Here is a 56128-nt window from a genome sequence, read left to right as displayed (position 1 = left end):
GGCGAACGTCATCGAACTCTCCGTCAACGCGGCCAAGGTCGTCCCGCTCCCGACCGCGCTCTTCTAGAGTGCGTTCTTCGCGGGCTTCGCGGCCTCAACGGGACAGCGCGGCGCGCAGGCGGGCCTCGTCGATGTGCCAGTAGCCCTGCTGCACACCGTCGACCAGGAGGACGGGGATCATCTCCCAGTACTTTGCGAAGTCCTCGGGGGACCGGGTGATGTCGCGCTCCTCCCAGCTCACCCCGAGATCGCCGGCCACGCGTTCGACCACCGCGCGGGCTTCCTCGCACAGGTGGCACCCGGGTTTCCCGAGCAACATGATCCGCGCCATGTTCCCAGCTTATTCGGGCGAAGAGCACGGGGCGAGTTCGCGATCGAGCGTCCGGCCTGGGACAGTGGAGACACAGGCCCGACTTTGTGCATGCCTTCACAAAGGCACTAATCTGATGTCCAATCGCCTTCACCCCTTGGAGTTCCGGCACGTGACCCGCCGTATCCCGCAAGCACGCGACCGCGGTATCCCCGACGCCACCGTGGCGAGGCTGCCGCTGTACCTGCGCGCGCTCAATGGGCTGGCCGAGCGGGGGACTCCGACGGTCAGCTCGGAGGATCTCGCGGCGGCCGCCGGGGTGAACTCGGCCAAACTCCGCAAGGACCTGTCCCACCTCGGCTCGTACGGCACCCGGGGAGTGGGCTACGACGTCCAGTATCTGATCTACCAGATCTCCCGTGAGCTGGGTCTCACCCAGGACTGGGCCGTGGCCATCGTCGGGGTGGGTAACCTCGGGCGAGCCCTCGCCAACTATGGCGGGTTCGTGTCCAGGGGGTTCAGGATCGCGGGCCTGCTCGACGGGGACCCGCAGGTGGTGGGCGACCGTATCGCGGGGTTGACCGTCGAGCACGCCGACGAGCTGGAAACCGTGATCAAAAGGCGTGGGGTGTCGATTGTGGTGATCGCGACTCCGGCGAGCGCGGCCCAGCAGGTCTGTGACCGGGTCATCGAGGCGGGGGTGACGAGCATCCTGAACTTCGCTCCGGTCGTCCTGTCCGTACCCGATGGAGTGGATGTCCGAAAAGTCGATTTATCGATCGAGTTGCAGATCCTGGCGTTCCACGAGCAGCGCAAAGCGGACGGGGTGGTCATGTGAGTGAGCGATCGAACGGAGCGAACTCATGAGTCTCCTGGCCGTCGGCCTCAGTCATCGCACGACCCCGGTGGCGCTGCTCGAGCGCGTCACGGTGAGCGGCGACGCGCTCGTCAAGCTGCTGCACGACGTGCGGCAGGACGAGAACGTCGCCGAGGCCCTCGTCGTGTCCACGTGCAACCGGGTGGAGGTCTACGCGGCCGTCGACCGCTTCCACGGCGGCGTGACGGCGGTGACGAACCTGCTGGCCGTGCACTCCGGCCTGCCGACCGGGCAGCTCGCCGACCACCTCTACGTGCACTACCAGGAGCGCGCGGTCCAGCACCTGTTCTCCGTCGCCTGTGGGCTCGACTCCATGGTCGTCGGCGAGGGGCAGATCCTCGGTCAGATCCGCTCGGCGCTGCGGCTGGCCCAGGACGAGGGCACCGCCGGGACCATACTCAACGAACTCGCCCAGCACGCGCTGCGCGTCGGTAAGCGGGCCCACGCCGAGACCGGCATCGACCAGGCCGGGGCCTCGCTGGTCGGGGTGGGCCTGACCCTCGCCGAGCGGGTCATCGGCCCGATCGCGGGCAGACGTGCCCTGGTCGTCGGCGCGGGTTCGATGAGCTCGCTGGCGGCCGCGACCCTGTCCCGGGCCGGCGTCACCGACATCGTCATCGCCAACCGCACCTTCGAGCGCGCCGTACGGCTCGCCGGGATCGTCGGCGGGCGGGCCGTGGAGTCGGCGGCGGTCCAGGCCGAGCTGGCCAGGGCCGACCTGGTCATCTCCTGTGTGGGGGCGGGTCACCGGTCGATCACCGTCGAAATGGTGGAGACCGCGATGCGGGGCCGCCACGACGCGCTGTTCCTGCTCGACCTGGCGCTGCCGCACGACGTGGATCCCGGTGTGCGGGCGCTCCCGGAGGTGACGCTGGTCGACCTGGAGTCGATGCAGCGGTCCGGGCTGGGCTCCGACGACCCGTCCGAGGCAGTGACCGACGGCGGGCGAGGCCGGGCCATCGGCGATGTCCGGCGCATCATCGCGGAGGAGGCCGCGGCCTACCTGGACGCCGAACGGGCCTCCGTGGTGACGCCGACCGTGATAGCGCTGCGCAGCATGGCCGCGGGCGTGGTCGAGGCCGAGATCGGCCGGCTGATGTCGCGGCTGCCCGAGCTCGACGGGCGGGTGCGCGACGAGGTCACCCAGACCGTGCGCAGGGTGGTGGACAAGCTGCTGCACGAGCCGACTGTGCGGATCAAGAAACTGGCCGCTTCGCCGGGGGGCGATCAGTACGCGGAGGCGCTTCGCGAGCTGTTCGACCTCGACCCGGCGGCTCCGGAGGCCGTTTCCAGGATGGAGGCAGACCAATGAGCGGTGACGCCGCCCTGCGGATGGGCACCCGCAAGAGCGTGATGGCGACCACCCAGTCCGGGCGCGTCGGCGACCGCCTGACCGCACGCACCGGCCGAGCCGTACAACTGGTGGGCGTCACGACGTTCGGCGACGTCTCGCGGGCCCACCTGACCCAGCTCGGCGGGACCGGCGTCTTCGTGAGCGAACTGCGCAACAAGCTGATCGACGGCGAGATCGACTTCGCCGTCCACTCGCTGAAGGACCTGCCCACGACCCCGGACGAGCGGATCGCCCTGGCCGCGATCACCGTGCGGGACGACCCGCGGGACGCACTCGTCAGCAAAGCCAAGTTCGCCGACCTGCCCGCCGGGGCGCGGATCGGCACCGGCTCGCCGCGCCGGGTCTCCCAGCTCCGCATGCTCAGACCGGACCTGGAGTACGTCCCCATCAGGGGGAACGGGGACACCCGCATCGGCAAGGTCACCTCCGGCGAGCTGGACGGCGTGGTCATGGCCGCCGCCGGGCTGGGCCGTCTCGGCCGGGACTCCGACATCTCGCAGGTGTTCGAGGTGGACGAGGTGCTGCCCGCCCCCGGGCAGGGCGCCCTCGCCGTCGAGTGCCTGGCGAGCCGCACCGATCTCATCGAGTTGCTGAACGTCCTCGACGACCCGCACACGCGGGCGGCGGTGACGGCAGAGCGCTCGGTGCTCGCCGCCCTCGAGGCCGGATGCTCGGCGCCGGTAGGTGCCTTCGCCTCCGGTGACGGGCACATTCTCAATCTGACCGCGGCCGTCGTCGCCGTCGACGGCCTCCGGTCCGTGCGCAAGTCCACCTCCGGACCTTCTCCGGCGGCCATGGAGCTGGGTCGCGACCTCGCGGCCGCCATGATCGCGGAAGGGGCCGGCACGTTGATGGGGGAGCAGGCCCATTGAGCCCCGCTATTGACCACAGTCCACAGTCCCGGTCCGGGTTCGTCGCGTTCGTCGGCGCCGGCCCGGGTGACGAGAACCTCCTCACGCTGCGTGGTGCCGACCTGCTGAGCAAGGCGGACGTCGTCGTCCTGGACCGCGGGGCGTACGGCTCTCTGCTGCGCCACTGCCGGAAGGGCGTCGAGGTCGTGGAGACGACGGACGTCTCGGCGCACCCGGCGGAGAACTCCGTGTCATTGAAGATCCTTCAGGAGGCCAGGGCCGGACGGACCGTCGTACGGCTGTGCCCCGGCGACCCGTCGTTCTTCTCCTCGGTGACCGAGGAGGTCGCGGCGTGCGGCAAGGCCGACGTCGAGTTCGAGGTCGTTCCCGGCGTCACGCCGGCGACGGCCGTGCCGGCCTACGCGGGCATCCCGCCGGCCGCCGCCGTCCCGGAGTTCCGGGTCGTCGACGCCGCCCAGGTGGACGACTGGGCCGCGCACGCGACCTGTGCCGGCACACTCGTGATCTACAACGGCGTGGCGGAAGCCGTACCGATCGGCAAGGCGCTGATCGCGGCGGGGATGCCGGACACCACGCCGGTGGCGGTCACCAGTGACGGCACGACCATCGAGCAGTACACCGTGGTCTCCACGCTCGGCCGCCTGGGCCCCGACCTCAAGCACGCCGGAATGACCGAGCCCGCGTTGATCACCATTGGGGAGAACGTCGCCCAGCGGGAACGCATGTCCTGGTTCGAGACCAAGCCGCTGTTCGGCTGGCGGGTGCTGGTGCCGCGCACCAAGGAGCAGGCCCAGGGGCTGTCGGATCAGCTGCGTTCATACGGCGCGGTGCCCGAGGAGGTGCCGACGATCTCCGTCGAGCCGCCGCGCACCCCGCAGCAGATGGATCGGGCGATCAAGGGTCTGGTCAACGGCCGCTACGAGTGGGTCGCCTTCACCAGCGCCAACGCGGTGAAGGCGGTGCGGGAGAAGTTCGAGGAGTACAGCCTCGACGCGCGGGCGTTCTCCGGGCTCAAGGTCGCGGCGGTGGGCGAGGCCACCGCCCGGGCGCTGGTGGAGTTCGGCGTGCGGCCCGACCTGATGCCGGCGGGCGAGCAGTCGTCGGAGGGGCTGCTGGCCGAGTGGCCGCCGTACGACTCGATGCTGGACCCCATCAACCGCGTCCTGCTGCCCCGGGCGGACATCGCGACCGAGGCGCTCGTCGCCGGGCTCACCGATCTCGGCTGGGAGTGCGACGACATCACGGCCTACCGGACCGTGCGCGCGGCGCCCCCACCCGCGCCGATCCGGGAGGCGATCAAGGGCGGCGGGTTCGACGCGGTGCTGTTCACCTCGTCGTCGACCGTACGGAACCTCGTCGGCATCGCCGGCAAACCGCACAATGTCACCGTCATCGCGGTGATCGGCCCGCAGACGGCGAAGACCGCCGAGGAGTTCGGCCTGCGGGTCGACGTCATGTCGGAGAAACCGTCGGCTTCCACCCTCGCCGCCGCCCTGGCGGACTATGGTGCCAAGATGCGGCACGCGGCCGTCACGGCGGGAGAGGTGCCGCGCCGGCCGTCCCAGATGCGCAGAGGCGCCCGCCGCAGGGTGAGGTGAGACCACAGTGAACGCGCGTTTTCCGCAGGTTCGCCCGCGGCGGCTGCGCCGTACCGAGGCTATGCGCCGCATGGTCGCGGGGACGCGGCCGCACCCGGCCGATCTGATCCTGCCGGTGTTCGTCAAGGAGGGCATCGTCGAGCCGCAGCCGGTGGCGTCGATGCCGGGTGTCGTTCAGCACACCCGCGAGTCGCTGCGCAAGGCGGCCCATGAGGCGGCCGAGGCGGGTGTCGGCGGCATCATGCTGTTCGGCATCCCGGCGCACAAGGACGCGCGCGGCTCGGCCGCCGACGATCCGGACGGGATCGTGCAGGTCGCGCTGCGGGATATCGCCGGCGAGGTGGGCGACTCGCTCGTCGTGATGACCGACACCTGCCTGGACGAGTACACCGATCACGGGCACTGCGGCCTGCTGACCGACACCGGGGAGGTGGACAACGACGCCACCCTGGAACGTTACGCGGCGGCGGCGGTCGCCCAGGCGGCCGCGGGCGCCCAGATGGTCGCGCCGAGCGGCATGATGGACGGCCAGGTCGCGGCCATCCGGGCGGCGCTGGACGCGAACGGCTTCGCCGACATCCCGATCATGGCCTACTCGGCGAAGTACGCCTCCGCCTTCTACGGACCGTTCCGGGACGCGGCGGAGTGCGCGCCCCAGTTCGGCGACCGCGCGGCCTACCAGCAGGATCCGGCGGGGCCGGTCGGCGAGGCGCTGCGCGAGGTGCGGCTCGACCTCGCCGAGGGCGCGGACGCGGTGATGGTCAAGCCCGCGCTGGCCTACCTCGACGTCCTCCGCCAGGTGCGCGACCTGGTCGACGTTCCGGTCGCGGCCTACCAGGTCAGCGGCGAGTACGCGATGGTCGAGGCGGCGGCGGCGAACGGCTGGATCGACCGCGAGCGGATCATCATGGAGTCGCTGGTCGCGATCCGCCGCGCCGGAGCCGACCTGATCCTGACCTACTGGGCGACCGAGGTGGCGCGCCGACTATCCTGACTGGTCAACAGTGCATTGTGGGGAGGAGCGCCATGGTGGGGGTGCCGCTGGCCCGGCGCGCGAAACGGCGTCCGCACCGGGCGCCACGCAAGATCACGGCAGTGTTGGAATACGCCCAGCTCGGTTGGGCGAGTTGTCCCGGCGCCCATCCGCTGACCGAGGGCGGCAGGGCCTGCTCGTGTGACCGGGTCGGCTGTCCCGATCCAGGCAGGCATCCGCTGTCGCCCGCCTGGCAGGTGCAGGCCACGACGGACGCCACGCTGCTCACGCGATGGTGGCGGCAGGAGCCCGAGGCCAACGTGATCCTGCCGACCGGCCGGGTGTTCGACGTGTTCGACGTACCCGTCGCCGTGGGATCCGCCACGCTGGCCGCGATGGACGCCGCCGGCTTCGAGACGGGCCCGGTCGCCGAGAACGGCGACCGGGTTCTTTTTTACGTGGCCACCCGGGGAGCCCCCGAGGATGAGGACGAGTGGTGGTCGTGCCACCTCGACGCGGGGCCCGCGACCATCGACGCCACCCCGAGTCTGCGCTGGCACTGCCGGGACAGCTACGTCCTCGCGCCGCCCTCGACGCTGCCCGACGACGACGCCGTGCGGTGGATCCGGCCGCCCGACGGCCGTCCCCTCCCCGACCCGCTGCGCGTCCTCGACCTGCTCGCCGACTTCTGCGAGTGAGTATTGCCGGGTGTCAGCCCGTTACCCTTTCCAATGGGCGACGTGCCAGATGGCAAAGTTCTCACCTTCAGGGATGTCGGACCAGGCGATGAAGTCACCTGCCGTGCGGGCCGAGCTGAAACCCACCTCGGTGTGAATGTGCCAGATCTTTCCTTGCTTGCGATCGAAGACGTACTCGCCCCCGTCATTGGCGCTGCCGTCGCCCCAGGCGACCAGGCGGTCGGTGACGTCGAGGCTCATGGTCGGCGCGCCGAAGTGGTGCATTGTGATCGTGGTCGCGGTGTTGTCGGTCGGCTCCCAGAGGAAGAGCGTGGACGTGCGCTTCTCTCCGGCTGAGACCACCCAGGCCAATCGCCCGGAAGGCGTCGCCTTCAAGACGGTGACCGTCTGCTCTCCTTGCATCGTGCCGGAGAGCACCGGGTCGTGCTTTCCCTCCGGTGATCTTCGCCAGATCTCATACCGGCCCTCCGGAACCTGGGGCGCGATTTCATTGGTCCGCACATAGTACAGATCGTCGCCCACGACGGCCGGGAGCTTGGCGTTTTCTGCGACGACCGTCATTCCGCCCTCACCATCCGGTCGGCTGGTGATGATTTTGGTCCCGAACGGTCGCTTGTCCTCGCCGATAGGGTAGGCGGTGGCCCAGAAGATCTGGTGTTTTCCCACGACCAGTGAGGTGCCGCCGGCCGCTTCCGGAATATCGGTGGTTCCGGCGATCTTTGTGGAATCGCCGAGCACGTTGGTGCTGTGGTCGGCGGCGTTGTAGGCGACCACTCTCCAGTCCAGGGGGAAGGGCCAACTCGTGCTCTCGGTCTCCGACCAGGCGGTTATGGGTCCGTTGGTGTTGAGGCTGTCGATCTGCCGCTGCCGATCGGCGCCGATCCTGACCGAACCCGGAAAAGGACGGTAACCTTCCCTGCTGTAGAGACCCAAAGTCTTCGGAGGTATGAGGATTTTTCCGTTTTCGGCCTGATCCTTTCCGCCGACATCAACCACCAGGGAGCCATCTGGCCTCAGCATGCGAATGCTGGTGTACGTGCCATCGGCCAGACGACTCGATGTGGTGAATATTTCTTTGTGCTGCACTCCGCCAGTCGCTTTCTGGGCGTCTTTCGTGTCCAGCGCGGACAGCACGCGGAAGGAGTTGGTCTCCTTCCGCGGCTGTGCCGACGCGGGTGACCCAGATGACTGTACGGGCGGCCGCGCGGTTTCACTGGACCTCTGCCCTGGGCCGGCACTGCAAGCGGTAAGCGATACTAAGGCGACAAGCAACGTCGACCCCGAGATCCAGAAGGTGCGCATCTTAGTAGGCTATCCCGTTGCTCTTGAGGAACTGAGCGAAGCCACTGGCACTGTAGGTGAAAGTGGCCTTGACGCCATTCGAACTCCAGAGGTTGGTCGACGGATCGGCCCACTTGACGGTGTCGCCGTTCCCGGTGTAGCCGTAGGCGGTGATCCAGTGCCCGATAGTCCTGTTAGGGTGGTTGTTGTAGTGGGCGCCACCCTGGAACTCGACGGTGTCGGCGGCAAGCGGCATGCCGTTGGAGCCGATGCTGTTCTTGATTGCAGCCTTGAATACCGACAGGCTGGGGGAGTTCACCTGCACATAGTAATTGGTGCCGCGCCACTTGTTGATCCCTGTGACGAAGAGTTTCGAACCCCAGTCGGTGACCTTGTTGATCGAGGTCCGCATGTGTGAGGCATTGCCCAGATTGGTCTGGCCGAACGACTCACCGGTGGCCTTGCTCCGGATTCCGCCGTCCGCCATCTTGATCATCATGGTACCGGTGGCGGGCCCACAGAAATAGCCGTTGATCTGCGGGGCATGGGTCAGGGACAGGGTTCTGCTGGAGGGGGCGGCCAGAGCGGAGACGTCGTTGGACAGGGTTCTGGTCGGCAACGGCAAGTCGTAAGACGTGTGGTACTTCTGTTCCGCTGCCAGGTAGTCGCTGGCCGGAATCTCTCCCTTAACTGCCTTCTCCCATGCCATGGTCAGCGCCATCTTGTCGCGCGCCTGCTGGGTGTCCGGCACGATGGGAGTCTCAGCCGAGGGGACGCTGCTGCCGGTCCAGTTTCCAGAGATTCCGTTCGTCGGCCTGTCCTGGTTACGGTCGACATTGATGATCTCACCGTCTGGGGTGACTGACTCGGGGTCGCTGGTGCTGGCGAGTGCGACGGTCGGTGAGAGAACTGTCACGGCAAGTGCCGCTGCGGTGGCCAGAGCCATTGGCCTTTTGTGCATGCTCTGTTACCCTTCCACTTGGTTGTGGCGGGCAAGCGGAATATGGTCGAGGAAACTTGCCCGTTCTCCGTCAAAGCGATCGCCTTGACCTACAAGATGATCGAACCATGTGGGTGCGTTCTGATTGCATATCTCGTGCATCACCATGAGGTCGGTTGCGGAGTGGTGGAGTATCGGTTCGATCAGCCAGATCTGGCTGATGTGTGGAAACCACTGGTAGGACGGGGCCGACAGGGCCAGGATCGCGTCGGCCAAATCCAGTTGTTTCAGCAGCTCGCGAACGGCGATGACCTCAAGGGCCCTGGTATCTCCGTTTAGGAGCGGCGGTGCGGTCATCAACGACCACGGCAGCAAGAAGTAAGCGAGCAACCGCGACGATCAGTGCCGAACGTGAGGCTCAGCCGAGTTGCACCAAAATCGGATCACATCATCTCGTCGCTCGAGTATCGCATGCTGTAATCGCCCCAGCGCATCGGAGGGCTCGACGCCCAACTCATCGATAATCAGGCGTCGCGCCTGGCCGACGAGATCGAGAGAGTCTTTTGTGCTTCCGCCGAGATAGGTAGCGCAAATCAACTGGCACCAGATGTCTTCCCGGAAGGCGTCTCTGGCAAGATGCTGCTGAATCTCCGGGATAAGCACCCGATCATGACCAAGAGCTAGTCGGGCAGAGATTAACTGACTCTGGGCCGTCATGTAGTGCTCGGCCATACCAGCTAACCGCTCGCGGAGCTGTGGAGCGGCGGTACAGTCCTGACCGGCGGGGCCACGCCAGAGACTCAAGGCTTGCAGAAGGATGCTCTCTGCCTGACCGTAGTCGCGTTTCGCCAAGAGGGCGCCGCCTGCCACGGTGAGTTGCTGGAAGCGGTGCACATCGACTTCCCCCGGGTCGGCATCGTAATAGTAACCTCCCGAGCTTCCGACTCCCGCGCGAAGAGTGACGAGTCTTTTGGCCAGGACCGGATCGATGGCCACAAGTTCGGCCCGAAGGCGTGCGACGTAGTTGCGGAGGTTAGCGGGAGCGGATCTACCTGGGTTCTCCCACAGATTCTCGAGGAGATCGATCGCCGATACCGTTCTTCCAGCGTTGAGTAGGAGCACTGCGAAGAGCCCGCGTAGTGGAGCTTTGGAAATAGGCTGTTCGTCTCCGTCGGTCTCCACAAGAACCCGTCCGGACAGCCGAAAGCGAACAAGCATTGCGCCCGATCCCCCGTATTCGCCAGCCGCTCATGCCCTAGGTCATAGCTCGACGCGGCTAAGCTATTCGGATAAATCCCGATATGTCAAGCGTTGAGTGAAGGTCTTTCAGAAATCCGATCGATCAATTCGGACAATATGGTCATATCTCTCCCGATGGTGATTTAATTGAGAGCGGGGTTCGGTGCGGAGTGGGTCGTGCGGCTTGTGATCATGACGGCGTGATCGGGGTGCTTGGCAAGGGTGGGAGGGGCATCCGTAGGCTGGGGGCGTGACTCGAACGCAGACTTCGGAGGCCCTGTTCGCCCGCGCCGGTGAGGTCGTCCCCGGCGGAGTGAACTCGCCGGTCCGCGCCTTCGGCGCCGTGGGCGGCACACCCCGTTTCATGGCCTCCGGCCAGGGGCCGTACGTCACCGACGTGGACGGCAACCGCTACGTCGATCTGGTGTGTTCTTGGGGCCCGATGATCCTCGGCCACCGGCACCCCGCCGTCGTGGCTGCCGTGGAGGAGGCCGTCGGCCACGGTTTCTCGTTCGGCACCGCGACCGAGGGCGAGGTCCTACTCGCCGAGGAGATCGTCTCCCGTGTCGCCCCGGTCGAGAAGGTCCGCCTGGTCAGCTCCGGCACCGAGGCCACGATGTCGGCCGTACGGCTCGCGCGCGGCTTCACCGGCCGATCTAAGATCATCAAGTTCGCGGGCTGCTATCACGGTCACGTGGACGCGCTGCTGGCCTCCGCCGGCTCCGGCGTGGTCACCTTCGGGCTGCCCGACACCCCCGGGGTCACCGGGGCCTCGGCGGCCGACACGATCGTCCTGCCGTACAACTCGGTGGCGGCCGTCGAGGAGGCGTTCCGGGCGTTCGAGATCGCCTGCGTGATCACTGAGGCGTGCCCGGCGAACATGGGCGTGGTGCCCCCGGCGGCCGGCTTCAACCGGCGACTGCGTGAGCTGTGCACCGAGCACGGCGCGCTGCTGATCCTCGATGAGGTGCTGACCGGCTTCCGGGTCTCCGCCTCCGGCTGGTACGGAATCGACCCGGTCGAGGCCGACCTCATGACGTTCGGCAAGGTGATGGGCGGCGGTCTGCCGGCGGCGGCGTTCGGCGGGCGGGCAGACGTGATGGCCCACCTCGCCCCCGAGGGGCCCGTCTACCAGGCGGGCACGCTGTCGGGTAACCCGCTGGCCTGCGCCGCCGGGCTGGCCACGCTGCGGGCCTGCGATCAGGGCGTCTACGACCGGGTGGACGCGGCGGCCCAGGCGGTCGGCCAGGCCGCTTCCGACGCGCTGAGCGCAGCGGGCGTGCCCCACCGGCTCCAGCGGGCCGGCAACCTCTTCTCGATCTTCTTCACGGGCGGGCCGGTCGTCGACTTCGACTCGGCCAAGGCCCAGGACTCCGGGGCGTACCGGGCGTTCTTCCACAGCATGCTCGACCAGGGCGTCTATCTGCCGCCGTCGGCGTTCGAGGCATGGTTCCTGTCGGCCGCCCACGACGACGAGGCGCTCAGCCGCGTCACCGACGCCCTCCCCACCGCCGCCAAAGCCGCCGCCCAGGCCGCCTGAAGCTCACTTCACCCACGCGAGCGCCTCTCCGATCTCCCGCACGAGTTCGCCGGGTGCGATGCGGGGGGAACCACCGAAGCGGCCGAGAAGCCAGCCCCGTTCGAGGTTTTCGTTCGGGCGCGGGGGCGGTCGCAGACTCGACAGGGGGTAAAGCTGAGTGGACCCTCGAAAGTCCTTCTCGGTCATCCAAACCGTGTCTCGATCCAGGATCCGCTCGCCGCCGGCCAGGGGACGCAACAGGGATGCGTCATGAGTCGTGAAGACCATCTGGGCGCCACGGGCATTGACCTCGGGATCTTCGAACATGCGGATCACCTCGGCGGCCATCGTCGGGTGGAGGCTGGCATCCAGTTCGTCCACAAGGACCAGGGCGCCTTGCTGGAATGCATCGAGCAGCGGCCCGACCATCGCGAACCAGGACCGCGTCCCCATCGATTCGTGTGCGAATTCGAGAGACGCGGTGTGCTCCTCGGCCCGGTGAAGGAAGCGTAGCTCTCCGCGCCGCAGTGACTTCAGATCGAATCCGACGATCCCCAGATCGGCGACCGCCATGAGGCGGCTCACCTGATCTCTGAACTGTCCGTCACGCGTCGCTCTCTCCTGGGTGAACCTCTGACGCCCCGGTAGATCCTGTTCCGGGCTGATCAACCAGACATTGTCGCGAAACCACTCGAACACGGGTAGCAACTGCTCGTTGTTCCATTCCGCGGCAACTGCGAGAAACAGGGCGTCAGGCCGGGTCTTGCGCACCAGGTCCTGCTTCTCGCCACGCAAGCCTTCCCCGGCAAAGTGGATCTCATCTCCGTCGCGGTCGAACCAGACCTGGCGTCGGCCCTTCGGGTAGGCGTGCAACCACTCGGCCTGTACACGCTCGTCATCGATCTCGAACCCATACGTGTAGCGGATTCCGCCGAGTTCCAGGTCTATCTCGTAGAAGGATGACTCCGTGGCGCATTTCGGATCGAGGGCGAAAGGGACGCGCCGGAGGGGGGACTCCTCATTGATCCACGCGACGGACCTCAGCACAGCCTGACGCATCAGACGTAGTCCGGCCAGCGTGTTGGTCTTGCCGGAGGCGTTGGCTCCATAGATGGCCACCACCGGGACGACCGACACCGGACGTCTCCCCTCCCGGATGGGTAGCGGTCGAGCAGAGCCATCGTTCAACTCCGTCGCGATCAGTGACAGTCGCTGGTCGTCTCGGAATGAGAGAACATTCGCCAATCGGAAGTTGAGAAGCATGGCAAGCCCCTTTCTTGAGCTCACCGTACATCTTTCCTGTCTCCCCCCGTAGATATCATGCGCCAGAAGGCCTGAGACAGGGTCTACCAACCCGATAGACGGGCCACTACTTGACCAGTGCGTCGAGGTCGATCTCGATCTGGAAGGGTACGGACACGGTCAGCAGGCCGTGGTGGATGCCGGTGAGGCCGTACGAACCGGTGGCCGGGTCGCGCTCGTATACGTAGACGACGGGTCTGCCCTCGTTCTCCTCCACCCGCCAGAAGTGGGGAATGCCCGCCTCCGCGTACCGCAGCGGCTTGAGCTTGCGGTCGCGCTCCACCGACTCCGGAGAGACGATCTCGATCACGAGATGGACCTCCCGCGTCTCATAGAAGGTGCGGGCCATGTCCGCCGCGGCCTCGGCGTCGATGACCGCTACATCGGGACACGGGCGTGTCCGGTGCCCGAGCTTGACGTCCATACGGTGCACCGGCGCGAGGTGCGCCGGGGCCTGCGAGTCGAGGCACGCGGTCAGTCCGCGGATGAGCCGCTGGTGGAACCGCCGCTGGGGTGCCCTGAGGACAAGTGCTCCATCGATCAGTTCGACGTGTTCGAAGAAGTCGGGCTCCCCGTTGGGACCTTCCGGGGGCAGGTGATCGAGATCTTCCGCGGTCCATCCCCAGGGCGGCGGGGCAGGCCAGTACTCGAGCGCGCTGCTCACGTCGTGCACCGTAGTGGCGTTGTCGTCGCCATGCATGATTATCTGGCTCATCTTCGTTTTCGCGCTGCCTGTCATCACCCATGAACCCCAGGCACTGGGCTGCGGGGAACACCATGCGGGCGTTGACGCGCGCCGGGCGTCAACGGTGTCGTCTATCCTGATTTCACTCACTCGCTTCTCGTCCTCGTTGTCCTATCGTTCAGATGAAGCAGGGGAGGGGCTTGGCTGCCATTCGTGTTCGAGGATCGAGTGGACGATGGAGTCCCGCCACCGGCCTCGTACGAGGAGATGGTCACGGATGCGGCCTTCCTCGATCATGCCGAGCTTTCGCATCAGCCGTCTGGAGGCGTGGTTGTCGGGGCTGCGGGCGCCCCAGATGCGGTGCAGGCCGAGTTCGTCGAAGCCAAGCCGCAGCAGGAGTTCCACCACCTGGCTGCCGAGTCCCTGCTCCCACTGGTCGGCGCGGAGCGCGAAGCCGATCTGCCCGCTGTTCTGGCCGGGATGCTGGGTGTCGATGGCCAGGCGGGCGAAGGCGATGACATCTCCCGTGGGACGGACCGCGGCCAAGGAGTACTCGGTCCGCGGTTCGCCCCTGGCGGCCTTGGTCGCGCTTGTGAGGGTGGCTTCTACCTGAGTCCGGTCGCGTGGCTCGAAGCTCAGGTGCTCGGTAACACGTGGGTCGCCGTAGATGGCCAATACGGCGTCCACGTCGTCAGGGGCGGCGAACTCGCGCAGGCTGACGGTTGAGGAGGTGAGCGTGACCGGGTACATGCGGCGAGACTAACGACTTCGGGGTAGCGCCGCCGCTGCGGGCGTCTGGCTGTAGAACTCGATTTCTCGTTGCAGGTCGCGTGCGGCTGCGGCGTTTCGGTACTGGGGCATGCGCAGTGCGGTGTGGACCCGCATGGTGCTGGAGACGATGCCGCCGATCCGCTGATCGGAGGGTAGATCGAGGACAGGGCGGAGAGCTTCGACAGCACCGTCGACGTCGCCGAGGTTGACCCGGGCCAGTGCCTGGTCGGCCCGGGCTCCGGCTTCGTCGCTGAAGGAGCGGTCCGCGGGGTCGGCCTCGCCGTACGCGGTGATAGCTTCAGCGGCGAAGCGGTCAGCTCGGTCTTCGTTGCCGGGCAGCCACACGTGAGTATCGGCGGCGTAGTACAGCTGACGCGGTCTGGGGAAGGTCATGATGCCGCCGATGGCGTCCAGGTCGTCGGCCTCGACCTGGTCGCGGGCATCGGTCGCGCGAGTGATCGCCTCCAATGCGCGGATCTCGTCTCCGAGGGTGGCCCACACTCGGGCCTCCTGGGCGGGGAGCCACACTGCCGCGGTTCCCCGCGTCCGGGTGGCCGGCTCGGCTCCGGATTGCGCATAGCGAGCGGCCTCGTTCGGCCAGCCCGCCCAGTACGCGATCATCGATTGTAGGCCGCGGGTCCAGGCGCGCAGGCCGTCGTGGCCGGCGTTTTCCGCGCACACGAAGGCGGTGCGCGCCTGAGTCATCGCCGAATGCGGTTCACCCAGGTCGTGGCTGGCCTTGGCGAGCATGCCGCAGATGACGCCGGTGAGCAGGTACATCTCCGCGGTCTCGGCGGGCCGCTGGCGGCCCTCGATCAGGCGGAAGGACACGTCCTGCAAGTCGATCAGTTCCCCCAGCAGGATGGGGAGTGGCTGCTGCTGATAGGCCAGTGCGAGGCGGGCCACCTCGTCATGGAGCTGATCCAGGGTCTCGGGTCCGACGTTGCTGCCCTCGACCATGACGGCGAATCGCAGCGCTCTGCGTGCGGCCATCTCAACCTCTCTTTCTATGCTCCCGGGCATCAGGCTTTCTCGTGACCGGGATGTCGCAGGTGAAGCTGTCTCACCGGCTGTCTCACTGGCCGGAACCGGTACGGCCGGGGCGAAGGCGGCGTTGCAGCGCATCAGGACGGCGCGTTCCTGGGCGTCCATCCGGTCCAGCGCCTGGGGATCCAGCAGGCGTAGCGGCGTGGTCCCGTAGACGCCGGCCAGGGCGATGATCTGAGTCGCCTGCGGTGATCGTGATCCGACGGCGGGGAACATCTCCAGCCGCGACAGCAGCGGCTGATCGATGACCGATGCCGGGGCGTCCTGCCGGTACCGGTCGACCACCTCAGGCTGGCTGAGCCCGTGCGCCATGCGGAAGGCAGCCAGCCGGGAGCAACCGCACAGGTGCCGGATCTCCTCGGCGATCTCTTCCACGCTCCGGCCCTGCTGGGTCATCCGTGATCGAAGACGATTGACGTCTCGCTTGCTCCATCCGCTCATCAAGGCTCCCTCGTGTGAGGCTTCTGGTGGCCAGGGTTGCCCTGATGGCCGTGATCGGCAACAGCACAAATCGGACAGCGACCGTATCGGCGGCATAGGTCCATCGTCTTCTGTTGCGAATTCGCAGGTCAGAGGCTGGGAGGCGTGCATGGAAACCATGTCTGGGACCGGGGTGACTATCGGGAGCGACACAGGGTTCACTTAGTGCAGTCCCTGATAGCTCTCTGTGACAGGAGTGGCGATGCTTCCCACGCATGCTCCACCTGCCGAACCACTGGCTCAGGCCACATATCGATCGCTTCGCAGCAACTGGTACCGGACGTCCGTATGGTGCTTGCCTCCTCGTGACGCACCTCGCCGAGCCAGGCTCCTCCTGCGGGAGCGACTGTCCGGCATTCCCATCGATTCTGAGGTGGTCGATGAGCTGGAACTAGTGATCTCTGAGCTGGCGACCAACGCCATCAGGCATGCACCCGGCCCCTATGAGCTGCGAATTCTGTACGAGGCCGGTCTGCCCGTTCACGTTGAGGTGGCCGTCTCCGGAAACGGCGCAGCCCTGGTCGACCGTTTGCTCGATCGCCCTCTTGGCAGCTCCGACGGCGGCCACCTGCTGACCGACAGTGAGCGAGGCCTGCGAATCGTCGTGGCCTATACCGGGGGACGGTGCGGGGCTCGGACGGTTCGGCTGTACGGCACAGGCCGCTGGGGCACCGGTGTCTGGTTCGAGGTATCGACCCCGCCTTTCCGACCCCAGGTCTCCCTGTTCTCATCGCCCTGAGCACGGGTGCCAGAGACCGCCGTGCGGTACGTGGACCTACTGCACGAGTGGGCGAACTGGCATCGGCGCCATGGCGCGGTGCGATGCGCATCCAGTACGCGCCCGGAATACACCCGGGTCGGTCACATCCCCGAAGGAGGAGATCGTGGCATGAGGATCGGTTACAGCTTCTGGGGCTTCATCGGCCCCGGCATCGTGGACACCCCTGACGGCGGCCGGTTCTGGCGTCAGGGCATCATCGACACCCTTCTGGGCCACGGCCACGAGGTGATCCTGCTGCAGCAGGATCGCGACCGCCTGGAGGCCGGCACAGCCCAGCCCTACGTCTGGGACACTGGGCTTCCCCCGCTGGATGTGCTGTTCTGCGAGTGGCGGTGGCCGCTGCCCGGCCGTAACACCACTCCGTGCGGCACGACCGGGCACACCTGCGACCTGCACCGCCAGGCCGACCTGCTCGCCCATTACACCGATCGGGGCACCCCGACGGTGTTGTGGGACACCGACCGGCAACTCCCCTCCGACGACCTGCTGCGTGGAACCCCGCACGTCATCGTCTGCGATCCCGCCCTTCGGCCGTCACCCCCGGCCCCGACGTTGGCGGCGATGGTCCCCGACGACCTGCTGGAGGCCGCCGACCCTACCCGGCTCGCCGTCGCGGACCGGCCGTTGGATCTGGCCTACGTCGGCAACCAGTACGACCGCGATGAGGCGTTCGACCGGTTCTTCGCGCCGCCCGCCGCCCGCGTTCCCCATCGGGTGGCCGGCAAGTGGACCCGCATCGAACCATGGCCGCATGTGAACTTCACCGGCCGTGCCCCGTTCACCGAGGTCAGCCCCATCTACAGCACCGCGCTGGCCACGGTCCTGCTCATGCCCGACCGGTACTCCGCGACCGGATCTGTGTCCCAGCGGTTCCCCGAAGCGGTGCTGGCCGGGTGCTTGCCCCTGACCCCGACCACCCTCCTCAGCGCCGACCAGATCACTCCCACCGAGTTGCATGTCGCCGATGGCGACGAGGTCCTGGAGCGCCTGGCCTGGCTCCGTGGCATCCAGGGCACGCCCGAGCACGCCGACCTGATCGCCGCCTGTCTCAACCGGCTCAACCTGTTCCGCCACTCCCGCCAGGTCGCCGAGCTCGAACGGCTCATGGCCACCCTGACCCACTCCACGAGAAAGGCGTACCGGTGACACCCCCTGCCCCCGTCGGCCTGCCTACCTTCGCGACGTTCCACGACGCCTACCGGGCGGTGCTGCACCGGATTCTCACCCAGCCGAACTACACGGCCAGCGCGCGAGGGAAAACCTTCAGCGAGATCCTCGGCGCCGGCTTCACCCTCACCGACCCCCGCCATCGCATCCCCTACCTGGTGGCCCGCCGTCCGAACATCGTGTTCAACTACGCCGAGGCGCTGTGGTATCTGGCCGGCCGCGACGACCTCGATATGATCGCCTACTACGCGCCCCGGCTGCGGGCACTGTCGGCCGACGGGCAGCACCTGACCGGCACTGCCTACGGGCCGCGCCTGTTCACCCCACCCGGCGCCTCCCAATGGGATCATGTGGTGGACCTGCTGCGCCGCGATGCCGGCAGCAAACGCGCGGCCATGGTCATCATGAGGCCCACCGAACTGGCCGACCCCGGCAATCCCGACGTCGCCTGCACCCTCGCCCTGCAGTTCCTCCTCCGCGACGGCGCGCTGCACACCGTGGCGTTCATGCGCGGCAACGACGCCTGGATCGGCCTGGCCTGCGACGTGTTCTCCTTCACCGTGATCGCCGAGTACACTGCCCAGCACCTCGGCGTCCCCCTCGGCACCTACACCCACCTCGTGTCGTCCATGCACCTGGCCGTCGCCGACCTTCCCCGGGCCGAGGCCACCCTCGCCGAGACTGCCGCCCCCGCACTCGACCCGCCGACCATGCCGCCTACCGGCCCCGACACGCTGGCCACCGTCCTTGAATGGGAGCAGCGCCTGCGGACCAACGACAGCCCGCTGAACCCGAAGGCCGCCGACGTCGCCATGCTCGACCCGTACTGGCAGCACGTCCTGGCCCTGTTCGAGGTGCACCGCCAGATCGTTCACCAGGACGGCACGGTCAGCGGCGGCGTCCTCGACACCCTCCCCGCGTTGTACCGGTGGCTGCTCGCCCAGCGGTGGCCCGGCCGGATCCCGCCCCTGTACATCCCGGCCGTCCCGAATGCCGCACCCGTGCAGGCGGTCACGCCATGATCGCCCAGCCCGGCATCCGGCGGGCCCCTGGCGGCATCGACTGGACCCGCTGGTCGGCCATCCTGCTCAAGCCCGACTGCGTCCTCCGGGGCCTGGTCGATCAGGTCCTGGCCTGCCTGGCCGAGCATGTCCAGGTATCCCACCCCCGCCTGATCGCTGCCACTGAGCAGCAGGTCATGGCCCACTACGACGACATGCTCGCCCCGCAGGTGTCGGCCGAGTTCGGCTTCGACGTCGCCACCGACCTGCGCCGGCTGTATGTCGGCCAGCAAGTGGTCGTGGCCATCGCCAACGGCGACAACGCGCCCGCCCGGCTGCGGACCCTGATCGGACCGACCGACCCCTCCACCGCCGACCCCGGCACCATCCGTGGCCGGTTCGGCATCGACAGCCTGCGGCAGGCCCGCGCCCGCGGCCAGCTGATCGACAACCTGATCCACACCAGCGACCGCCCCGGCTGCGTCGCACGCGACATCGGCATCTGGTACGGCCCCACCGGGATCCATCTACTCACGGAGGAACAATGACCGCGGAACCTGTTCTCCCGCCCCCGACCATCCACCGCGCCGGGCTGCGGCCCACCGACCTGAAGGTCATGCCCGCCGAGCAGCAGGCCACCCTCGACCCCTACATGCGGCTCATCGTCGGCAACCGCAAGTCCGGGCTGTCGCTCAACCACATCGTCGGCTGCCCGCTCGACTGCGGCTACTGCGTACGGCACTTCTGGGGAAACTTCGACGACAAGGTCCCTCAGATGCTCGTCACCACGCCCGAAGCCGTCGAGATGCTCGTAGCCCACCCGGAGTTCCTGCCGCACACCACGCCGCTGCAGCTGTTCAACAAGGCCACCGACCCGTTCTTGCCCGGGGTGAAACCGCACACCTTCGCCGTTCTGGAGGAACTGGACCGGCGCGGCCTGAGCAACCTCGTGCTCATCATCACCCGCTTCCACGTCCGAGAAGAAGACATGGCCAGGCTCGGCCGACTGCAGTACATCCGGCCGACGCTGCTGTTCACCTACTCGGGGATCAACGATGCCCGAGTCGAGCCGATCGCCAAGACCAGCACCACCGTCGACTCCATTCGCACGGCCGCCGCCCACCGGGGCAACACGAAGGTGATCCTGTACTGGAGGCCCATCGTCCCCGGGTGGAACGACGACCCCGACACCATGGCCGGAGTTCTCCAGGTCGCCGACGAGACCGGCGTCGACGCGATCGTCTTCACCGGCTACTACCACAAGGAGGAAAACGCCACCTACCTGCGCGACCTTGGCGTGCCGGTGCCGTACGCCGACAACTGGCAGCGCCGCAAGGTCCTCCCCGGCGAACTCGACGCCAGCGTTGTCCAGGCCTGGCGCGACTCAGGTATCTCCATCCCCCTGTACCGCAAGACGAGTTGCGGGGTGACCGCCGCCTGGAAGTTGCCCGACTACAACGGCCACCTCGGCGTACCGGAACTGTGCGACATCTGCCCATCTGAGCAGGTCGCACGGTGCCGACAGGCCCTGAAAGCGCCAACCCCCGACGAGTTCCGGACCGCCCTGGAGATGTTCGGTTTCGATCCCGACACACCATTCCTCATCGAGGACGGGCATGTCTTGACCGCCAAGCTCGGGGAGCAGCGCCGCTACGCGCTGCAGCACTACTTCGGATACCAGGTCTGGGAAGTCGAACACCCGCACGTCCATTCCGCCCACGGGCGGGCCCTGGAAGGGTACACACTGACCCCAGAGGAACAGGACCTGCTTGAGCAGGCCCGCGAACGGCTCGCCGCAAGCGCGCGCCACGACGACGACTGACCACGACTGAAGAGGTGACGAGCGATGCCGCAGCGGTGGGAACAGACTCCGATGGTCGCGCTCGACCTGGAGGGCAGCGGCAGCCAAGACCACGATGACGAAGCGATCCTGGAGATCGCGCTCGTCCCCATGGCTGTCGGCCGTCCCGCCCTCGACCAGGGGTGGCACTCGCTCGTCAACCCGGGGCGGCGCATCCCGCGCCGCCCCTGGACCTCACCCGGCCTGACCAACGAGATCCTCGCCCAAGCCCCGCCGTGGAACGCCGTCGAGCCCGCCGTACGGGACCGCGTCCAGGCCGCGATCATCGTCGGGCACAACGTACGGGTCGACTGGCGCCTGCTGCACCGGCGCTCCCCACGCTTACGCCCGGCCGCGCTGCTCGACACCCTCCGCCTGGCCCGCTACGTCCACGGTAACCGGACCGGCAAATCCCTCACCGCCTTGCTAACCGAACACCGTCTGACAGAGCAGGTGAACGCCCTCGTCCCGGATGGACAACCACACCGAGCGCTATGGGACACGGTCGCAGTGACGCTACTGCTACCCGCGCTGATCGCTGTCCTGCCGAGCCGGGGCGACACCACGATGGCCGAACTCGTCCGGCTTGCCGGTGTCCCGATGGATGGAGAGAACGTCGCGCCGGGACCGCAGGAGCAACTCACCCTGGGATTTTAATTCTCATGAATGACGAAACTACGGCCGCACCTGGCGGCACCATCGCCATCGCCGACAAGCCAGTCTCCCGCCTGGGCTTCGGCACCATGCGCCTGACCGGCCCCGGCACCTGGGACCACCCCACCGACCCGCTCGCTGCGGTCGCCGTGCTCCGCCAGGCGATCGAAGCGGGCATCACCCACATCGACACCGCAGACGCCTACGGCCCGCACACCGTTGAAGAGCTCGTCCGCACGGCGCTCCACCCCTACCCCGACCAGGTGCTTGTCGCCACCAAGGTCGGCATGATACGCCCCGGCCCGAACATCTGGCGTCCGCTCGGTCGGCCCGACTACCTGCGCGCCGCGGTGGAAGCCAGCCTGCGACGCCTGGCAACCGAAACGATTGGGCTGTGCTACCTGCACCGCATCGACCCGGCCGTGCCCCTCGCCGATCAGGTCGGCGAGCTCGCCGACCTCCACAAGGAGGGCAAGATTCGGGCGGTGGGGCTGTCCAAGGTCTCATGCGCCCAGATCGAGGAGGCCGCCCGCATCGTCCCGATCGCCGCAGTGCAGAACTGCCTCAACCGCGACGAGCCAGACGACCCTGCCGTCGGCTACTGCCGCGACCGCGGCATCCCCTTCGTGGCCTATCGGCCGTTGAACGCCGGCGCGCTCACCGCCGATGGAGGCCGCACTGCCCTGCGATGGCTTCTGTCCCTCGGCGACCATGTCGCCCCGATCCCCGGCACCGGCTCGCCCTCCCACCTGATGGAGCTAGTGAACGCCGCAGTCTGATCTCCGTCTATCGCCCCGAGTGCCGCATTACCTGCATAGATGCAGCCCTGACATGACGATTGAGCGCAGATGAGATTTTTTAGGGATTTGGTTTTAGTCTGGCTTACATGTTGGATTTGAATCGGCTGAAGGCGTTGCACGCGGTCTCGGTGTACGGGTCGGTGGGCGCGGCGGCCGAGGCGCTGATGGTCACCCCGTCGGCCATCTCCCAGCAGATCGCCAAGCTCGAACGCGAGACCGGCAGCGTGCTCGTCGAGCGCAGTGGACGCGGGGTGCGGCTGACCGACGCGGCCGGCCTGCTGGCCGATCACGCGCAGCGCATCCTCGCCCTGGTGGAGACCGCTGAGGCCGATTTCGAGGCGCTGCGGGGCACGGTCGTCGGCAAGCTGACGATGGCCGCCTTCCCGACGGGAGCCCGGGGCATCCTGCCCGGTGCGCTGTCCACACTGAAGGAGCGTCATCCCGATCTCGACCTGCTCGTCTACGAGCGCGAGCCGGAGCGGCAGATCCGCGAGGTCTCCCGGGGCGAGATCGATCTCGCCGTGGTGCAGGACTGGCTCAACCGTCCGATGGCGCTGCCCGACGGTCTGTCGCGTGCGACGCTGCTCGACGACGTCGCCGACGTCGTGGTGCCGATCGGCCACCCGCTGGCCGGTTCGGGCGCGGTGCGGATCGCCGAGTTGGCCGGGGACGACTGGATCAGCTCGTCGCCGGGCACGGTCTGCCACGACTTCCTGACGTTCCTGCTCCGGTCGGCCGAGAGGGAGCCCCACATCGTCTGCATGGCCGACGAGTACCCGACCCAGCTCGCGTTCGTCGCAGGCGGCCACGGTTGCGCGCTGATCCCCCGACTGGGGCGCGGGCCGCTGCCGCCGGGCGTCGCCGTACTGGAGATCGAGCCGTCGCCCATGCGGCAGATCTACGCCATCTGGCGGACCGACGCGGCCCGTCGACCCGCCATCCGCGCGGCCGTCGAAGCCCTCCGGCATGCGTGCGCTGTAGGCTGTCGGGACCATGAGTGAGATGACCGTCGTCCACCTCCTGCGCCATGGTGAGGTCGACAATCCCACCGGTGTGCTGTACGGCAGGCTGCCCGGTTACCACCTGTCCGGACTCGGGCGGCGGATGGCGGAGACGGTCGCCAAGGCGGTCGCCGGCCGGGACATCGTCGCCGTCCTGAGCTCTCCGATGGAGCGCGCCCAGGAGACGGCCGCGCCGTCCGCCCGAATGCTGGGGCTGGAGATCGGACTCGACGACCGGCTGACCGAGGCGGCCAACGTCTTCGAGGGCCTGCGCGTCGGCGGCGGTGGGCCGCTCTTCCGCGATCCCCGCCGCTACCGGCACTTCATGAACCCCTTCCGCCCATCCTGGGGCGAGCCGTACGTCGAGGTCGTGGCGCGGATGAAGTCGGTCATCGACGACGCTCGCGGGCAGGCGCGCGGTCACGAGGCGCTGCTCGTCAGCCACCAACTGCCCATCTGGGTCACCCGACTCGCGGCGGAGGGCCGACGGCTCTGGCACGACCCGCGCCGCAGGCAGTGCGAGCTGGCGAGCCTCACCAGCTTCACGTTCGAGGGCGACCGTCTGGTCAGCGTCGGCTACAGCGAGCCCGCGGGAGCACTGGTGAGAGGTACGCCGCCGCAGGGCGAGGCCGCGATGTTCGAGGAGACCGGCTGAGGACCGGCTCTCCGGCGGGGCCACCGGACTGGGCCACCGGACTGGGGCACCGGACCGGGCACGGCAGTCGATCGGTAGGCTGGAAGCTCTACCGATCGTAGTGCAGGGAGATCCTCTTTCCGTGTCCGCCAAGAGGTCCGCCGGAAGGCCCGCCGAAAGGCCCGCTGGAAGGCCCGTCAAGAGCCTGGCCGCGATCGCGGCGCTGGCCGTGACCGCCGTCACGGCCCTGGCGGGCTGCGCGGGCAACCAGGCCGCCCAACCGAAATCCGGCGACACACGGTTCATCGCCGGCGACGGGCGGGTCGAGTTCTTCGATGCCGCGCAGCGCCACGCGGCCCCGGCGATCGAGGGGCCCACGCTGGACGGCGGCACGGCGAAGCTGCAGCCGGGCAAGATCTACGTGCTGAACTTCTGGGCGTCCTGGTGCGCCCCCTGCCGGGCCGAGGGACCGGTGCTCAAGGACATCGCGGCCGTGACGAAGCCCAGGGGAGTGGAGTTCGTCGGGGTCAACTTCAAGGACCTCGAGGCCTCCGCCCAGGCGTTCGAGCGCAGCGTGCAGCCCGGCTACCCGAGCATCTTCGACAAGACCGGCAAGGTGCTGCTGGCCTTCCAGGGCACCGTGCCCCCGGCCGCGATCCCCTCGACTCTGATCATCGACGCTAAGGGCCGCATCGCCGCCCGCGCCCTCGGCAAGGTCAAGTACGACGACCTGTTGGCCGCCGTCACCAGGGTGGCCGACGAAGGCGGCCGGTGACCGATGGGTGATCTCGGCACGGCGGTCGCGTCCGGCTCGCTGCTGGTGGCCGTCCCGATCGCGGTGATCGCCGGCCTGGTGTCGTTCGTCTCCCCGTGCGTGCTGCCGCTGGTCCCCGGCTACCTGTCGTACGTCACGGGTATGACCGGGGACCCCAGGCGGGGGCGGATGGTGCTGGGCAGCGCGCTGTTCGTGCTCGGCTTCGCGGCCGTTTTCGTGCTCGGCGGCGCGCTCTTCGGCGGCCTCGGGGGCATGCTGCTGGGCAACGCCGAGGTCATCACGCGCGTGCTCGGCGCGGTCACGATCGTCCTCGGACTGGCGTTCCTCGGGCTCATCCCGGGTCTGCAGCGGGACGTGCGGATCCACCGGCTCCCGGCCGCCGGGCTCGCCGGGGCGCCGCTGCTCGGGATCGTCTTCGGACTCGGCTGGACGCCCTGCATCGGGCCGACGCTGGCCGTGGTCCTCACGCTCTCGGTCGATCAGGGCAGCGCCGTACGCGGGGCCGTGCTCGCCTTCGCGTACGCGCTGGGTCTCGGCCTGCCGTTCGTGCTGGCCGGGCTCGCCTACCGGAAGGCGTTGCACGCGTTCAAGGCGGTGCGCCGTCACACGCCGCTCATCACTCGCATCGGGGGTGCCATGCTCGTCGCAGTGGGCGTGCTGCTCGTGACCGGTCTGTGGGGCGACATGATCATCCGCCTGCAGGGCTGGGTGACCGGATTCGAGCCGGTGATCTGATGATGGCGCAGCGCGACAACATGCCCAGCGACACCGAAGCGACGAAGCCTGCCGTAGAGCAGTCGGTCGAGGAGCAGCCGGTCGAACAGGCCGCGGCGGAGTCCAGGCGGCCGGCCGGGTTGGGGGTGGTCGGCTGGCTCCGCTGGGGCTGGCGGACGCTCACCTCGATGCGGACCGCGCTGATCCTGCTGTTCCTGTTCGCGCTCGCGTCGATCCCCGGGTCGATCTACCCACAGCGCGGCGTCGATCCCGGCCAGGTCGCGCGGTATTTCCAGGACAGTCCGACCGCGGCGAAATGGCTCGACCGGTTCTGGATGTTCGACGTGTTCAGCGCGCCCTGGTTCGCCGCGATCTACCTGCTGCTGTTCGTCTCACTGGCCGGGTGCGTGCTGCCCCGCGCCCTGCTCCACGTCAAGGAGATCCGCCGCAAACCCCCGGCCGCCCCGCGCAACCTGCTGCGCCTGCCGCACGGTGAGGCATTCGAGGGCGACCTGACTGCCGAGGAGGCGGCGAAACGGCTGCGCCGCAGGCGGTTCCGGGTCGTCACCGGGCACGACGCGGTCACTGGGTCCGACTGGGTGGCGGCGGAGAAGGGCTACCTGCGCGAGACCGGCAACCTGCTCTTCCACGTCGCGCTGCTCGCGATTCTGTTCGCGGTCGGCGCCGGCGCACTGTACGGCTACCGCGGCAACGTGCTCGTGGTCGAAGGTGACGGCTTCGCCAACGCGGTGGCGGCCTACGACCGGTTCATGCCGGGGCAGCAGGTGTCGGCCGAGTCGCTGCAGCCGTTCTCGTTCACGCTGAAGGACTTCGAGGCCACGTATGTGGCGGCCGGGGCCAAACAGGGCCAGCCGCTCGACTACAGCGCGAAGCTCTCGGTCCAGGAATCCCCGACATCGACACCGCGGGACTTCGACCTCAAGGTCAACGAGCCGCTGGACGTCGACGGCACGCTGACCTACCTCATCGGCCACGGTTACGCTCCGACGTTCAAAGTGACCGACGGCAAGGGCCAGGTGGCCTACGAGGGACCGGTGCCGTGTCTCGCCGCCGACCAGGCCACCTACACGTCCGAATGCGTCATCAAGGCCCCGGACGCCCAGCCGCTGCAGCTCGGCTTCCTGGGCCGCTTCCTGCCCACCACCGTGCCGAACGGCGACGCGTGGGTCTCGGTGTTCCCCGGCGCGGTCAACCCGACGGTGCAGATCTTCCCGTTCGGGGGAGACCTCGGCATGAGGTCGGGTGTGCCGCAGTCGGTCTACCAGCTCGACACCGACGGGCTGAAGCCGCTCGGCAAGATGTCCGCCCAGCCCAAGCCGCTGGCCGTCGGCGACACCCTCGAACTGGCCGACGGCACCGGGAAGATCCAGTTCACCGGCGTCAAGGAGTGGATCAGCCTGCAGACCACCTATGACCCGGGTCGGCTGCCCGCGCTGCTGGCCGCGTCCGCCGCCGTGCTCGGGCTGGTGCTGTCCCTGACCATCCGCCGTCGGCGCGTCTGGGTGCGGGTGCGGGACGGGAAGGTCACGGTGGGAGGATTGACCCGCACCGAAGGCAGTGGTGCGGCCTTCTCCGCGGAGTTCGCCGAGATCGTCACCATGCTTCGCGAGGAGTAGTGAATATGCCAACGCAGGTGAACCAGGGACTGGCCACGCTGAGCGACCAGCTGATTTTGGTCACCGTCCTGCTCTATCTGGTCGCCATGATCGGTTTCGCGCTGGAACTCGCCTTCGGCAGGGCCCGTACGGCGGCCGCCGCCGTCGCCACCCGGCGTGAGCTGGTCGGCGCTCGTGCCGGCGGCGGTGGTGGTGACGTCGGTGGTGGTGACGTCGGTGTCGACGAGGCGTCGGCCGATGCGGCAGGCGACACGGCCGGGGGCGGGAGCCGTACCGAGCCTGAGCCGGCTGCTTGGGCCGTGCGGGCGGGCGGCGTGGCCGTCGTCCTCACCTGGATCGCGTGGGCGGGCCACCTCGTCGGCATCCTCGCCCGCGGTCTCGCCGCCGATCGGTGGCCGTGGGGCAACATGTACGAGTTCGTGGTGGCGCTGTGTTTCGCCGCCGTCACGACGTTTCTCGTGGTGCTGATGCGGCGGCCGATCCGCTTCCTCGGCGCGTTCGTGACCGTCACCGCGGCACTCGGGCTCGGCTTCGCCGTCCTCTTCCTGCACGTCCAGGCCGGGCCGGTGATGCCCGCGCTGCACTCGTACTGGATCGCGATCCATGTCAGCGCAGCCATCGCCGCGAGCGGGCTGTTCACCTTGGCCGGCGTCTGCGCGATCCTCTACCTGATCCGCCACGACGGGCGGCCGTCCGTCCTGCCCGCCCGGGCCGACCTCGAGCGCATCGCGCACAGCGCGATCGTGATCGCCTTCCCCATCTGGACGTTCGCCGTCATCGCCGGGGCGCTGTGGGCAGACCGGGCATGGGGCCGCTACTGGGGCTGGGATCCCAAGGAGGTGTGGTCCTTCATCACCTGGATCGTGTACGCCGCCTACCTCCACGCCCGGGCGACGGCCGGATGGCGCGGCAGGGCCGCCATCATCGTGTCGCTCGTCGCGTTCGCGTGTCTGCTGTTCAACCTGATCGGGGTGAACGTCTTCCTTTCCGGCCTCCACTCGTACGCCGACGTGCCCCGTTAGAGACATTCGCTTCCGCATGGGCGATTCTGGGTAGGGAAGAAGGGACAGGAGCGAAGTCGGGGGAGTTCCTGTGGCCGATCAACCTACGTGTGACGCTGAGGGCGCGGTCGTCCTGGCCGACCTGCTGCGCGCGCATCCGCTGGTGCCCATGGAGCGGATGGCGGCCCTGGCGGCAGAGCAGGCCGCGCGTCTGGGCTTCTCCGAGTTGATGATCTATGTGGCGGATCTGCGACATCTGTCCTTCCTGCCGCTGCCCGGCCAGCGCGACGCGCACGGTGAGCTGCTGGACCCGATCCCTGTCGACACGACGCTGGCAGGCCGCGCCTTCCGTAATGTGGAGATCGTCCAGGCCGATCCCGCCCGTGTCGCCGCGCAGCCGCCGCAGGCCGGAGTCGGCGGTCCGGTGCGCCTGTGGGCCCCGCTGGTGGACGGAGTCGAACGCATCGGGGTGCTCGGGGTGACCGCGCCCGTGGCCGACGAGGTCACCGAGCGCCGGGTCACCGACCTGGCCTTGTTGATCGCGCTGGTGGTGGCGGGCAAGCGGCACGCCAGTGACTCGTACAAGCAGTTGGTGCGCGGTCATTCCATGCGCGTGGGCGCCGAGCTGCTGTGGACCCTCATGCCGGCCAGGACCTTCGCCACCGACGTGGTCGCGGTCAGCGCCGGACTGGAGCCGGCCTACGCCGTCGGCGGGGATGCCTTCGACTACGCCCTCGCCGGCCACACCCTGCACTTGGCGATCTTCGATGCCATCGGGCATGACACCTCCGCCGGGTTGACCAGTGCCATCGCGCTGGGGTCCCATCGCAACAACCGACGTCAGGGCATCGAACTGCTCGCGGCCAGCGACGCGATCGACGACGCGATCGCCGATCAGTTCTCGACCTCCCGGTACGCCACCGGCATCCTGGCCGATCTGAACATCCGCAACGGCAGCCTGACCTGGGTGAACCGCGGGCATCCCCCGCCGCTGCTGCTGCGGAAGAGTCGGGTGGCCGGTGTGCTGGACAGCCCGCCGGATCCGCCGATGGGCTTCAGCCTGGGCCCGGCCGCCGGGCTCGCCCGCCGTCGGCTCGAGCCCGGCGACCGGCTGCTGCTGTACACCGACGGCATGACCGAGGCGAGATCTCCCACCGGGGAGCGGTTCGGCCTGGAGCGATTCACCGATCTGGTCCTGCGCGGCGAAGCCGACGGGCTGGCGGGGCCGGAGATCGTGCGGCGAGTGATCCACGCGGTCATGGACCACCAGTTGGGTGGTCTCCAGGACGACGCCACCATGATGCTGGTCGAGTGGCGTCCGCCGGGGAGTTGACGCAGGTGGGCGGGGAAGACGTGCCCGCGTGCGGATGCGCCGACGAGCGGATCCTGGGCAATCTGGTGCGCTTACACCATTTGACCCCGCTCAGGGATCTGGCCCGGGTGGTCGCCGAGCATGTCCGGCCGATCGGCTTCACCGAGGTCATGATCTATGTGACCGACCTGCAGGGGCGGTATCTCATGCCGCTGCCCGGCCAGCGGGACGCGTCGGGAGAACCGCTCAAGCGCATCCCCATCGACACCACCCTCGCCGGGCGTGCCTACCGCAACTTGGAGATCGTCCAGGTCCGTCCCGTCACCGACTCCGACGCCGACCGCGCCGACCGCGCCGAGCCGGTGGCGAGCGGCGACGCCCGCCGTCTGTGGGTACCGCTGCTCGACAGCACCGAACGGGTCGGCGTGCTCGGGGTGACCGTGCCCCGGGTCGACGAGACCGCCCAGCGGCGGGTGGTCGAGCTGGGCTCGCTGGTCGCCCTGATGGTGATGAGCAAGCGTGACCCGAGCGACGCCTACAAGCGGCTGGTGCGCACAGACGACATGCACCTGTCCGCCGAGGTGTTGTGGACCCTGATGCCGGTCAGGACCTTCGCCACCGACACGTTCACGGTCAGCGCGGAGTTGGAGCCGGCCTACCTCGTGGGCGGAGACGCCTTCGACTACGGCCTCGACTACGACGTCCTGCATATGGCGATCTTCGATGCCATGGGGCACGACACCTCGGCGGGGCTGACCGCCACCATCGCGCTGGGGTCGTACCGCAACAACCGCCGCAGGGACATCGGCCTGCTCGCGGTCAGCGACGCGATCGACGAGGCCATCTCCGACCAGTTCGCCGGGTCTCGGTTCGCCACCGGCATCCTGGCCGACCTGAGCCTGCGCACCGGCTGGTTGACCTGGGTGAACCGAGGGCATCTCCCTCCGCTGGTCCTGCGGCACGGACGGGTCGCCGCTGTTCTGGACAGCCCGCCCGACCTGCCGATGGGCTTCGCCCTCAGCTCCGCGAGCAGGCTTCCCCGATATCAGCTCGAGCCCGGCGACCGGCTGCTGTTCTACACGGACGGCATCACCGAGGCGCGGACCCCCGAGGGGGAGCGATTCGGGCTGGGACGCTTCACCGACTTCATCATCAAGCGGGAGGCCGACGGCATCTCCGCTCCGGAGACCGTGCGCCGGCTGATCCACGCCATCCTGCGACACCAACGCGGCAGCCTTCAGGACGACGCCACCGTGATGCTGGTCGAATGGCGCAGCGGACGGCGGTTCGACCTCACCGTCTGATTCGCCGTACTGATTCTCAGTCTTCCTCGCGGAGGCGGCGTTCCAGGTGGCGGAGGAACTCGGGGTCGTCCTCCGGGCCACGTGGGGCCTGGGCTCTCGCGGTCCCCCGGCCTCCCAGCGGTCCGAAGGTCTCCCTCGGCTCCCGTACGGCCGCGGGCGCGGCAGTGGGACGGCCGAGGATCAGCCAGAACAGGCCGCCCAGGCCCGCGAGGAACACCACGATGAGGACCCACAGCACCTTGGGCAGGTTCCGTACGGCCTGCTCAGGGGTCGTGATCACATCGAACAGGCAGTAGAGCCAGAACGCCAGCAGCGCCAGACCGATAACCACGCTAGGCATGCCCACACGGTAAGCCATGCCACCACCTGAACGTCACGCCGATCCCGAACAGTCGTTCCGGGTGACGAGGCCGGGACGGCATCGTACGGTGGACCGGTACAGAGCGTGCGGAGACGAACGTCAACCAGTAAGTGGGGTCTGATGGCGGAGCCGGCCGACAGAGGCCGCCACCGGCGAGGGACGCGGTGGTGGCAGCGCGGGCTGTACATGTCGTCGCGACGCAGGCTGGACGTCCCGGAGCGCTCACGTGAGCGCGAACGGACCGGGGAACGGACTACGGAACGGGCGCCGGAGCGGCCAACAGAATGGCCGACCGAGTGGCCGGGTGAATGGTCACCGGAACGCTCGGTGGAGCGGGTGCACGCGGTGACCGCCCCGGTGGTGGACGACCGGCCGCAGTACACGTGGCACGACTTCGAACTCGACGACCAGCCCCTGCGAGCCCGGCCGCATCCGCCGGACGTTCCCGACCTGGGAGACGGCCGCCGGCACTGCGGGCCGCTGGAGCGCATCCTCTACCGGCAGTGGGACGCGGCGGAGGGGCCTCCCCCGGCGGATGCCGTACGTGCCGTCGACAGCCTGGCGCGGCTGCCCGAGCAACTCAAGGCCAAGCTGGCCATCGGGCTGGACGGGATCTACGTCGGCCGCGGCGGCGTGCCCGACCTGGACGACATGGGCTACCTGCGCGGGGCGCCGCTGCCGTCGGGGCGGGCGACCTGGGATGTCTGCGCCGGCGCGTACGGCGACCGCAAGATCGTGGTGGGGGACCGGCCGTCGCCGACGCCTGACGTGATGATGCACGAGGTCGGGCACGCACTGGACGACGTGGACGCGGGCCCGGGGGAGTGGGTGTCCGACTCTCCCGAGTTCGCCGCCCTCTACGAGGAGTGCCTGCCGCTGCTCGCGTCGTCGTTCCACCGGCAGCCCGGCGGCCTCGGGCGCAAGGAGTTCTTCGCCGACGCGTTCGCGGCGATCGCGTCCCGGCAGCGCCCGGCCCTGGTGGACATGCTCGGCGGCGACACGCGGACGGCACTGGGCGTCATGCTGTTCTTCAACCGGCGTTACGGAATCTAGGGACGGTGAGTTCGGATGTATGTGATCCGGCTCGATGACGGCACACTCCGCGTGCCTCAATCGCTGACCAGCGATGACGGCCGTCTGATCGGCAACGCGTACGTGGAGATCGTCCCGGGCGAACCCGATTACGAACGCTGGGCGGCCGAGTCGGTCACCGAGGAGGAGGCGGAGCGGCGGCGCAGCCGCTGGCTGGCCGAGAACGACGAACTCGAGCGGGAGTTCCTGGCCTTCAAGGCCGAGCAGGACTGAACGAGCAGGTTCGGCCGGCACAAGAGCAGGACGATGCCGGTCGGGGCAGTCTGACCTGGTGACCCTGCGCCTTCCGGGTGTTGCGCAGGATCACCTGATGCTGCTACCTACCTGTGTCAGACTCGCGGTGAGTCGCCGTTCGGCCGGTCAGCCGTCAGGACGTCCTCGCCGCGAAGGAGGGCGTGCACTTCCGATTCACGAAAGCGCCGGTGCCCTCCGGGGGTACGGATACTGCTGATGCGCCCGGCCGCGGCCCAACGGGTCACGGTCTTCGGGTCGACCCTGAAGAGGGCGGCAACCTCTCCAGGAGTCAGCAGTCGCTCGCTGCTACTCTCCACAATCTCTCCCCCTCGCGTCCCGCGTCCTGCAGCGGGCGGACAGGTTAACCAGTGTGCCGAGCGAAGCCTGATTTATCCGTGGTTTTCGCCGAAGATCACGGGTTGTTACCGGCTCAGTGCCCGATTGTTATATGATAGAGCATCTTTGGGGCGCTCATGGGTGTTTCTTTACAAAAGCGCCTTGATGTGAACCCTAGCAGCGCTCGCACCGGATGCGAAGAGAGTCAGCCGTGCCGACAGGGTGACGTAACCTCGACGCTGTGCGTCCGGTTCTCGTTTACACCCTTTCACGGCTCGGCCTGTTCGCCGTCGCCGTCGGCGTCCTGTATCTCGTCGGCATGCGCAGCCTCCTACTGCTCGCCGCGGCCTTCCTGGTGAGCGGGCTGGCCAGCTATGTGCTGCTGTCCAAGCAGCGCGACGCGGTCAGTCAGCGGATCACCGGGAATCGCCGGAGGGCGAGAGAGGACTAGGAGGCCGGGAACGGGTCGACTCGGGCATGGTACTCATGCACGAGTCTCTGTCGTGTGGCTTCCCACCAATTGCCCCTCTTTGCGGTCAGGAACGTCTTTACCCCGAGGGCTGCCGTGGCCGGTGCGGTGACCAGTACGTTTCTCGCGCACATTCCCCAAGTTCTAGCAGACTGAGCGTAATCGAAGAACTACGTTCCGCTCATCGGGTGCCGGTGGCCGGACGGCGGCGGCCGCGTGGACCGGGGCGTACACCTAGGCTTGCGTCCATGACGCGCGCATCGCTGGACAAGCAGCCGCATGAGGTCGCCGCGATGTTCGATCGCACGGCCCGGCGGTATGACCTGGTCAACGACGTCCTCTCCCTCGGAATGGACCGGTCGTGGCGGAAGGCCGCCGCCACGGCGGTCGACGCGGGCCCCGGCGAGCTCGTCCTCGATCTCGCCGCCGGCACCGGCACCTCGACCGACGCGTTCACCACGCTCGGCGCGCGGGCCATCGCGTGCGACTTCTCGCTCGGCATGCTGCGTACCGGCGTCATGCGACGCGGCGGCTCAGGGCTGTACGGCGGCGGCGTACGCGGCGTGACCTTCGTCGCGGGGGACGCCCTGCGGCTACCGTTCGCCGATCAGGTTTTCGACGCGGTGACGATCTCGTTCGGGCTGCGGAACGTGGCGCATACCGGGCAGGCTCTGGGTGAAATGCTGCGGGTGACCAAACCGGGTGGGCGGTTGGTGATCTGTGAGTTCTCCACACCGGTCGTAAAGCCCTTTGACCTGGTCTATCATCAGTATTTGATGAAGTTGCTGCCTCCGGTGGCCCGGTTGGTCAGCTCGAATCCGGACTCCTATGAATACCTTGCGGAGTCGATCCGGGAGTGGCCCGACCAGGCCGCGTTGGCCGAGATTATTCGGGAAGCGGGCTGGGAGAAGATCGCCTGGCGCAATCTGACCCTCGGCATCGTGGCGCTCCACAGAGCGGTGCGGCCACCCGTCTGACACCTGACCGATCGATAGGAGCTAGACTGCGGCGCGACAGTTTGTGAAGTTGTTCACAAAAGCACGAAGGGCCCCCGAGGCCTCCTTCCTGACAGGACAGGTCCCCCAGTGAGCGAGCGAAGCGAGCGAACAGGTGGGCGCGCCGAGCGAAGCGAGCGAACAAGCGTGCGCGCCGAGCGAAGCGAGCGAACAAGCGTCCGCGCCGAGCAAGCCCGCGCACAGCGGGGAGTCGACGCCGACGTAATCGTCGTCGGGGCGGGCCCGGCCGGCTCCACCACAGCCTTTCACCTGGCCAAGTCCGGCCTGCGCGTCCTGCTGCTGGAAAAGACCCGGTTCCCCCGGGAGAAGGTCTGCGGTGACGGCCTCACGCCGCGCGCGGTCAAGGAACTCGTGACCATGGGCGTCGACATCGACGGTCCCGGCTGGATCAGGAACCGGGGCCTGCGAGTGGTCGGCGGCGGCCTGCGCCTCGAGCTCGACTGGCCCGAGCTGCACAGCTTCCCCGACTTCGGCCTGGTGCGCACCCGCGCCGACTTCGACGAGATCCTGGTCAGGCATGCCGAGAGCGCGGGCGTCCACGTGATCGAGGGCGCCAACGTCACCGGCCCGATCCTGGACGAGCGCAGCGGGCACGTCACGGGGGTCAAGGTCCGGCACGACGGCCGGGGCGAACACGACGGTGATGAAAGTTACACGGCCCGTCTCGTGGTCGCCGCCGACGGCAACTCCACCCGCCTCTCGATCGCGATGGGCCTGCACAAGCGCGCCGACCGGCCCATGGGCGTGGCCGTACGGACCTACTTCCGCAGTCCGCGCCACGACGACGACTACCTGGAGACGTGGCTGGAGCTGTGGGACGGCGACCGGCTGCTGCCCGGCTACGGCTGGATCTTCGGCGTGGGCGACGGCACGGCCAACATCGGTCTCGGCCTGCTCAACACCAGCGAGGCCTTCAAGAACATCGACTACCGCGACCTGCTCAGGCGCTGGGTGAAGAACATGCCGGCCGAGTGGGGCTGCACGGAAGAGAACATGACCGCCCCCGTCAGGGGCGCAGCCCTGCCCATGGCCTTCAACCGGCAACCCCACTACACTCGCGGGCTGGTGCTCGTCGGCGACGCCGGCGGGACGATCAACCCGTTCAACGGCGAGGGCATCGCGTACGCCATGGAGACCGGCAGGATCGCCGCCGAGGTCATCGTGCAGGCGCTCGCCCGCGGCACCGCCGCTCAGCGGGAGCGGGCGCTGCTCGCCTATCCGCGTATCCTCAAAGACGCATATGGCGGATACTTCACCCTCGGCCGCATGTTCGTCGAGGCGATCGGCAGACCCGGGGTGATGAACTTCGCCACGCGGCACGGACTGCCCCATCCCACTCTGATGAGGTTCGCCTTCAAACTTCTGGCTAACCTCACAGACCGGCGGGGCGACGCCTCCGACCGCATCATCAACGCCCTGTCCAAGGTGGCTCCATCCGCATGAACATCCGCATGAATGACATTCTCTGCACTCAGACCGCCCCGATCCATCGAGCAAGCGAGGACATGTAGCCATGCAGCTGTATGTGCCGATTCTGGTGCTCGCGGTCCTCGCGGCGGGGTTCGCCGTGTTCTCCGTAAGCATCGCGCCCTTCACGGGGCCGAAGCGCTGGAACCGCGCCAAGCTGGACGCTTACGAGTGCGGCATCGAGCCCACTCCCCAGCCGGTCGGCGGCGGGCGCTTCCCGTTGAAGTACATGATCACGGCGATGTTGTTCATCGTGTTCGACATCGAGATCATCTTCCTCTATCCGTGGGCGGTCGCCTTCGACAAGCTCGGCCTGTTCGGGCTGGTCGAGATGGTGCTGTTCATCGTCACCGTGCTGGTGGCGTACGCCTACGTGTGGCGGCGCCGCGGACTGGATTGGGACTAGCCATGGGTCTTGAAGAGAAACTCCCCAGCGGATTCATCCTGAGCACCGTCGAGCAGGTGGCCGGTTGGGCCAGAAAGAACTCGGTCTGGCCTGCCACCTTCGGCCTCGCGTGCTGCGCCATCGAGCTGATGGCCACCGGAGGCCCCAAGCACGACCTGGCCCGCTTCGGCATGGAGCGCGCCTCCGCCACGCCGCGTCAGGCCGACCTGATGATCGTGGCGGGACGACTGTCGCAGAAGATGGCGCCCGTGCTGCGCCAGATCTACGACCAGATGGCCGAGCCCAAGTGGGTCATCGCCATGGGGGTCTGCGCGTCCAGCGGCGGGATGTTCAACAACTACGCCATCGTGCAGGGCGTGGACCACGTGGTGCCGGTCGACATCTACCTGCCCGGCTGTCCGCCGCGGCCGGAGATGCTGATCGACGCCATCGTCAAACTTCACGACAAGATCCAGAACATGAAGTTCGGCGCGCACCGGGCCAGGCAGATCGACGAACTCGAGCGCCAGGCGCTGCGCACGCTGCCGCTGATCGACCAGGGGGCCGGGAAGTGAGCGACGAGAACGTAAGCCCCGCGAATCTGCCCACCGTGCCGGACGAACAGCAGCCGATCGTCCGCCGGGGCATGTTCGGCGCCGGCGGCACCGGGGACACCTCCGGCTACGGCCGCCTGATCGTACGGCGCGCGCCCGGGCAGGGCAGCGCCCGGCCGTACGGGTCGTACTTCGACGCGGTGGCCGACGCGCTCGAGCCGGTCGCCGGTGACGCGATCGAGCGAACGGTCGTCGACCACGGCGAGATCACCTTCCACGTGGCGCGGGAGCGCCTGCCGGAGGTCATGAAGCACCTGCGCGACGACCCCGCGCTGCGGTTCGAGCTGTCTCTGGGCGTCTCCGGGGTGCACTACCCTGGGGAAACGGGCGCCGAGCTGCACGCGGTCTACCACCTGTGCTCGATCACGCACAACCGGCGCATCCGGGTGGAGGTCGCCTGTCCCGACGCCGATCCGCACATTCCCTCCACTGTTTCGGTCTACCCCACGCACGACTGGCACGAGCGGGAGACCTACGACTTCTTCGGGATCATCTTCGACGGTCACCCCGGGTTGACCCGGATCGAGATGCCCGACGACTGGGAGGGCCACCCGCAGCGCAAGGACTATCCCCTTGGTGGGATCCCGGTCGAGTACCGGGGCGCCGAGGTCCCCGCGCCGGACCAGAGGAGGTCGTACTCATGAGTACTACTGAGGCCGAGGGCCGGATCTACGACGTCGCGGGCCAGGACTGGGACGAGCTGGTGCAGACCGTCACCGATTCGTCCGAGGACCGCCTGGTCGTCAACATGGGTCCGCAGCACCCGTCGACACACGGCGTGCTCCGGCTCGTGCTGACCCTGGACGGCGAGACGGTGACCGAGGCACGCACGGTGATCGGTTACCTGCACACCGGCATCGAGAAGAACATGGAGTTCCGGACGTGGACCCAGGGGGTCACGTTCGTCACCCGCATGGACTACCTCGCGCCGATCTTCAACGAGACCGCGTACTGCATGGCCGTGGAGAAGCTGCTCGGCATCACCGACCGGGTGCCGGAGCGTGCGCAGGCCATCCGGGTCATGATGATGGAGCTCACCCGGATCTCCTCGCACATGGTGGCGATCGCGACCTTCGGCATGGAGCTGGGCGCGACGACGCCGATGCTGTTCGGCTTCCGTGAGCGCGAGATGGTGCTCGACATCATGGAGTACATCACCGGCCTGCGGATGAACATGGCCTACGTACGGCCCGGCGGCGTGAGCGTCGACCTTCCCGCCGGCGCGGTCGACAAGGTCGGCGAGTTCCTCAAGATCATGCCGGGGCGGATCCAGGAGATGCGCAAGCTCCTGGACGCCAACCCGGTCTACACGCGGCGCACCAAGGACGTCGCCTACCTCGACCTCACCGGCTGCATGGCGCTCGGCATCACCGGCCCGATGCTCCGGGCCGCCGGGCTGCCCTGGGACATGCGCAAGTCGCAGCCCTACTGCGGCTACGAGACCTACGAGTTCGACGTTCCGACGCAGAACACCTGCGACGTGTACGGCCGCTATCTCGTCCGCATGGACGAGATGGAGGAGTCCCTGAAGATCATCGAGCAGGCGCTCGACCGGCTGTCCGGTCCGCTCAAGGGCGGCCGGGTGATGATCGACGACAAGAAGATCGGCTGGCCGTCGCAGCTCGCGCTCGGCCCCGACGGCCTCGGCAACTCGCCCGACCACATCGCCCACATCATGGGCACCTCGATGGAGGCCCTGATCCACCACTTCAAGCTGGTGACCGAGGGCTACCGGGTGCCGGCCGGGCAGGCGTACTCGTCGGTGGAGTCCCCGCGCGGCGAACTCGGCGCGCACGTGGTGAGCGACGGCGGGACCCGCCCCTACCGCGTGCACTTCCGCGACCCGTCCTTCACGAACCTGCAGGCGGTGCCCGCGACGTGTGAGGGCGGCATGATCGCCGACGTGATCTCGGCGGTCGCCTCGATCGACCCCGTCATGGGAGGTGTGGATCGGTGACGTACTCACCCGAGGTCCGCGAGCGTCTGGAGACCGACGCCAAAGAGATCATGGACCGCTACCCCCGTCCCCGGTCGGCGCTGCTGCCGATGCTGCACCTGGTGCAGTCGGTGGACGGCTACATCTCCGACGCGGGGCAGGAGTTCTGCGCGGAGATGCTCGGCCTGTCCAAGGCCGAGGTGGTCGGCGTGGCGACGTTCTACACGATGTACAAGCGGGAGCCGGCCGGCGAATACAACGTCGGCGTGTGCACCAACACGTTGTGCGCGATCATGGGCGGCGACCAGATCTGGGACGAGCTCAGCGCGCACACCGGCGTCGGCCACGACGAGACGACCCCCGACGGGAAGGTCACCCTGGAGCGGCTGGAATGCAACGCCGCCTGTGACTTCGCGCCGGTGATGATGGTCAACTGGGAGTTCTTCGACAACCAGACCCCCGAGTCGGCCAGGCAGCTCGTCGACGACCTGCGGGCCGACAAGGAGGTCTCACCCACCCGCGGGCCGAAGCGGCTGTGCACGTTCAAAGAGGCCTCACGGATCCTCGCCGGGTTCCCCGACGGCCAGGCCGGCGACGGCCCGTCGGCCGCCGGCCCCTCACTGGAGGGCCTGAAGGTGGCCAAGGCCAACGGCTGGGAGGCTCCCAAGCCGGGTGAGCAGACCGAGGGGACCGAGGGGGGCGACGCTTCATGACGCGGCTGACTCCGGTGCTGACCAGGAACTGGGACCGGCCGGACTCGTTCACGATCGACGGATACGGTGAGTACGCCGCGGCCAGGAAGGCCCTCGGCATGGACCCCGACGCCGTCATCCAGATGGTCAAGGACTCGGGCCTGCGCGGCCGCGGCGGCGCGGGCTTCCCCACCGGCATGAAGTGGGGCTTCATCCCGCAGGGCGACGGCAAGGACCACTACCTCGTCGTGAACGCCGACGAGTCCGAGCCGGGGACCTGCAAGGACATCCCGCTCATGATGGCCAACCCGCACGCGCTCGTCGAGGGCGTCATCATCACGGCCTACGCCATCCGGGCCTCCCACGCGTTCATCTACGTCCGCGGCGAGGTGCTCCACGTCATCCGCCGGCTGCAGGCGGCGGTCCGGGAGGCGTACGAGAAGGGGTACCTCGGCGCCGACATCCTCGGCTCGGGCTACAACCTCGAGCTCGTCGTGCACAGCGGCGCCGGGGCGTACATCTGCGGTGAGGAGACCGCGCTGCTCGACTCGCTGGAGGGCTACCGCGGCCAGCCCAGGCTCAAGCCGCCGTTCCCCGCCGTCGCGGGCCTGTACGCGTCTCCGACCGTGGTCAACAACGTCGAGTCGATCGCGTCGGTCCCGAGCATCGTGGCCAACGGCGCCGACTGGTTCGCCGGCATGGGCACCGAGAAGTCGAAGGGCTTCGGCATCTTCTCCCTGTCGGGGCACGTGACCCGGCCGGGGCAGTACGAGGCGCCGCTCGGCATCACGCTGCGCGAGCTGCTCGACATGGCGGGCGGCATCCGCGCCGGACACGAGCTGAAGTTCTGGACCCCGGGCGGGTCGTCGACGCCGATCTTCACCTCCGAGCACCTGGACGTGCCGCTCGACTTCGAGTCGGTCGGGGCCAAGGGCTCGATGCTCGGCACCCGGGCGCTGCAGATCTTCGACGAGACGACCTGTGTGGTGCGCGCCGTGATGCGCTGGAGCGAGTTCTACGCGCACGAGTCCTGCGGGAAGTGCACGCCGTGCCGCGAGGGCACCTACTGGTTCAAGCTGATGCTCCGGCGGCTGGAGAAGGGCCAGGGCTCGGAGGAGGACCTGGCGAAGATCGTCGACATCGCGGACAACATCCTCGGCCGCGCGTTCTGCGCGCTGGGCGACGGCGCGACCAGCCCGGTCTACTCGTCGGTGAAGTACTTCCGCGACGAATACCTCAAGCACTTCGAGATCGGCGGCTGCCCGTTCGATCCCGCTGCTTCCACTGTGTGGGGGGCCAAGTGAGCATCCAGACGACCTCGACCGGGCCGGTCGAGCGACCGGTGGACATGGTGACGCTCACCATCGACAACTTCCAGGTCTCCGTCCCGAAGGGCACGCTGATCATCCGGGCGGCCGAGCTGCTCGGCATCCAGATCCCGAGGTTCTGCGACCACCCGCTGCTCGACCCGGCGGCCAACTGCCGCCAGTGCCTGGTGGAGATCACCGACGCGGGCAACGGCCGCGGCTTCCCCAAGCCGCAGCCCTCGTGCGCGATCGAGGTCGCCGAGGGCATGGTGGTGCAGACGCAGTTCACCTCGCCGGTCGCCGAGAAGGCGCAACGCGGGGTGATGGAGTTCCTGCTGATCAACCACCCGCTCGACTGCCCGACGTGCGACAAGGGCGGCGAGTGCCCGCTGCAGAACCAGGCGATGTCCAACGGCCAGGGCGAGAGCCGGTTCGAGGAGCAGAAGCGGACGTTCGCCAAGCCGATCTCGCTGTCCAGCGAGGTGCTGCTCGACCGTGAGCGGTGCGTCCAGTGCGCCCGGTGCATCCGGTTCTCCGACCAGATCGCCGGCGACCCGCTCATCGACTTCTTCGAGCGCGGCGCCAAGGAGCAGGTGGGGGTGGCCGACGGCGTGCCGTTCCAGTCCTACTTCTCCGGCAACACCGTGCAGATCTGCCCGGTGGGCGCGCTGACCGGTGCCGCCTACCGGTTCCGTGCCCGGCCGTTCGACCTGGTGTCGACGCCGAGCGCGTGCGAGCACTGCGCCTCGGGCTGCGCGCTGCGCACCGACCACCGGCGCGGCAAGGTCACCCGGCGCCTCGCCGGGGACGACCCGCAGGTCAACGAGGAGTGGAACTGCGACAAGGGCCGCTGGGCCTTCACCTACGCCACCCAGCCGGACCGGCTGAAGACGCCGCTCATCCGTGACGAGGAGGGCCGGCTGGTCCCGGCCTCCTGGCCGGAGGCGCTGGCGGTGGCGGCCGAGGGCCTCGCCCAGGCCCGGGGCCGGGCCGGCGTGCTGGTCGGCGGTCGGCTCACCGTCGAGGACGCCTACGCCTACAGCAAGTTCGCCAGGATCGCCCTCGGCACCAACGACATCGACTTCCGGGCCCGCCCGCACTCGCCGGAGGAGGCCGCCTTCCTCGCCCACGCCATCGCGGGCAAGGGCATCGAGGTCTCCTACGCCGACCTCGAGAACGCCCCGGCGGTGCTGCTGGTGGGCTTCGAGCCCGAGGAGGAGTCGCCGATCGTCTTCCTGCGGCTGCGCAAGGCCGCACGGAAGAACGGCCTCAAGGTCTACGCGCTGGCGCCGTACACAACGCCGGGCCTGAGCAAGATGAACGGCACGCTGATCCGGACCGTCCCGGGCGCGGAGGCCGAGGCGCTCGGCGATGTCGTCACCGACGAGCTGCTTCCCGCCGGGGCCATCGTGCTGGCCGGCGAGCGGCTGGCGTCCGCGCCGGGCGCGCTGTCGGCGCTGGTACGGCTCTCGCAGGCGACCGGGGCGAGGATCGCCTGGGTGCCGCGGCGAGCCGGTGAGCGGGGAGCGCTGGAGGCGGGCGCCCTGCCCGGCCTGCTGCCGATCGGCCGCCCGGTCGAAGACGAGACCGCGCGCGGCGAGGTCGCCCGCGCCTGGAATGTGGCCGCCCTGCCGCAGACGCCGGGCCGGGACACCGCCGGCATCATCGAGGCGGCGCTGGGCGAGGAGCTCGACGCGCTGGTCGTCGCCGGCGTCGACCCCTACGACCTGCCCGATCCGGCCAGGGCGCTGGCGGCGCTGGAGAACACACCGTTCATCGTCAGCCTGGAGATCCGGGCCAGTGCGATCACCGACCGCGCCGACGTGGTGCTGCCGGTCGCCGCGGTGGCCGAGAAGTCGGGCACGTTCGTCGACTGGGAGGGCAGGGGCCGCCAGTTCGAGGCGGCCACCCCCGTCCCCGGCCTGATGAGCGACCTGCGGGTCATCGCGTCGATCGCCGACCACATGGACGTCCACCTCGGCCTGCCGGACACCGCGGCCGCCCGCCGCGAGATGGCCGAGCTGCGCGCCTGGCGGGGCGCCCGCCCGGCCGCCCCGACGGTGACGGGCCGCACGGGACGCGAGCCGCGCGCCGGAGAGGCCGTGCTGGCCACCTGGCATCTGCTGCTGGACGACGGCCGACTCCAGGACGGCGAGCCGTACCTGGCCGGGACCGCACGCGCGGCCGCCGCGCTGCTGTCGGAGGCCACCGCCGCCGAGCTCGGCGTCACGGACGGCGGGAAGATCAGCATCGGGGACGGCGTGATCCTGCCGGTGGGGATCGCCGACCTGCCGGACCGGGTGGTCTGGGTGCCGTCGAACTCCGCCGGCCTGTCCGTCACCCGCGACCTGCGCGCCGTGGGCGGCGACATCGTAACGATCGGGAGCGTGTCGTGAACAACGTACCCACGCTGGACGACTTCGGCCATGATCCGCTGTGGATCACCATCATCAAGGCCGTCGCGATCTTCGTGTTCCTGATGCTGGGCGTGCTGTTCGGCGTATGGTCCGAGCGCAAGCTCATCTCGCGCATGCAGCACCGGTACGGCCCCAACCGGGCGGGCAAGTTCGGCCTGCTCCAGTCGGTGGCCGACGGTCTGAAGATGGGGCTGAAGGAAGACATCATGCCCCGCACGGTGGACAAGGTCATCTACTTCCTGGCGCCGGTGATCCTCGCCGTGCCGGCGTTCCTGGCCTTCTCCGTCGTGCCGTTCGGGCCGATGGTCTCGATGTTCGGCCACAAGACGCCGCTGCAGCTCACCGACCTGCCGGTCGCGGTGTTGCTGGTGCTGGCCACCGCCTCGATCGGCGTCTACGGCATCGTGCTCGCCGGCTGGGGATCGCGTTCGCCGTACGCCATGCTCGGCGGTCTGCGCTCGGCGGCGCAGGTGGTGTCGTACGAGATCGCCATGGGCCTGTCGTTCGTCGCGGTCTTCCTCCAGGCGGGCACGCTGTCCACGTCGGAGATCGTGTCCGCGCAGGCGCAGGGCGGCACCTGGGACGTCTTCGGGCTGAGCATCCCGATGCCCTCGTGGTACGTCTTCTCGCTGCTCCCGTCCTTCGCGATCTACGCGGTCACGATGCTGGGCGAGACCAACCGCGTGCCGTTCGACCTCCCCGAGGGTGAGGGCGAGCTGGTCGGCGGGTTCTTCACCGAGTACTCCTCGTCGCTGAAGTTCGCGATCTTCATGCTGGCCGAGTACGTGAACGTCTTCACGGTGTCGGCGATGGCCATCACGCTGTTCTTCGGCGGCTGGCGGGCGCCCTGGCCGATCTCGCTGTGGGACGGGGCGAACGCCGGCTGGTGGCCCATGCTGTGGTTCTTCCTCAAGCTGGCCATCGTGTTCGCATGCTTCGTCTGGATCCGTGCCACGCTGCCCCGCGTACGGTACGACCAGCTCATGGCCTTCGGGTGGAAGGTGCTGATCCCGGTCAACCTGGCCTGGATCATGATCGCCGCCACCTTCAAGGCCATGCGGATGCCGGACACCACCCGCGGTGTGGTGCTGGCCATCGGAGCGGTGATCCTGATCGGCGCCTTCGCCATCTGGCTGCGCTTCGACACGGTCAACCAGCGCCGCAGGGAGGCCAGGGCCGCCCAGATCGAGGCGGAGTTCGAGCAGTTGCGTGAGGAGCCGACGGCGGGCGGATTCCCGGTGCCGCCGCTCGACCTCCCGCACTACCACGGAGTCGTGCCGGAACAAGCGCGCCGTCACGCCGACGCCAAGGAGGTGACCAGTGGGAGCAACTGATTGGCTGAACCCGATCAAGGGATTCGGCGTCACCTTCCACCACATGTTCAAGAAGCCGGTGACGGTGCAGTATCCGGAGGAGAAGCGGCCGACCGCGCCGCGCTTCCACGGGCGGCACCAGCTGAACCGGTGGCCGGACGGCCTGGAGAAGTGCGTCGGCTGCGAGCTGTGCGCCTGGGCCTGCCCCGCCGACGCCATCTATGTCGAAGGCGGGGACAACACCGAGACCGAGCGGTACTCGCCCGGTGAGCGGTACGGACGCGTCTACCAGATCAACTATTTGCGGTGCATCCTGTGCGGCCTGTGCATCGAGGCGTGCCCAACCCGGGCGCTCACGATGACCAACGAGTACGAACTGGCCGACTCCAGCCGCGAGTCGCTGATCTACACCAAGGAGATGCTCCTCGCGCCGCTCGGACCGGGCATGGAGCAGCCGCCCCACCCGATGCGTCTCGGCGAGACCGAAGAGGACTACTACCGGTTGGGTCGTAGCAATGGGTGAGTCCATCACGTTCTGGGTGCTCGCGGTCGTCTCGGTGGCCGCCGCGCTCGGGCTCGTTTTCAGCCGCAGGGCCGTCTACTCGGCCCTCATGCTCGGCTTGATCATGATTTCGCTGGCGGTGCTGTACGCCGTCCAGGACGCTCCGTTCCTGGCGGCCGTGCAGATCATCGTTTACACCGGCGCGGTCATGATGCTCTTCCTGTTCGTGCTCATGCTCGTGGGCGTCGACTCCGGCGACTCGCTGGTGGAGACGATCAGAGGCCAGCGGTTCTGGGCGATCGTGGCCGGGATCGGCTTCGCCGTACTGCTCGGCCTCGGCGTCGGCAACGCGATGCTGGCCGCTCCCAAGGGGCTCGCCGAGGCTACGGCCGCGGGCAACGTGCCGTCACTGGCCGAGCAGATCTTCACGCGGCACGTGTTCGCGTTCGAGGTGACCTCGGCGCTGCTGATCACCGCCGCGCTCGGCGCGATGGTGCTGGCCCACCGCGAGCGGGCCGAGGCCAAGCCGACGCAGAAGGACATGTCGCGGGCCCGGTTCGTCGCCTTCGGCAAGACGGGCAAGAACCCGGCCTCGCTGCCCGGTCCCGGGACCTACGCCCGGCACAACGCCATCGACATGCCGGCGCTGCTGCCCGACGGGACCGTCTCGCCGCTGTCGGTCAACCGCGTCCTCGCCCGGCACGAGGCCGCCGAGGGGACGCTCGATCCCGAGGTCGCCCGGCTCCTCCGGCAGGAGGCCGCTTCCGAGCGGGAGGCGTCGACCCTGGCCGAACAGGTGGCCGACACCAAGCCGACCAAGCCCCTTGAAGAACCCTTCGAGGAGACGGTCGGGGACACCGAGCCGCTGGTGGAGGAGGACGTCAAGTGACGACGCATTACCTCGTGCTCTCCGCGCTGCTGTTCGCCATCGGCGGCGTCGGCGTGCTCGTACGGCGCAACGCCATCGTGGTGTTCATGTGCGTCGAGCTCATGCTCAACGCCTGCAACCTGGCGTTCGTCACCTTCGCCCGGCAGAACGGCAGCCTCGACGGGCAGGTCATCGCGTTCTTCGTGATGATCGTGGCCGCCGCCGAGGTCGTCATCGGCCTGGCCATCATCGTGACGATCTTCCGAACCCGCAGGTCAGCGTCGGTCGATGACGCGAGCCTGCTGAAGCACTAAGAGGTAGCCGTGGAAGCCGCTGAGATCGCATCGATCACACAGCACTCCGGCGGAGCGATTGGCGCCGCCTGGCTGATGATCGCCCTGCCCCTGGTGGGAGCGGCCGTCCTCCTGCTGGGCGGACGCCGGACCGACAAGTTCGGCCACCTGCTGGGTGTCCTCATGGCCGTCGCGTCATTCGTGGTGGCCGCGCTGGCATTCGTCCAGCTGCTGGGCTTCGCCCCGGGCGAGCGCCGCCGCGGGGTCTCGCTGTTCGAGTTCATCCCGGGCCTCGTCGACAAGGTGGGCCTGCTGGTCGACCCGCTGTCGATCTCGTTCTGCCTGCTGATCACCGGCGTCGGCTCGCTGATCCACGTCTACTCGATCGGCTACATGGCGCACGACCCGAACAGGCGGCGCTTCTTCGCCTACCTCAACCTGTTCGTCGCGGCGATGCTGCTGCTGGTGCTGGCCGACAACTACCTGGCCCTGTTCGTCGGCTGGGAGGGCGTGGGTCTGGCGTCCTACCTGCTGATCGGGTTCTGGCAGCACAAGCCCTCGGCGGCGACGGCGGCCAAGAAGGCGTTCATCGTCAACCGGGTCGGCGACGTCGGCCTGCTGATCGCGATGTTCACGATCTTCGCGACGTTCCACTCGCTGACGTTCAGCGGCGTGCTCGACCGGGCCGGCGACGCCTCGCAGGGCACGCTGACCGCGATCGGCCTGCTGCTGCTGGTCGGCGCGTGCGGCAAGTCGGCCCAGTTGCCGCTGCAGTCCTGGCTCCTGGACGCGATGGAGGGCCCGACCCCGGTCTCGGCCCTCATCCACGCCGCGACCATGGTCACCGCCGGCGTCTACCTGATCGTCCGGTCCGGCCCGATCTTCGAGGGCACCGGGACCGCGCAGCTCGTCGTGACGATCGTGGGTGTGGCCACGCTGCTCGCCGGTGCGATCATCGGTACCGCCAAGGACGACATCAAGAAGGCCCTCGCCGGATCGACGATGTCGCAGATCGGTTACATGGTGCTCGCGGCGGGCGTCGGCCCGGCCGGTTACGCCTTCGCCATCGCGCACCTGATCACGCACGGCTTCTTCAAGGCCGACATGTTCCTCGGCGCCGGATCGGTCATGCACGCCATGAACGACGAGGTCGACATGCGTAAGTACGGCGGTCTGCGCAAGGTCATGCCGATCACTTTCGCGACCTTCCTCGTCGGCTACCTGGCGATCATCGGGTTCCCGCTGCTGTCCGGTTACTTCACCAAGGACGGCATCATCGAGACCGCGATGGAGCACAGCGCCGTCCTCGGCTGGCTGGCCGTGCTCGGCGCCGGCATCACCGGCTTCTACATGTCCCGCCTCGTCTTCATGACCTTCTTCGGCAAGAAGCGCTGGGACGCCAAGGCGCACCCGCATGAGTCGCCGGCCGTGATGACGGTGCCGCTGCTCCTGCTGTCGATCGGCTCGATCGCCCTGGGTGCGTACCTGATCCTGGGCAACCGGTTCATGATCTTCCTGTCGCCCGCGGTCGGTGCGCCCGAGCACCTGCCCGAGTTCCACCCGTTCAGCGCCCCCGGGCTCGCGACGCTCGCGCTGGTCGCGATCGGCGCCGCGTTCGCCTGGTTGCGGTACGGCGCGGCCGAGGTGCCGGCGACCGCCCCGCGCGGCTCGTTCCTCACCACGTTCGCCCGCCGCGACCTGTACGGCGACGCGCTGAACGAGGCGCTGTTCATGCGTCCCGGCCAGTGGCTGACCCGGCTGGCGGTGTTCTTCGACAACCGGGGAGTCGACGGACTGGTCAACGGCCTCGCGGCGTCCATCGGCGGCTCGTCCGGCCGGCTGCGCAGGGTCCAGACCGGTTTCGTCCGCTCGTACGCGCTGTCGATATTCGTCGGCGCCGCCGTCCTGGTCGGTGCCTGGTTCGTCGTAGGGAACCTGTGATGCCCTGGCTTTCAACCCTGATGGGCGTGTCCGTACTGGGCGCGCTGGGTGTGACCCTGATCCGGAACGACAAGCTCGCCAAGCAGTTCACCCTGCTGGTCTCGCTTATCGTCCTGGCGCTGACCGTCACCATGGCGGTGCAGTTCAGCCCGAACGGCGACCAGTGGCAGTTCCAGGAGAACCACAGCTGGATCCCGGCGTTCGGGGTGAACTACAGCCTCGCCGTCGACGGCATCGCGCTGGTGCTGATCCTGCTGTCGGTGATCCTGGTGCCGATCGTGGTGCTGGCCTCCTGGCATGACGCCGAGAAGGGCAAACGCTCGGTCCGGACGTACTTCTCGCTGATCCTCGTGCTCGAAGCCATGATGATCGGCGTCTTCGCCGCGACCGACGTCTTCCTCTTCTACGTCTTCTTCGAAGCCATGCTGATCCCGATGTACTTCATGATCGGGTCGTACGGCGGGCCGCAGCGGGCGTACGCCTCGGTCAAGTTCCTGCTGTACTCGCTGTTCGGCGGGCTGCTGATGCTGGTGGCGGTGATCGCGCTCTACTCGATCGCCGGCAAGAACACCTTCATGCTCTCCGACCTGATCGGCACCATCCAGGACGTGAACACGCAGAAGTGGCTGTTCCTCGGCTTCTTCGTCGCGTTCGCGATCAAGGCGCCGCTGTGGCCGTTCCACACCTGGCTGCCCGACGCCGCCGCCCAGGCCCCGGCGGGCGCCGCCGTACTGCTGGTCGGCGTGCTCGACAAGGTCGGCACGTTCGGCATGATGCGCTTCTGCCTGCAGCTGTTCCCCGACGCGGCGGCCTACTTCACGCCGCTGGTGATCGTGCTGGCGGTGATCGGCGTGATCTACGGCGCGATCGTGGCCATCGGGCAGACCGACATGATGCGGCTCATCGCCTACACCTCGGTCTCGCACTTCGGCCTGATCACCCTGGGCGTGTTCGCGATGACCAAGGGGAACCCCGGGGCGCAGGACGCCGGCACCGGCGCCACGCTCTACATGGTCAACCACGGCTTCTCCACCGGCGCGCTGTTCCTGATCGTCGGCTTCCTGATCTACCGTCGCGGCTCGAAGTTCATTCCGGACTACGGCGGCGTGCAGAAGGTCGCCCCGATCCTCGCCGGGACGTTCCTGGTGGCGGGCCTGTCCAGCCTCTCACTGCCGGGCCTCAGCACGTTCGTGAGCGAGTTCATGGTGCTGGCCGGCGCCTACCGGCTGCACGTCCCGGCCACCGTGATCGCCACGATGGGTGTCATCCTGGCCGCCATCTACATCCTGTGGATGTACCAGCGGACCATGAACGGGCCGACGGCGGAGTCCGTCAAGACCCTGCCCGACCTCAACGCCCGGGAGAAGTGGGTCGTGGCACCGCTGGTCGCGCTGCTGCTCGTCTTCGGCTTCTATCCCAAGCCGCTGCTCGACGTCATCAATCCCGCGGTGAAGGACACGCTGTCCAGCGTCTCGGTCACCGCTGACCAGGCCGCCGCCGCACCCGGTGTCAAGGAGGGCAAGTGAACGGCACCATTCCAGCGCCGACGATCGAGTACGGCATGCTGGCGCCGATGCTCGTCGTCTTCGGCGCGGCGATCGTGGGCGTGCTGGTCGAGGCGTTCGCCCCGCGCTACCTGCGTTCGGCGATCCACCTGCCGATCACGCTGCTGTCGCTGTTGATCTCGTTCGTGCTGATCGTCTGGCAGTGGGTCGAGGGCGTGCCGACCAAGGCGGCCGCCATGGGCGCCATCGCGGTCGACGGACCGGCGATGTTCATCTGGGGCACCATCTTGGTGCTGGCGTTCGTCAGCGTGCTGCTCATCAAGGATGAGGGTCACTTCGTCGGCGCCGCGGCGGCCGTGCCCGGCTCGGCCGAGGAGGAGCAGGCACTGTACGAGGGGGCGGCCCACACCGAGGTCTACCCGCTCGTGCTGTTCGCCGTCGGCGGCATGATGCTGTTCCCGGCCGCCAACGACCTGCTGATCGCGTTCGTGGGCCTCGAGGTCATGTCGCTGCCGCTGTACCTGCTGTGCGGTCTGGCGCGCCGCCGCCGCCTGCTCTCGCAGGAGGCCGCGATGAAGTACTTCCTGCTCGGCGCGTTCTCCTCCGCCTTCTTCCTGTACGGCACCGCCATGATCTACGGCTACGCCAACTCGCTCGACCTGGCCGAGATCGGGGCCTCGCTGGGTGTGGTCGGCGGCCAGGACATGCTGCTCTACATCGGCGGCGCCATGATCGGGGTCGGCCTGCTGTTCAAGATCGGCGCGGCGCCGTTCCAGGCCTGGAAGCCGGACGTCTACCAGGGCGCGCCCACCCCGATCACCGCGCTCATGGCGTCGGGCACGCTGATCGCCGCGTTCGGCGCGCTGCTGCGGGTGTTCTGGGTCGCACTGGGCGGCCTGGACTGGAACTGGCGCCCGGTCTTCTACGGTGTGGCGATTCTCACGATGCTGGGCGGCGCGATCTTCGCGATCACGCAGACCGACATCAAGCGGATGCTGGCCTACTCGTCGATCGCGCACGGCGGCTTCCTGCTCATCGGCGTGATCGCCACCGGCAGCGCGCCGGCCCAGAACACCTCGGCCCTGTCGGGGATCCTGTTCTACCTGGTGGCGTACGGCTTCACCACGGTCGGCGCGTTCGCGGTCGTCACCATGGTGCGCGACGCGGGTGGCGAGGCCTGGCACCTGTCCCGCTGGGCCGGACTCGGCAAGCGCTCGCCCCTGCTGGCAGGCGTGTTCGCCTTCTTCCTGCTCGCCTTCGCCGGGATCCCGCTGACCAGTGGCTTCTTCGGGAAGTACGCCGTCTTCCAGGCGGCCGTCACCGGAGGCGCGCTGCCGCTGGTCATCGTCGGTGCGGTGGCCTCGGCCGTGGCCGCGTTCTTCTACGTCCGCGTGATCGTGCTGATGTTCTTCAGCGACCCGGCGGCCGACGGCCCCTCGGTGGTGCTGCCCTCACGCGGCACGGCGGCTGTGGTCGGCCTGGCGGCATTGGCTACCGTAGTCCTCGGGGTCTTCCCGCAGCCGGTGCTGGACCTGGCGCACTCCGCTGCTCAGTCGCTGTTCGTCCGTTAGGAGCATCCCGTATGGCCGCGCCGCCCGTTGTGGACATCCCTCTGGTAGACGAGCGGCTGGCCGAGGATCTGGCGAACGGCCTGGCGGCCGTGGAGAAACTGCTCCGCTCGTCCGTCGAGAGCGAGGACGCCTTCGTCACGGAGGCGTCCAGGCACCTCATCGAGGCGGGTGGTAAGCGGTTCCGGGCGATGCTCGTACTCCTCGCCGCCCAGTTCGGCAATCATGAGGCCCCGGGTGTCATACCCGGGGCCGTTGTCATCGAACTGACCCATCTGGCGACGCTCTACCACGACGACGTGATGGACGAGGCCCGCGTGCGGCGGGGTTCGCCGTCCGCCAACGCACGGTGGGACAACACCGTGGCGATCCTCACCGGCGACTACCTCTTCGCCCAGGCCTCCGAGATCCTCGCCGACCTCGGCAGCGAGATGATCCGGGTGCAGGCCCGCACGTTCTCCCGCCTCGTCAGGGGTCAGATCCGCGAGACGATCGGGCCGGTCGACGGCACCGACGACATCACCCACTACATCCGGGTGCTCGCCGACAAGACCGGTTCGCTCATCGCCACCTCGGGCCGGTTCGGCGCCATGCTCTCCGGTGCCCCGGTCCAGGTGGCCGACCTCGTCACCGAGGCGTGCGAGGCCATCGGCGTCGCCTGGCAACTCGGCGACGACCTGATCGACGTGGCCTCAGCCGACTCCGGCAAGACGCCGGGCACCGACCTGCGCGAAGGCATCCGTACGTTGCCGGTGCTCTACGCGCTCACCTCGACCGACCCGGCCGACGCGCGACTGCGCGCACTGCTGTCGGGGCCGGTGGCCGAGACGGACCTGGAGGAGACGCTCGGCCTGCTGCGCGCCCACGTGGCGATGGCCCAGGCCCGGCAGGAGCTGATCCGCTGGGTGGATCGGGCGAAGGCCGCGCTGGCCGCCCTGCCCGACATCCCCGCCAGGACGGCACTGATCGCCCTGTGCGACTACGTGGTCGAGCGCACCGGCTGACCGTGCTTTCATGGTCGGCCGAGTCCGCCGGCGGCCCGGGTCAGACCGTTTCCAGCGTGGGAGCCGTACGGCTGTCGCGGCGGGCCTTACGGGCGGCGCGGAGGCTGTCCCAGGTGAAGGCGCACAGTGCGAGCCACACGATGGCGAAGCCGATCCACCTGCTCGTCGGCATGGTCTCGTGGACGATCAGAATGCCGCACAGAAACTGCAGGGTCGGGGCGATGTACTGCAGGAGGCCGATCATTGAGAGCGGGACGCGGATGGCCGCGCTGTTGAAGCAGATGAGCGGTATGGCGGTGACCAAACCGGTGACGGCCAGCAGCAGCGCATGCCCGGTGCCGTGGTGGCCGAACGTGCCCGTGCCGTTCGCCTCGATGACGATCAGATAGGTGAGCGCCGGCACCAGGAGCACCAACGTCTCGACCGTGAGGCTCTCCGCGCTGCCGACCTGGGCGGCCTTCTTGACCAGGCCGTAGACACCGAAGCTGGTCGCGAGGACCAGTGCGATCCAGGGCAGGCGGCCGTAGTCGAACGTGAGGACGAGCACGGCCAGTCCGCCCAGCCCCACGGCTGCCCACTGCCAGGTGCGCAGCCGCTCTCGGAAGACGATGACGCCGAAGAGCACGCTGACCAGGGGGTTGATGAAGTAGCCCAGTGCGCTTTCGACCACATGGCCGGAGTTGACCGCATAAATGTAGGTGCCCCAGTTGAGGGAGATCGTGATCGCCGCGACGGTGAGGAGGACGATCTGGCGGCGGGTCAGCGAGCGGAACCAGGACCAGTGGCGGCGGACCGCCAGGATCGCGGCGACGACGGCGAGGGACCACACCATCCGGTGGGCGAGGATCTCCACGGCGCCCGACGGCTTGAGCAATGGCCAGTAGAGGGGGAAGAGACCCCACATGGTGTAGGCGGCGATGCCGTACAGGACACCCCGGCGGGTTTCAGGCATGAACCCCATCTTCGCTCCTTACCGGGTTTAGCGACAAATAAGCATTGCTTGCACTGAGGTTTAGGATTGCTAAGGCGAGGAACAAGGTCGTGCCGGGTGTGGTTGGGAGCGGTGGGAGGTCGACATGGGCTGGCTCTTCGGCAGGGACAAGACGACGATGGTGGACCCCGCGGACGCGCTTCCGGGCCGCGCCGAGGTGATGCCGGTGGCCGTACGGCATCAGATCCTGGACGCGCCCCTGGCTCCGCCGTACCCGGACGGGACCGAGATCGCGGAGTTCGGGCTGGGGTGTTTCTGGGGCGCCGAACGGAAGTTCTGGCAGACGCCCGGCGTCGTCTCGACGGCCGTCGGATACGCGGGCGGATATACCCCGAACCCGACGTACGAGGAGGTGTGCACCGGGATGACCGGGCACGCCGAGGTCGTCCGGGTGGTCTTCGACCCGGCAACGGTGTCGTACGAGGAACTCCTCAAGGTGTTCTGGGAGGCACACGACCCCACGCAGGGCATGCGGCAGGGCAACGACGTCGGGACGCAGTACCGGTCGGCCGCCTACACGCACGGGCCGCGGCAGGAGAAGGCCGCGCTCGCGTCGAAGGCGGCGTACCAGGAGGTGCTGACCAAGGCCGGGTACGGAAATATCACCACCGAGATCGCCCCGGCCCGCGAGTTCTTCTTCGCCGAGGATTATCACCAGCAATACCTGTTTAAGGTGCCAAATGGGTATTGCGGCCTCAGCAGCACCGGAGTCACCTGCCCCGTCGGCCTCACGACTACTTCCGAGGAGTAGTCGGATTGTGAGACTCCGGACGGGCTCGCCCGCTCGGAGGTCTCGTTCGTCTCGTGGGCTGGGAAGGAACTCCCGCCAGGAGTAGCCGACCAGGGGGTTCCGGGCCTCTGACGTCTTGTTCTCTTGGGCTGCGGCAGCGGATCGCCAGGCGAGTTGTTCGGTACAGTTAAATCCGCCCAGCCGAACAAATCCAGGGGGCGTCGATGTCAGGACCGGGCAGGCCGTCCAGGGCGACTGTGTACCAGCGCCTCGACGAGGCCGTCCGAGAACTTCGTGACCGCTTGGGTGGGTTGCCTTCGCCCGCCGAGGCGGAGGACATCTGGTCTGACATCTGGCACCAGGAGGCCCACAACAGTACTGCGATCGAGGGCAACACACTCGTGCTGCAAGAGGTGGAGAAGCTCCTCGAGGAGGGCCGTGCCGTCGGCGCGAAGCCGCTCAAGGACTACATGGAGGTGAGGGGCTACGGCGACGCGGCGAGGTGGGGCTGGCACCTGTCCCGGTTGCGAGTCGAACCGGTGACCGAGGAGGTCTCCGCCTGCGCGATGGACCTGCTCCGCGAGGGCGGTCTCCATGGCCACAAGTACGCGATCGATGCCGTCGTGGCCGCCACGGCTCTTCGCTCCTCTCGTCCCGTCATCGTCCTCACCTCGGACGAGGACGACATGAGAAAGCTTTGCGGCAAGACAGTACGCCTCGTACGTGTGTAGGTGCCGAATTATTGCCTCAGTGATACGACTATCACCAGCAATACCTGTTTAAGGTGCCAAATGGGTATTGCGGCCTCGGCAGCACCGGCGTCACCTGCCCCGTCGGCGTGACCAGCGGGGAGGCTTGATCAGTCGCCCGGCAGGATTGTGAGTCGTTGCCCTTTGGGAAGATGGCGAGGGGCAACGACGAGATAGTCTCGCTGGTCCAGCGTTGCGATCTCGTGAAGGTCGAATCGCTCGGCGATGGCTATCACGCAGGCGTCGACGGCCTGAAGACGGAGTGAGGCGTAGGACGTGAGGAGCTCGGATACTCGTCGATAGTCGTGAGGCGTGACTTCGATCACGCGGAGCTCATCATCGGCGATGGCGGCGCAGAACTGGGCTGCGAGAGCTGGACTGCCACGACGCATTGGATCAGAGAGCAGATGACAGACCTCGGTCACCGCGAGCGACGGCACAACCAGCCTGGTCCAGTTCTGCGTGAGGAACCGCACGCAGCGGTCGTGATCCTTGTCGTCCCTGTTGAACGCCGCGACGAGAGGGCCTGTGTCGCAGAGGATCACGCGATGATCGCTTCGTCCGACTCCTCATGGTGAGGATAGGTGAGATACCGGTCATGATGGACGCCGAGGTCTGCCGGTCCTTGCAGCGCGCCGACCAGCGCGGCAAGGTGCCGAGGAAGCCGCGGCTCGTCGATGGGCTCCTCGCTGTCGGTCCACGCTTCGTTGTCGAAGTCCATGGTTCCGAGTGTAGGCGCTGGCCTTCCGGGACAGAGGCATCTTCGTCGGGCACCGGTAGGCAGGAATTACTGCCTGAAGCGAAGGTCTACCACCAGCAGTACCTTTTTAAGGTGCCAAACGGGTATTGCGGCTTCAGGAGCACCGGCGTCACCTGCCCGGTGGGCATCGCGCCCGCTGGCGAGTGAACCGGGGGATCTTCAACGAGGTCTCGGTGTTGTTCGCTGAGCAACGCAGCCTGCCCTATCCCGATGACTTGATCACCGTGGAGATCTACGGGCGGCCGATGTTGCTCATCGACAACAACCTGGCCGGGTGCGTGACCAGCTATGTCGGCCATAAGAGAGGCGTGCTGGACGCGGACCAACTCCGCATCGTGAGGGAGTGCGTCCGGGATCTCCGGGCGCTGGTCCCGCGTCTCCGCCAACGTGAAGGACGGATCTACGCCGCCCGATGGCTGCGCATCGCTGAGCTGATCATCAGCGATGCTTCCGGAGACGCTCGTCGTAATGAGTAGCACCGGCGAGAACCTTCGCTACAAGGTTCAGGTAAGCTGTTCGGTTCGCTTACTTTGGCCAAGGCGAACAACTCGGGGCGGTCCATAGCTTTCAGTCCATAATAAATGCCGATGCATTCCGCCGGGTTTTGCCCTCGATAGTACTCTCTGTTGAGTGATGTCCCCTATTTGCAAGCTGCGGAAAAATGTAGGGCAGCCACTTATGGTCTTGGTGTCATTTCGGGTCTAGTCTGGACTTTCGGGCTCCTTTACCCCCCCACAACCAGGAGTCGCAAGTGAATATCAGGACGAGGTCGGGTGTCGTCGCCGTACTGGCGGCGGTCGCCATGATCGCAGCTTCGCTGACGGCGACCTCTGCCGTCTCGGCAGACTCCACAGCGCGGGCAGGTGCTGTCCAGGCGCAGGCGCTCGATCGGCACAGCGATGCCATGGCCGATGACTTTTCGGTCTCGCTCAATCCTGATTCCGCCGCAGTCACCGTCCGGACGGGCGAGGTGGTGCTCGCGCGGGTGAACACCGTGGTCACCGACGGCAG

61 protein-coding genes (2 of these 61 cut by a window edge) are annotated in these 56128 nt (G+C 68.0%); 47 read left to right on the top strand and 14 right to left on the bottom strand.

Annotation, left to right across the window (positions count from 1 at the left end; all coding sequences use genetic code 11):
- Positions 1-67, top strand: partial view of an antibiotic biosynthesis monooxygenase gene (locus Mth01_RS07000; RefSeq protein WP_204013236.1) — the 3' end only. 1535 nt of this gene lie to the left of the window's left edge; the window shows 67 of its 1602 coding nt (coding positions 1536-1602); its start codon lies beyond the left edge, outside the window; the stop codon is at positions 65-67.
- A 27-nt stretch (positions 68-94) separates the two neighbouring features.
- Here the strand turns inward: Mth01_RS07000 and Mth01_RS06995 are convergent, their stop codons facing one another.
- Entirely contained in the window at positions 95-331 is a 237-nt protein-coding gene (locus Mth01_RS06995) for a glutaredoxin family protein (RefSeq protein WP_204013234.1), read from the bottom strand.
- A 115-nt stretch (positions 332-446) separates the two neighbouring features.
- Between Mth01_RS06995 and Mth01_RS06990 the strand changes: the two genes are divergently transcribed.
- The 6 genes from Mth01_RS06990 to Mth01_RS06965 are packed head-to-tail and all read left to right on the top strand — an operon-like array spanning position 447 to position 6682.
- A complete protein-coding gene (locus Mth01_RS06990) occupies positions 447-1148 on the top strand; it encodes a redox-sensing transcriptional repressor Rex (RefSeq protein ID WP_204013231.1) in 702 nt (233 codons plus the stop codon).
- A gap of 25 nt (positions 1149-1173) precedes the next feature.
- Entirely contained in the window at positions 1174-2499 is a 1326-nt protein-coding gene (locus Mth01_RS06985; protein WP_204013228.1) for a glutamyl-tRNA reductase, read from the top strand.
- Positions 2496-3413 (top strand): hydroxymethylbilane synthase, encoded by a 918-nt coding sequence (gene hemC / locus Mth01_RS06980; protein ID WP_204013225.1) that lies wholly within the window; start codon positions 2496-2498, stop codon positions 3411-3413. Before Mth01_RS06985 ends, hemC begins: the two co-directional genes overlap by 4 nt.
- A complete protein-coding gene (locus tag Mth01_RS06975) occupies positions 3410-5011 on the top strand; it encodes a bifunctional uroporphyrinogen-III C-methyltransferase/uroporphyrinogen-III synthase (protein ID WP_204013221.1) in 1602 nt (533 codons plus the stop codon). The genes hemC and Mth01_RS06975 overlap by 4 nt, the downstream gene beginning before the upstream one ends.
- 7 nt (positions 5012-5018) lie before the next feature.
- Positions 5019-6005, top strand: a complete 987-nt coding sequence (gene hemB, locus Mth01_RS06970) for a porphobilinogen synthase (RefSeq protein WP_204013218.1) — start codon at positions 5019-5021, stop codon at positions 6003-6005.
- A gap of 32 nt (positions 6006-6037) precedes the next feature.
- Positions 6038-6682 carry a bifunctional DNA primase/polymerase gene (locus tag Mth01_RS06965; RefSeq protein WP_204013215.1) on the top strand — a complete coding sequence of 215 codons (645 nt, stop codon included), beginning with the start codon at positions 6038-6040 and terminating at the stop codon, positions 6680-6682.
- Between the two features lie 21 nt (positions 6683-6703).
- Here Mth01_RS06965 and Mth01_RS06960 read toward each other — a convergent pair whose 3' ends face one another.
- From Mth01_RS06960 to Mth01_RS06945, 4 genes are all read right to left on the bottom strand, one after another.
- Positions 6704-7816, bottom strand: coding sequence for a hypothetical protein (locus tag Mth01_RS06960; RefSeq protein WP_204013212.1), 1113 nt, complete (start codon positions 7814-7816; stop codon positions 6704-6706).
- A gap of 169 nt (positions 7817-7985) precedes the next feature.
- Positions 7986-8909 carry a C39 family peptidase gene (locus Mth01_RS06955; protein WP_204013209.1) on the bottom strand — a complete coding sequence of 308 codons (924 nt, stop codon included), beginning with the start codon at positions 8907-8909 and terminating at the stop codon, positions 7986-7988.
- Between the two features lie 21 nt (positions 8910-8930).
- The gene (locus Mth01_RS06950; RefSeq protein ID WP_204013207.1) at positions 8931-9260 is read right to left on the bottom strand and encodes a hypothetical protein; all 330 of its coding nucleotides are present in this window, start codon (positions 9258-9260) and stop codon (positions 8931-8933) included.
- Positions 9261-9302: 42 nt separating this feature from the next.
- Positions 9303-10121: an AfsR/SARP family transcriptional regulator gene (locus Mth01_RS06945; protein WP_204013205.1), complete on the bottom strand. Its 819-nt coding sequence runs from the start codon at positions 10119-10121 to the stop codon at positions 9303-9305.
- Between the two features lie 271 nt (positions 10122-10392).
- Between Mth01_RS06945 and hemL the strand changes: the two genes are divergently transcribed.
- On the top strand, positions 10393-11682 hold the full coding sequence (gene hemL, locus Mth01_RS06940; RefSeq protein WP_204013203.1) for a glutamate-1-semialdehyde 2,1-aminomutase: 1290 nt from the start codon (positions 10393-10395) through the stop codon (positions 11680-11682).
- Between the two features lie 3 nt (positions 11683-11685).
- On the opposite strand, the gene Mth01_RS06935 is transcribed toward hemL, so the two are convergent.
- The 4 genes from Mth01_RS06935 to Mth01_RS06920 all read right to left on the bottom strand — a co-directional run bounded on the left by Mth01_RS06935 (position 11686) and on the right by Mth01_RS06920 (position 15907).
- Positions 11686-12798, bottom strand: a complete 1113-nt coding sequence (locus Mth01_RS06935; RefSeq protein ID WP_239089432.1) for an AAA family ATPase — start codon at positions 12796-12798, stop codon at positions 11686-11688.
- 232 nt (positions 12799-13030) lie between these two features.
- Positions 13031-13627, bottom strand: a complete 597-nt coding sequence (locus tag Mth01_RS06930) for a Uma2 family endonuclease (protein WP_239089431.1) — start codon at positions 13625-13627, stop codon at positions 13031-13033.
- A 192-nt stretch (positions 13628-13819) separates the two neighbouring features.
- A complete protein-coding gene (locus Mth01_RS06925) occupies positions 13820-14398 on the bottom strand; it encodes a GNAT family N-acetyltransferase (RefSeq protein ID WP_204013197.1) in 579 nt (192 codons plus the stop codon).
- Between the two features lie 9 nt (positions 14399-14407).
- Positions 14408-15907 (bottom strand): hypothetical protein, encoded by a 1500-nt coding sequence (locus Mth01_RS06920; protein WP_239089430.1) that lies wholly within the window; start codon positions 15905-15907, stop codon positions 14408-14410.
- A gap of 241 nt (positions 15908-16148) precedes the next feature.
- Here Mth01_RS06920 and Mth01_RS06915 point away from each other — a divergent pair, with 241 nt between their 5' ends.
- The 15 genes from Mth01_RS06915 to Mth01_RS06845 all read left to right on the top strand — a co-directional run bounded on the left by Mth01_RS06915 (position 16149) and on the right by Mth01_RS06845 (position 30567).
- Positions 16149-16685: an ATP-binding protein gene (locus Mth01_RS06915; RefSeq protein WP_275408895.1), complete on the top strand. Its 537-nt coding sequence runs from the start codon at positions 16149-16151 to the stop codon at positions 16683-16685.
- Between the two features lie 150 nt (positions 16686-16835).
- The gene (locus Mth01_RS06910) at positions 16836-17873 is read left to right on the top strand and encodes a CgeB family protein (RefSeq protein ID WP_204013192.1); all 1038 of its coding nucleotides are present in this window, start codon (positions 16836-16838) and stop codon (positions 17871-17873) included.
- The gene (locus Mth01_RS06905; RefSeq protein ID WP_204013190.1) at positions 17870-18916 is read left to right on the top strand and encodes a thymidylate synthase; all 1047 of its coding nucleotides are present in this window, start codon (positions 17870-17872) and stop codon (positions 18914-18916) included. Before Mth01_RS06910 ends, Mth01_RS06905 begins: the two co-directional genes overlap by 4 nt.
- Complete coding sequence (locus Mth01_RS06900; protein WP_204013188.1) at positions 18913-19443, top strand: nucleoside-diphosphate kinase; 531 nt, start codon at positions 18913-18915, stop codon at positions 19441-19443. The genes Mth01_RS06905 and Mth01_RS06900 overlap by 4 nt, the downstream gene beginning before the upstream one ends.
- Positions 19440-20717, top strand: a complete 1278-nt coding sequence (locus tag Mth01_RS06895) for a radical SAM protein (RefSeq protein WP_204013186.1) — start codon at positions 19440-19442, stop codon at positions 20715-20717. Before Mth01_RS06900 ends, Mth01_RS06895 begins: the two co-directional genes overlap by 4 nt.
- A gap of 24 nt (positions 20718-20741) precedes the next feature.
- Complete coding sequence (locus Mth01_RS06890; protein WP_204013184.1) at positions 20742-21392, top strand: 3'-5' exonuclease; 651 nt, start codon at positions 20742-20744, stop codon at positions 21390-21392.
- Between the two features lie 5 nt (positions 21393-21397).
- A complete protein-coding gene (locus Mth01_RS06885) occupies positions 21398-22168 on the top strand; it encodes an aldo/keto reductase (protein ID WP_204013181.1) in 771 nt (256 codons plus the stop codon).
- A gap of 107 nt (positions 22169-22275) precedes the next feature.
- Positions 22276-23190: a LysR family transcriptional regulator gene (locus Mth01_RS06880; protein WP_204013178.1), complete on the top strand. Its 915-nt coding sequence runs from the start codon at positions 22276-22278 to the stop codon at positions 23188-23190.
- Positions 23183-23845, top strand: a complete 663-nt coding sequence (locus Mth01_RS06875) for a histidine phosphatase family protein (protein ID WP_204013174.1) — start codon at positions 23183-23185, stop codon at positions 23843-23845. The genes Mth01_RS06880 and Mth01_RS06875 overlap by 8 nt, the downstream gene beginning before the upstream one ends.
- A gap of 121 nt (positions 23846-23966) precedes the next feature.
- Positions 23967-24599 carry a TlpA family protein disulfide reductase gene (locus Mth01_RS06870; RefSeq protein WP_239089428.1) on the top strand — a complete coding sequence of 211 codons (633 nt, stop codon included), beginning with the start codon at positions 23967-23969 and terminating at the stop codon, positions 24597-24599.
- Positions 24600-24602: 3 nt separating this feature from the next.
- A complete protein-coding gene (locus Mth01_RS06865) occupies positions 24603-25334 on the top strand; it encodes a cytochrome c biogenesis CcdA family protein (RefSeq protein ID WP_204013171.1) in 732 nt (243 codons plus the stop codon).
- Positions 25334-26950, top strand: coding sequence for a cytochrome c biogenesis protein ResB (gene resB, locus Mth01_RS06860; RefSeq protein ID WP_239089427.1), 1617 nt, complete (start codon positions 25334-25336; stop codon positions 26948-26950). The genes Mth01_RS06865 and resB overlap by 1 nt, the downstream gene beginning before the upstream one ends.
- Positions 26951-26955: 5 nt before the next feature.
- A complete protein-coding gene (gene ccsB, locus Mth01_RS06855) occupies positions 26956-27972 on the top strand; it encodes a c-type cytochrome biogenesis protein CcsB (protein ID WP_204013168.1) in 1017 nt (338 codons plus the stop codon).
- 70 nt (positions 27973-28042) lie between these two features.
- On the top strand, positions 28043-29284 hold the full coding sequence (locus tag Mth01_RS06850; RefSeq protein ID WP_204013165.1) for a PP2C family protein-serine/threonine phosphatase: 1242 nt from the start codon (positions 28043-28045) through the stop codon (positions 29282-29284).
- The gene (locus Mth01_RS06845; RefSeq protein WP_239089426.1) at positions 29263-30567 is read left to right on the top strand and encodes a PP2C family protein-serine/threonine phosphatase; all 1305 of its coding nucleotides are present in this window, start codon (positions 29263-29265) and stop codon (positions 30565-30567) included. Before Mth01_RS06850 ends, Mth01_RS06845 begins: the two co-directional genes overlap by 22 nt.
- A 16-nt stretch (positions 30568-30583) precedes the next feature.
- On the opposite strand, the gene Mth01_RS06840 is transcribed toward Mth01_RS06845, so the two are convergent.
- Positions 30584-30907: a PLD nuclease N-terminal domain-containing protein gene (locus tag Mth01_RS06840; RefSeq protein WP_204013162.1), complete on the bottom strand. Its 324-nt coding sequence runs from the start codon at positions 30905-30907 to the stop codon at positions 30584-30586.
- 141 nt (positions 30908-31048) lie between these two features.
- Here Mth01_RS06840 and Mth01_RS06835 point away from each other — a divergent pair, with 141 nt between their 5' ends.
- Entirely contained in the window at positions 31049-31981 is a 933-nt protein-coding gene (locus Mth01_RS06835; protein ID WP_204013159.1) for a hypothetical protein, read from the top strand.
- Between the two features lie 51 nt (positions 31982-32032).
- Positions 32033-32233, top strand: coding sequence for a hypothetical protein (locus Mth01_RS06830; RefSeq protein WP_308440771.1), 201 nt, complete (start codon positions 32033-32035; stop codon positions 32231-32233).
- A 116-nt stretch (positions 32234-32349) separates the two neighbouring features.
- On the opposite strand, the gene Mth01_RS06825 is transcribed toward Mth01_RS06830, so the two are convergent.
- Positions 32350-32571, bottom strand: coding sequence for a BldC family transcriptional regulator (locus tag Mth01_RS06825; protein WP_036325312.1), 222 nt, complete (start codon positions 32569-32571; stop codon positions 32350-32352).
- Between the two features lie 260 nt (positions 32572-32831).
- Here Mth01_RS06825 and Mth01_RS06820 point away from each other — a divergent pair, with 260 nt between their 5' ends.
- From Mth01_RS06820 to Mth01_RS06735, 18 genes are all read left to right on the top strand, one after another.
- Positions 32832-33041 (top strand): DUF4229 domain-containing protein, encoded by a 210-nt coding sequence (locus Mth01_RS06820; protein WP_204013152.1) that lies wholly within the window; start codon positions 32832-32834, stop codon positions 33039-33041.
- A gap of 266 nt (positions 33042-33307) precedes the next feature.
- Positions 33308-34036 (top strand): demethylmenaquinone methyltransferase, encoded by a 729-nt coding sequence (locus tag Mth01_RS06815; protein WP_204013149.1) that lies wholly within the window; start codon positions 33308-33310, stop codon positions 34034-34036.
- Between the two features lie 243 nt (positions 34037-34279).
- Entirely contained in the window at positions 34280-35518 is a 1239-nt protein-coding gene (locus Mth01_RS06810; RefSeq protein ID WP_239089441.1) for a geranylgeranyl reductase family protein, read from the top strand.
- A gap of 70 nt (positions 35519-35588) precedes the next feature.
- A complete protein-coding gene (locus Mth01_RS06805; RefSeq protein ID WP_204013136.1) occupies positions 35589-35948 on the top strand; it encodes an NADH-quinone oxidoreductase subunit A in 360 nt (119 codons plus the stop codon).
- Between the two features lie 2 nt (positions 35949-35950).
- Positions 35951-36502 carry a NuoB/complex I 20 kDa subunit family protein gene (locus Mth01_RS06800; RefSeq protein WP_204013133.1) on the top strand — a complete coding sequence of 184 codons (552 nt, stop codon included), beginning with the start codon at positions 35951-35953 and terminating at the stop codon, positions 36500-36502.
- Positions 36503-36573: 71 nt separating this feature from the next.
- Positions 36574-37185, top strand: a complete 612-nt coding sequence (locus Mth01_RS06795) for an NADH-quinone oxidoreductase subunit C (RefSeq protein WP_204013286.1) — start codon at positions 36574-36576, stop codon at positions 37183-37185.
- A complete protein-coding gene (locus tag Mth01_RS06790; RefSeq protein ID WP_204013131.1) occupies positions 37182-38498 on the top strand; it encodes an NADH-quinone oxidoreductase subunit D in 1317 nt (438 codons plus the stop codon). The genes Mth01_RS06795 and Mth01_RS06790 overlap by 4 nt, the downstream gene beginning before the upstream one ends.
- Positions 38495-39190, top strand: a complete 696-nt coding sequence (gene nuoE / locus Mth01_RS06785; RefSeq protein ID WP_204013128.1) for an NADH-quinone oxidoreductase subunit NuoE — start codon at positions 38495-38497, stop codon at positions 39188-39190. Before Mth01_RS06790 ends, nuoE begins: the two co-directional genes overlap by 4 nt.
- Complete coding sequence (gene nuoF / locus Mth01_RS06780) at positions 39187-40473, top strand: NADH-quinone oxidoreductase subunit NuoF (RefSeq protein ID WP_204013125.1); 1287 nt, start codon at positions 39187-39189, stop codon at positions 40471-40473. The genes nuoE and nuoF overlap by 4 nt, the downstream gene beginning before the upstream one ends.
- Positions 40470-42872: an NADH-quinone oxidoreductase subunit G gene (locus Mth01_RS06775; protein ID WP_204013122.1), complete on the top strand. Its 2403-nt coding sequence runs from the start codon at positions 40470-40472 to the stop codon at positions 42870-42872. Before nuoF ends, Mth01_RS06775 begins: the two co-directional genes overlap by 4 nt.
- The gene (gene nuoH, locus Mth01_RS06770) at positions 42869-44227 is read left to right on the top strand and encodes an NADH-quinone oxidoreductase subunit NuoH (protein ID WP_204013118.1); all 1359 of its coding nucleotides are present in this window, start codon (positions 42869-42871) and stop codon (positions 44225-44227) included. Before Mth01_RS06775 ends, nuoH begins: the two co-directional genes overlap by 4 nt.
- The gene (gene nuoI, locus Mth01_RS06765) at positions 44214-44729 is read left to right on the top strand and encodes an NADH-quinone oxidoreductase subunit NuoI (protein WP_204013116.1); all 516 of its coding nucleotides are present in this window, start codon (positions 44214-44216) and stop codon (positions 44727-44729) included. The genes nuoH and nuoI overlap by 14 nt, the downstream gene beginning before the upstream one ends.
- A complete protein-coding gene (locus Mth01_RS06760) occupies positions 44722-45597 on the top strand; it encodes an NADH-quinone oxidoreductase subunit J (protein ID WP_204013113.1) in 876 nt (291 codons plus the stop codon). Before nuoI ends, Mth01_RS06760 begins: the two co-directional genes overlap by 8 nt.
- Positions 45594-45890 carry an NADH-quinone oxidoreductase subunit NuoK gene (gene nuoK, locus Mth01_RS06755; RefSeq protein WP_055479063.1) on the top strand — a complete coding sequence of 99 codons (297 nt, stop codon included), beginning with the start codon at positions 45594-45596 and terminating at the stop codon, positions 45888-45890. Before Mth01_RS06760 ends, nuoK begins: the two co-directional genes overlap by 4 nt.
- Positions 45891-45965: 75 nt before the next feature.
- Positions 45966-47810, top strand: a complete 1845-nt coding sequence (gene nuoL, locus Mth01_RS06750) for an NADH-quinone oxidoreductase subunit L (RefSeq protein WP_204013284.1) — start codon at positions 45966-45968, stop codon at positions 47808-47810.
- A complete protein-coding gene (locus Mth01_RS06745) occupies positions 47810-49336 on the top strand; it encodes an NADH-quinone oxidoreductase subunit M (RefSeq protein ID WP_204013110.1) in 1527 nt (508 codons plus the stop codon). The genes nuoL and Mth01_RS06745 overlap by 1 nt, the downstream gene beginning before the upstream one ends.
- Positions 49333-50886 (top strand): NADH-quinone oxidoreductase subunit NuoN, encoded by a 1554-nt coding sequence (gene nuoN, locus Mth01_RS06740; RefSeq protein WP_204013109.1) that lies wholly within the window; start codon positions 49333-49335, stop codon positions 50884-50886. Before Mth01_RS06745 ends, nuoN begins: the two co-directional genes overlap by 4 nt.
- An 11-nt stretch (positions 50887-50897) precedes the next feature.
- A complete protein-coding gene (locus tag Mth01_RS06735; protein ID WP_204013107.1) occupies positions 50898-51887 on the top strand; it encodes a polyprenyl synthetase family protein in 990 nt (329 codons plus the stop codon).
- Positions 51888-51927: 40 nt separating this feature from the next.
- Here the strand turns inward: Mth01_RS06735 and rarD are convergent, their stop codons facing one another.
- Positions 51928-52839: an EamA family transporter RarD gene (rarD, locus tag Mth01_RS06730; RefSeq protein ID WP_204013105.1), complete on the bottom strand. Its 912-nt coding sequence runs from the start codon at positions 52837-52839 to the stop codon at positions 51928-51930.
- 124 nt (positions 52840-52963) lie between these two features.
- On the opposite strand from rarD, the gene msrA reads away from it, so the two are divergent.
- On the top strand, positions 52964-53629 hold the full coding sequence (gene msrA, locus Mth01_RS06725; RefSeq protein ID WP_204013103.1) for a peptide-methionine (S)-S-oxide reductase MsrA: 666 nt from the start codon (positions 52964-52966) through the stop codon (positions 53627-53629).
- 203 nt (positions 53630-53832) lie between these two features.
- Positions 53833-54339 carry a PIN domain-containing protein gene (locus tag Mth01_RS29590; RefSeq protein ID WP_239089425.1) on the top strand — a complete coding sequence of 169 codons (507 nt, stop codon included), beginning with the start codon at positions 53833-53835 and terminating at the stop codon, positions 54337-54339.
- A gap of 128 nt (positions 54340-54467) precedes the next feature.
- On the opposite strand, the gene Mth01_RS06715 is transcribed toward Mth01_RS29590, so the two are convergent.
- Positions 54468-54902, bottom strand: coding sequence for a type II toxin-antitoxin system VapC family toxin (locus Mth01_RS06715; protein WP_204013101.1), 435 nt, complete (start codon positions 54900-54902; stop codon positions 54468-54470).
- Positions 54899-55078, bottom strand: a complete 180-nt coding sequence (locus Mth01_RS06710; protein ID WP_204013099.1) for a hypothetical protein — start codon at positions 55076-55078, stop codon at positions 54899-54901. Before Mth01_RS06710 ends, Mth01_RS06715 begins: the two co-directional genes overlap by 4 nt.
- A 125-nt stretch (positions 55079-55203) precedes the next feature.
- Between Mth01_RS06710 and Mth01_RS06705 the strand changes: the two genes are divergently transcribed.
- Positions 55204-55593, top strand: coding sequence for a hypothetical protein (locus Mth01_RS06705; protein ID WP_204013097.1), 390 nt, complete (start codon positions 55204-55206; stop codon positions 55591-55593).
- 326 nt (positions 55594-55919) lie between these two features.
- Positions 55920-56128 carry the beginning of a carbohydrate-binding protein gene (locus Mth01_RS29575; protein ID WP_239089423.1) on the top strand. It continues 673 nt past the right edge of the window, so only the first 209 of its 882 coding nucleotides appear in the window; its start codon is at positions 55920-55922; its stop codon lies beyond the right edge, outside the window.

This window comes from Sphaerimonospora thailandensis, from assembly GCF_016863115.1.
Taxonomy (GTDB): Bacteria; Actinomycetota; Actinomycetes; order Streptosporangiales; family Streptosporangiaceae; genus Sphaerimonospora; species Sphaerimonospora cavernae.
Note: the sequence above shows the minus strand (reverse complement) of the source record. Positions and strands in the feature narration are given on the sequence as shown.

Bases quoted from the DNA above. Each gene is read 5' to 3' on its own strand.
- Mth01_RS06995 (WP_204013234.1), bottom strand. From the start codon at position 331: ATGGCGCGGATCATGTTGCTCGGGAAACCCGGGTGCCACCTGTGCGAG.
- Mth01_RS06990 (WP_204013231.1), top strand. From the start codon at position 447: ATGTCCAATCGCCTTCACCCCTTGGAGTTCCGGCACGTGACCCGCCGT.
- Mth01_RS06985 (WP_204013228.1), top strand. From the start codon at position 1,174: ATGAGTCTCCTGGCCGTCGGCCTCAGTCATCGCACGACCCCGGTGGCG.
- hemC (WP_204013225.1), top strand. From the start codon at position 2,496: ATGAGCGGTGACGCCGCCCTGCGGATGGGCACCCGCAAGAGCGTGATG.
- Mth01_RS06965 (WP_204013215.1), top strand. From the start codon at position 6,038: ATGGTGGGGGTGCCGCTGGCCCGGCGCGCGAAACGGCGTCCGCACCGG.
- Mth01_RS06955 (WP_204013209.1), bottom strand. From the start codon at position 8,909: ATGGCTCTGGCCACCGCAGCGGCACTTGCCGTGACAGTTCTCTCACCG.
- Mth01_RS06950 (WP_204013207.1), bottom strand. From the start codon at position 9,260: ATGACCGCACCGCCGCTCCTAAACGGAGATACCAGGGCCCTTGAGGTC.
- Mth01_RS06945 (WP_204013205.1), bottom strand. From the start codon at position 10,121: ATGCTTGTTCGCTTTCGGCTGTCCGGACGGGTTCTTGTGGAGACCGAC.
- Mth01_RS06925 (WP_204013197.1), bottom strand. From the start codon at position 14,398: ATGTACCCGGTCACGCTCACCTCCTCAACCGTCAGCCTGCGCGAGTTC.
- Mth01_RS06920 (WP_239089430.1), bottom strand. From the start codon at position 15,907: ATGAGCGGATGGAGCAAGCGAGACGTCAATCGTCTTCGATCACGGATG.
- Mth01_RS06915 (WP_275408895.1), top strand. From the start codon at position 16,149: ATGCTTCCCACGCATGCTCCACCTGCCGAACCACTGGCTCAGGCCACA.
- Mth01_RS06910 (WP_204013192.1), top strand. From the start codon at position 16,836: ATGAGGATCGGTTACAGCTTCTGGGGCTTCATCGGCCCCGGCATCGTG.
- Mth01_RS06900 (WP_204013188.1), top strand. From the start codon at position 18,913: ATGATCGCCCAGCCCGGCATCCGGCGGGCCCCTGGCGGCATCGACTGG.
- Mth01_RS06895 (WP_204013186.1), top strand. From the start codon at position 19,440: ATGACCGCGGAACCTGTTCTCCCGCCCCCGACCATCCACCGCGCCGGG.
- Mth01_RS06890 (WP_204013184.1), top strand. From the start codon at position 20,742: ATGCCGCAGCGGTGGGAACAGACTCCGATGGTCGCGCTCGACCTGGAG.
- Mth01_RS06885 (WP_204013181.1), top strand. From the start codon at position 21,398: ATGAATGACGAAACTACGGCCGCACCTGGCGGCACCATCGCCATCGCC.
- Mth01_RS06880 (WP_204013178.1), top strand. From the start codon at position 22,276: ATGTTGGATTTGAATCGGCTGAAGGCGTTGCACGCGGTCTCGGTGTAC.
- Mth01_RS06875 (WP_204013174.1), top strand. From the start codon at position 23,183: ATGAGTGAGATGACCGTCGTCCACCTCCTGCGCCATGGTGAGGTCGAC.
- Mth01_RS06865 (WP_204013171.1), top strand. From the start codon at position 24,603: ATGGGTGATCTCGGCACGGCGGTCGCGTCCGGCTCGCTGCTGGTGGCC.
- resB (WP_239089427.1), top strand. From the start codon at position 25,334: ATGATGGCGCAGCGCGACAACATGCCCAGCGACACCGAAGCGACGAAG.
- ccsB (WP_204013168.1), top strand. From the start codon at position 26,956: ATGCCAACGCAGGTGAACCAGGGACTGGCCACGCTGAGCGACCAGCTG.
- Mth01_RS06840 (WP_204013162.1), bottom strand. From the start codon at position 30,907: ATGCCTAGCGTGGTTATCGGTCTGGCGCTGCTGGCGTTCTGGCTCTAC.
- Mth01_RS06835 (WP_204013159.1), top strand. From the start codon at position 31,049: ATGGCGGAGCCGGCCGACAGAGGCCGCCACCGGCGAGGGACGCGGTGG.
- Mth01_RS06815 (WP_204013149.1), top strand. From the start codon at position 33,308: ATGACGCGCGCATCGCTGGACAAGCAGCCGCATGAGGTCGCCGCGATG.
- Mth01_RS06805 (WP_204013136.1), top strand. From the start codon at position 35,589: ATGCAGCTGTATGTGCCGATTCTGGTGCTCGCGGTCCTCGCGGCGGGG.
- Mth01_RS06800 (WP_204013133.1), top strand. From the start codon at position 35,951: ATGGGTCTTGAAGAGAAACTCCCCAGCGGATTCATCCTGAGCACCGTC.
- Mth01_RS06795 (WP_204013286.1), top strand. From the start codon at position 36,574: ATGTTCGGCGCCGGCGGCACCGGGGACACCTCCGGCTACGGCCGCCTG.
- Mth01_RS06790 (WP_204013131.1), top strand. From the start codon at position 37,182: ATGAGTACTACTGAGGCCGAGGGCCGGATCTACGACGTCGCGGGCCAG.
- nuoF (WP_204013125.1), top strand. From the start codon at position 39,187: ATGACGCGGCTGACTCCGGTGCTGACCAGGAACTGGGACCGGCCGGAC.
- Mth01_RS06760 (WP_204013113.1), top strand. From the start codon at position 44,722: ATGGGTGAGTCCATCACGTTCTGGGTGCTCGCGGTCGTCTCGGTGGCC.
- nuoL (WP_204013284.1), top strand. From the start codon at position 45,966: ATGATCGCCCTGCCCCTGGTGGGAGCGGCCGTCCTCCTGCTGGGCGGA.
- Mth01_RS06745 (WP_204013110.1), top strand. From the start codon at position 47,810: ATGCCCTGGCTTTCAACCCTGATGGGCGTGTCCGTACTGGGCGCGCTG.
- Mth01_RS06735 (WP_204013107.1), top strand. From the start codon at position 50,898: ATGGCCGCGCCGCCCGTTGTGGACATCCCTCTGGTAGACGAGCGGCTG.
- rarD (WP_204013105.1), bottom strand. From the start codon at position 52,839: ATGCCTGAAACCCGCCGGGGTGTCCTGTACGGCATCGCCGCCTACACC.
- msrA (WP_204013103.1), top strand. From the start codon at position 52,964: ATGGGCTGGCTCTTCGGCAGGGACAAGACGACGATGGTGGACCCCGCG.
- Mth01_RS29590 (WP_239089425.1), top strand. From the start codon at position 53,833: ATGTCAGGACCGGGCAGGCCGTCCAGGGCGACTGTGTACCAGCGCCTC.
- Mth01_RS06710 (WP_204013099.1), bottom strand. From the start codon at position 55,078: ATGGACTTCGACAACGAAGCGTGGACCGACAGCGAGGAGCCCATCGAC.